Genomic DNA, 57,671 nt, shown 5'->3' with positions numbered 1-57,671 from the left:
GAAAACAATGTGATTAACGCCGCGATCCCCGCGACACCGCTTAATCCAAAACAGAAAGCCGCCGCCCAGCGATTATGATGCTCCACGGGAGGTGGAGCCTCGTCCATCGCGCGACCCAAGTGAGGCTGAATCACAAGCCCAATACAAATAATAAAAACGAGTAAAGCCGCACCGCTATTATATTCCGAAGTCGACAAGGTCCCCACGGCCACGTACTGAAACCACAACATATAACCGACGAAGGCCAAGAAGCCTCCGACCGAAACAATACGACCTAGAAATGTCCGATTCACCATTCCCCCATCATACACCCCGTCACCCCAGGTGCAACTCCCCCGCAAACAGTCCCCCGCCAACCCCAACGACGCACCAGTTCTCAAAAAGTATCGGCGCACCCCCCGGACACGATCTGAGCCCCCCCGGGCAAACCTCAACTGTTCCAAGAGCCCGTCTCTTCGATTTGGTTTTAATTTGAAATTGAATTGAGGAGTATGCGTCGGCGGTCGCGCCCATGGAGGGGCGCGAAACGATCCATGGAAGGAGGCTTCCGCCGTAAGAATGCTCTTCAATTCAACTTCAAATTAAAATCAAATCGAAGAGCCAGTGCGGACGGAATTTCTGTTTAGTAAGTCACGTGGTGATGAATCGACTCATGACGACGAGGATCTTTGATCGGCACCAAATTGTAGCTCGACAAGAACTTAGCGACGACAAGAGAGAACAATCCGAGGAAGCCTACGAATGTCCCGATCTCAAGCCAAGAGAACGCGACGAATTCAGTGCTGTAATTCGGATAGATGAGCCAGAAAAGATCTACGTATTGCATGACGAGGATCAAGATACAGACACTGACCAAGTGAGCTGGTGTTCGCTTCGCCCAGCGAGGTAGTAAAGCAATGAACGGCACTACAAACCGGAAGACAATCAACGCGATCGAAACATACAACCATGAACCATGGGAGCGGTGAAGATAAAAGATCGTTTCTTCAGGTAAGTTTGCGTACCAGATCAACATAAACTGAGAGAATGCAATGTACGCCCAGAAGACGGTAAAGCCCTTCATAAACTTGGCGAGATCATGAACATGCTCAATGGTGACTAAACCTTTCACCCATCCCTGCTTCATGCAGAAAAGCGTGATAAGAATCAGCGTCGCTAAGGTGGACTGAAATAATCCTGCGAAACAATAAATTCCGTAGATCGTACTAAACCAGTGAGGCTCTAAGCTCATTAAAAAATCCACACTAAAAAGTGAGAAGCTTAATGCGAAAACGGCTAAGAAGGCCACCGACCATGGCAACGCCTTTGTCGTCCACTCTTCTCTTCCATCGCTATCTTGGCTTAAAGAAAATCCAACGATCTTACGAGCGAAGAAGATCCATAGGCCCATAAATAGAATAAAACGAATCGCGAAAAAGGTCTGATTTAAATACGGTGCCTTCCCCATCAATAAGGGATCATTGTCCACCGCAGGCTGGTCGAGCCACAAATAAAGATCTTTGTTGGCGAAGAACACAATGGGTAAACCAAGTACAAAAACAAAGGGTAAAAACGACGAGAGAGATTCAGAGATCCGGCGAATATTCACACTCCAGCCGGCGGAGGCCACATGCTGAATCGCCGCAAAGAACACTCCACCTAAGGTCAAACAGGTAAAAAAGAAGTAGCTGACGAGGTAAGCATGCCACGCTCTTTCTTTATTGATAAAAAATCCCACGGCAAGGAGTACGAAGCCCAAGCCGGTGAGCCCCATAAAGATCGCTTTGAGTTTAGAGTCTAATTGAAATTTTTGAGGACTGATGTTTTCTAAATTTAAGCCTGACATCTACTTACTCTCCTGCTGCATTTTACGAACATAAGCAACCACAGCCCAACGATCACGACCCTTTGGCATTTGGTACATGTAATTTCCCATCACGCCTTGTCCAAAAGTCAAAACATGGAAGATGCGTCCGTCGGCATACCCACGAATTTTGTCGGTCATTAATGACGGCGGTTTTACACCGATAAATTTTTGACCCACATGCCCGTCTCCCATTCCCTTTTCGCCATGGCAAAGAAGGCAATAGTTTTTGTAGTGCCTTTCTCCCAACGCGAGAAATTCGGGAGTGACCGTTGGCATTTTTAAATTTTTTCCGGCAGCCTCAGGGTCTGTCGCGTACTTCGCGGCTTCGCGATCCACGGCTAAAGTTCCCTCAGGCGGCACCAGCATACTGCTCTTCTCGCGATTATCAGGCATAAAATCCTGAGCTTTGAGAGCCGGTTGTTCCATCATATCTTGAATAACTTCAATATTGGGTTTGGTTTTATCTGAACATCCTGTCAGGCCGAATAGAAAAACAGCCACAAACAAGGACATGCAAAACATAAACGCCCAGTGCAATGATTTCTCTGTCACCAACATATTAGAACTCCGCCACTCGACGCGTTTCTTCGGCGCCGATCTGTTTGAGAAAAGATTCCACTTTTTCTGGATTGTATCCAGGCTCAGTTTCGGGAACCCACAATGCGAACTTGCTGCAAGTCAGATCCGGATGAATGATCGGCGGATCCACTTGAGGAAGCTTATTTAAAATAAACATCGCTCCCACAGAGCTTAAAGCTGCAAACAAAATCGTTAATTCGAAAGTAATAGGGATAAATGCAGGAAGCGAAAAGTAGGGCTTACCACCCACGTTGATCGGCCAGCTCACAGCGGACATCCACCACTGCATCAATAGACCTAAGCTTCCACCCGTGATCCCGGCGACAAAAGTCACCCAAGGAATCATACTGCGCTTGATACCGACAGCTTCTTCCATTCCGTGGACCGGAAAAGGCGTAATGGCATCAAAGTGTTTGTAACCGGCTTGGCGCATCTTATGAGCCGCTTCCACGCACTCATGATCATCACTCCAAAATCCAACAACTCCAGAAATACGCTTAGCCATGTTTATCTCCCTTCTTACCTACATATAAAACCGGTTTTACTTCGGCGATGGAAATCGCCGGGAAAGCACGGAGATACAAGAGGAATAAAGTTAGGAACATTCCAAAACTTCCAAAAAGAATAAACGCATCCCAACGAGACCAAGCATACATTCCCCAGCTCGAAGGAAGGAAATCGCGGTGAAGCGAAGTCACAGTAATCACGAAACGCTCGAACCACATTCCGATGTTTACGAAAATCGAAACCACAAACATGATCGGGATACTACGGCGAGCCGCTTTGAACCAGAACACTTGAGGAATGATCACGTTACACGAAATCATGATCCAGTAAGACCACCAGTAAGGACCAAACGCACGGTTCACGAAAGCGAACTTTTCGTAAGGAACGCCTGAGTACCAAGCGATGAAGAATTCAGAACCGTAGGCATAACCGACCATCATCCCCGTGGTCATGATGATCTTGTTCATCACTTCCATGTGGTCGATGGTGATATAGTCTTTAAACTTCGGAAACCCGATACGGACTAAAGTTAACAAAGTCACAACCATCCCGAAGCCCGAGAAGATCGCACCCGCAACGAAGTACGGAGGGAAAATCGTCGTGTGCCATCCCGGAAGCGACGCCACCGCGAAGTCGAAGGATACGATGGTGTGAACCGAAAGAACCAGCGGTGTGGATAGCCCTGCAAGTAATAGATAAACCATTTCGTAATGGCTCCAGTGTCTTGCCGTTCCTCTCCAACCTAAAGAAAGGATTCCGTAGATCAACTTGCGTGTTTTGTTTTTCGCGCGATCACGAATGGTCGCAAAGTCAGGAACAAGTCCCACATACCAGAAAACAATAGACACGGTCGCATATGTCGAAACCGCGAAAACGTCCCATAATAAAGGAGAACGGAAGTTCACCCACAAAGGACCTCTTTGGTTCGGATACGGGAACAACCAGAAATCCAACCAAGGACGACCGGTGTGAATCAACGGAAAAATCCCCGCAGTCATCACCGCAAAGACCGTCATCGCTTCAGCCGAGCGAGCCACTGAGGTTCTCCACTTTTGACGGAAGAGAAACAAGATGGCCGAAATCAAAGTTCCCGCGTGACCAATACCAATCCAGAAAACGAAGGTAATAATCATCGTTCCCCAACCGATCGGATGGTTCACCCCGAGAAGCCCCATCCCCGTCGTCACGATCATTCCGACCGAGAAGAGATAGAAAAGGAGCAAGAACTTGGCACTAAAGAACATCATGTACCAGGCGCGACCCGGAAGAGTTTCCACCGGTTCGCAAATGTCGTCAGTAATATCTTTATACGTTTTATTCCCTAAAACGAGAGGCTTTCTGTCCATCATGCGTGACCTCCATCCTTAGCTTCGTGCTTTTCGTGATGCTCATTTTTTTCACCAGGCCCTTTGTGAGGAGCCGGAGATTGAGGATGCTCTTCGCCATGGCCCGCAGGGGCTCCATGATGAACCGCGATTTCACGATCTGTGTTTCTCACTTTCGCTAAGTAGCGAACGCGAGGAGCGGCGTTGAACTCTTCAAGCAATGTGTAGTTGCGCTGAGAACGGAACAACCGGCTCACGCTGCTTTCTGGATCATTAAGGTCTCCAAACGAGATCCCTTCCGTCGGACAAGCTTCTTCGCACGCCGTTTTGATTTCGCCGTCTTTTAATGGACGGTTTTCATCTCTCGCGGTGTTTTTGCCTTCTTTAATTCTCTGGACGCAGAACGTACATTTTTCCATCACCCCACGAGTGCGCACCGTCACCTTAGGGTTGAGCGCCATATTCAATGGAGTTTTTGTATGATCGCCGTAGTAGAACCAGTTAAAGCGACGAACTTTATAAGGACAGTTGTTTGAGCAATAACGAGTTCCTACGCAACGGTTATAAACCATGTCGTTAAGACCTTCGTTACTGTGAACGGTAGCGAGAACCGGGCAAACCGTTTCGCAAGGAGCGTTTTCGCAATGCTGACACATGACCGGTTGGAAAACCGCATCAGGAGCCGCTTCGTCTCCTTTGTAATAACGATCGATACGGAGCCAGTGCATTTCGCGACCTTGCATCACATACTTTTTGCCGACCACAGGAATGTTGTTTTCCGATTGGCAGGCAATCACGCACGCGGAACAGCCGGTGCAAGTGTTGAGATCAATCGCCATACCCCATTTGTTGCCTTCATATTTATGAGCGCCCCAAATGCTAAAGATTTTATGCTTATGAATTCCGTTATCGCCACCCTTGAAAGCTTTGTACGAAGTCTCGGCGACGATCTGACGGCCTTCCATTGAGTTGTGACCTTGAGTCACCGCCAATGGATAGTGTTGTCCCGTCTTTTTGATCTCCACTGGCATTCCAGAGTAGACCATAGATCCATTGTTCCCTTTTTGCACAAAGTGGAATGCGTTAACACCCACACCTTTGAGTAACTCTCCTCCCGATTCGCGCCCGTAACCGACCGCAAGACCTAGAGATTGTTTATAAGTTCCAGGAACGATAAAGACCGGGACATTCATTTCGTGAGTGGATGATTTTACACTCAGAACGTCGCCGTCTTTGACCTTCCACTCTTTGGCCAAAGCGGGAGCGATGCAGAGATAGTTATCCCAAGTGACTTTGGTCACAGGATCAGGAAGTTCTAAAAGCCAAGACAAGTTGTTTAAAGACCCATCGGCCATTTGCGGAGTCGAATAGAGAGTGAGCTCGAAGCCTTCTTTAGGAGCCGGGGCTTCAATGGAAGCTACCGCGCCACCGGCAAACGAGCGACCTGAGTCGGCAGGAAGATTTCCTTGGTAACCTTTTTGAAGGTACTCAAACCAAGCGTCTTCTCCCCCCAAAGCCTTTAACTTCTTAGACTTAAAGTAATTGTAGAAGTTGTCTTCAGAAACAATAGCAGATCCGGCCTTTTGAGCCCAAGTGATTAAGCTATCTTCGAAACTACGAGTGTCATGGAGAGGACGAATCGTCGGCTGTTGAATGGTCATCACACCGCGAACCGCTTCGAACTCATTCCAGTTTTCCATCGAATGACCACAAGGGGCCACCACATCACACAGCTTCGCCGTCTCATCCATCCAGTTACTGGTCGTAACGACCATTTCCACTTTGTGCATGAGTTCTGCAAATTTGTAAGCAGAAGACAATGAGTAAACCGGGTTTACATTGTGAAGGATTAAAGTTTTCACCTTACCCGCTTCCATGGCTGCTAATAGATTTTCAAGATCCTCAGCTCCGCCAGAAAGAGAGTGTCCGCTCGCAGAAATGGTTTTCCCGTCGTTCCCGAGGATCGAGTTCAACCAGTTCAGGGCCACGTGAAAGCTCACCGCGTTTTCAGTCTCGGTCTGCAGACCTCCACCAATCACGATCGACTCGCCCGCATTTTTGGACAGGTCTTTGGCCACCGCATCCAAAGTTCCAGCCGCCACGCCCAATTGCTCATCGGTGACGATGGCGGATTTGAGTTTTCCCGGAACAGCCGAGGGCTGAATTCTAGAAATTAAAGCGAGAACAACGCCTAACTGTTGGCTCGGCTTAATTGGGTAATTGTCATCCGAATTCAAGCTTGTGATCGATGCCACAGATTGGAAGGACACAAGCTTCGACATGTTTTTATCAGGATTGCGACCGCGAGTGAACTTCACTGTCTGCTCAACCGGCGACAGGTAAGTTCCTAAGAAATCTCCATCGATGGAGAGAATGTAGCGAGCGCGATCAAAGTGATAACGAGGAACGACTTCGCTACCGTAGGAAATTTTAGAAGCTCTGCGAACCGATTGAGTATTGAAAACATCCCAAACGTATTTTGTCCCACCAAATTTTCCTAAAAAGGCTCGAGAAAGTTCTTCGGTGTGAGGCGAAGGATAGTTCGAAGTGAGAAGGGCCACTCCGCCCTTCTTCAATTGCTCAGTGACTTTGGCATCCACTTGATCCCAAGTTCTTTTTACAGAGACCGAGTTCGATCTTTTCTTCGGATTGATGGAATTAACGATCGGGCCTTTGAGTCGGTCTGGATCATATAAACTTAAAATGTGAGCGCTGGCGCGAGTGCTGATCCCTGCTGGATTGAGGGGATGACCTGGATTCGGACCCACAAACAGAGGGCGACCCTCGCGTGTTTTTACAACGATCCCGACGGCTTGAGTTCCATCGAAGTATGTCGAGGCATAGTGAGCCGCAACATCCAAGATCACTTCGCCGGGCTGTTTGTTGTAAGGAATAATTTTTTGAACCGGGCGACGCACGCAAGCGGCGGCCGACATGGCGACACTGGCACCCATGAGTTTCATAAACTGACGACGAGCTACGCCGTCTTTTCCGTCTTCTTCTTTGAGAGGAGAAGAATGGAATTCATTTTCAAACGTCTTCAAGAACTCAGGTGTTTGATATTTTTCGTCGAGACTTTTCCAAAATTGTTTTTCTTCCATAAATTCCTCTAGTGGTGACACGTCGAACAGTTGAGTGGGCCTTTAGGATCAGATTCTCTATGGCAATTCACACACCAGCCCATAGCGAGACTGTTCACTTGCTCAATAACATCCATCTCTGCCACAGGTCCGTGACACTTTTGGCAGGCGACGTAACGATCGTCAGGAGTACTAAACGTATGGACGTGGCGCTTGTGATTGAACTTCACGTGATCGGGGAGCATGTGAACCTTCGTCCACGCAATGGTTTCCCCAGCGAAGTACTTCTGTTGAAGTTTTTTGATGGGCTCTTTGTCCGTCGCCACCAACATGTGACAATTCATACAAACGTTAAGAGGTGGCACCGGTGAATGCTCCGACACTTCCACAGTGGAGTGACAGTACAAACACTGGATCTTGTTTTCACCCGCATGAAGTTTGTGGGAAAATGGGAGCGGTTGCTCCGGTGCATAGCCGGTGTTGTAGCCAATATGACCCCATTTACAGCCGGTAAGTAATGGAACTAAAAAAATCCACGTGAGCATGATCTTGGGCCACCGGATTCGGTGATGAGATGCCATCCGTTCTCCTCTCTGATGCAACGACAAAAACTGAGTTAACTATGTGTTACTAGTGAAATAACTATTAACTAATAATGATAAGGATGAAAATCTTTTTTTGAAAACAATTTGATAAAGACGCGGGAGAAAACACAGTGCACCATCTAATTGAAATCCTTTATCACCGGAAAAATATCTGAATGGAGGCTGCCGACGTCATTCTGAACGCAGCGATCTCCACTGCGTTTTAATTTCTGAGACTGATAATGCCCGAGTAAACAACGTAAAGTAACTGAGCTCCGACAAAAACCGAGACGTACTCGATGCCGCCGGCCCCGAATCCGTAGGAATGAAGTCCCGCACCGAGAACAAAATTCACTCCGTACCAAGCCATGATGACCAAATTAAAGGCAATGACGGCCCCAGCGAACATTCCAAAGTTTTTAAGCCAGCCCGCAAGCCTTCCATGAAGTACGGCGAGGTAACCGAGAAGCGCGATGAGAGCCCAAGTTTCTTTAGGATCCCAGCCCCAAAAACGGCCCCAAGAGTAGTCGGCCCACACTCCACCTAAAATAGTCCCGGCCGCGAGGAGCACCACTCCCACTTGCAAACTTTTATAGCAAGTGTCGACAAGCTCGCGGATTGTTGCTGATTCTCGATTTTCTGTCCTTATCATATAGAAGAGACCGACATTCCCGATCCCCAAAGCCAAGAAAAAGGCCGCATAGGCCAGAGTGATCGTCATCACATGAATCACCAACCAGAGGTTACTTCGCAGTACGGGCTCCAGGGGCTGAAGCGAACCATCCAAAATTAACGGAGCGAAGTCCGCCGCCACCATGCAAATGGCCGCCACCGCGGTCCCCGCAAGCATCGCAAAAGGTCCCCGCTTAACAAAGGCCAGTACGGCTGCAAATACGATGGTGCCCCACCCGACCCACACAACAGTTTCGTACATATTCGAAACCGGAGGGCGCTCCGTTATATAAACTCGCAGAGCAAAACCGTAAGTGTGAAGAAGAAAGGCCACTGTTGACAAGATCCAGCCCACGGCGGCCGTCTTCTTTTCCTTAAACAAAATGCTGAGGAAAAAGAAAATCATCGCTATTAAATAGATGATCCAGGCCCACATAAAGGGATGGAATTGATTGTAATGAGTCTCAATCCTCATCGGCTTTTCTAAAGGATAACTCTGGGGATTGACGGCTTTCGCCGCCGTGACGAAGTTTTCAATGGCGAGCTTGAGCTCGGCCTCCGATGCCGGAGTCGGTGCTGACGTGAATGTGAGCGCATAGGTGTTTAAAACTTTTTGGAATTTTTCTCTCAAAGGCTCTTCGAGATCGCGGTAATACTGCCAAGAAGAATCCTGAGGATCCGCATTCGGTACGATTCGAAAGGCTCCGAGCTTGATCGCATGATAGACGGTCAACTGATGGTTTAATCTTTGGGCCGCTTGAAAAAATGGATTCAACTTCTCTTTGTCTTGAGTTTTAACCGCCAGCTCCCCGATCACCACGTCGAGCCTTTGACTTTCCATCAATTCACGAAAGGAAAAGAGCTTCCCCTTCTCTTCGCTTAAACCGAGGGACTTGCGTAAGCCCGAATGATCGATTCGGATAAATTCTTTATTATCCCAGGCTTCGGGCACGAGCATCCAGGTGGTCACAATTTTGGTGGCCTCCTCACCTTGGAATTTGGAGCGACCGTGTAAAAGAGTTAAAGACTCTCGCGCAAATGTGTTGAAAGGCTTTAATCGGCCTCCATCTTGGATCGGCAAAGTGTCCATCGTAAATTCGGCAAACGCCGGTGAGACCGCCAAAGACAGAACCATCAGTAACAACCAGCTACGCATGAGAACTCCTCGCTCTTTTCCATCGTCGATAGAAAAGATGAATAGACCCTAAAACAATCAGCAGAGAGCCAATGTACTTAACCCATCGGCCGGGATCGAAGTTCACAGAAAAAATAGACGCTGCTGGCCGACCATTCTCAGCATCACGATAACTCGACTGATAAAAAGTGAGTCCATTAAAGTCGAGAGGCTCGTTCATCGAAATTTCCACCTCGCGATTTTCTGTCGGCAATCGCACTTTACTCTTATAAAACGCGGCCCGCGAGGTGCCCTGGTAACGACCCACTTCAAAATCAACAAGTTCCAACGCAAAAGATTTTGGCATGCATTGATAATCAAAAAAGAAATTCATGAAGTGAGCTGTGGAATAGCTCAAAAAGCCTTGCACCGATCCCATTTGACTCTTGAGATAATTAAAATCAATACAGCGGAAGTCCACCGGAATACGTCGATTGCCATAGCTCAACACGTACATTTCGGAATCGCCGTAGAGCCTTACACTCGAGTTCGCCCCCATCCAGTTCTCTTTTCCTTTAAAGGTGTATTTAAAGGCCGATATGGTGGCTTCCGAAGCTTTTTCGACCTTGCGGAAGTAAACCTGCTCTTTGGCTCGGGGAATGTACTTGAGCAAACGCAATTGAAAGTCCATCCAACCGACGTCAAACTTTTCTCCCGCTTTGATTTGCCCCTCTTTGAGGAGCCCCTTCTTGCGATCGCTGTAGACAGAATACTTGAGAGTGTCGTCGTTAACGACTTCAAAAACTAAAACGTTACCGGTGGCATATTTGTAATCACCCCGACTTAAAATCACCCGGGCCGGACCCAAAGCCAGCTCGTTGCCTCCGACTTTGCTAAACAACCACTGCGTCTGCGTGGCTCGCTCGCTGGAAAGTTGAAAGCGGACCGCGGCCCCATCGGTGGGGTTGTCTGATGGAATCACCTTAAAGTCGTAAACAGAATGAGGGTAAAACTCGGTGATCTGAATATCGCCGGCGGGTAAAGACACCACATAGGGATTTTTTTCGCTGGGTGGATTTTTAATAAAATTCACCTCATCCCGAGAAAGTTGTGTAAAACGATCTCCGCCCACACTGGCGTAAGATAAGAGTTCCATTTCAGAAACCGTGATCGTGTTTTGCTTTTCTCCCACTCCGATCGACATACTGCCATCCACTCCGTAATAGCGTGTGAGGAGCGAACCCGCGAGCAGACACAGAATTCCAATGTGAGCACTGATAAAACCAATGTGATGAGCTTTCCAAGGATAACGGCTGATGATCACCGCAATCAGATTGACGGCGAAAACTCCAAAGATCGTGTAAGAGAACCACGTGTGGTACACCAAATCCAAAGCCATTTTCGAATCGTTATATTTGGCTTCGACAATCGTTCCCCAAGCAATAAGAGTTCCGATCGCGAGGATAACCACAACCGCGAGCTTGAGAGATGCTAAGGGGCGAATCCAACTTTGGTATGACACGTAGTTAAATTAAACGCAGACCGCCAAATTGTCAGCCAAAACAGATGGGATTCGCACTGCAACGCAAACCTTCGAGGCTGTGAGCCTTTCGGTTCGATAAATGAGGTCTTCTGTGTCTTTTTTAAAGATGAACGAAGTTAAAGTCCGGCGGAGGGGTAAACTGATTCGGCTGTAAAAACTTCGGAAGGTCCTGCTCGGGCGGAAGAACGGTGTAAAAACCATAGGGCACCTTCGTCGAAAAGAAATTCTCGGGAGCGCGAGTGAAATAGTCCCCATAAAAACTGGTGTGCACAAGGATCTCACCCCGACGAGTTTCGTTGTAGGCATTGTACATCAGTGAATAAAAGACTTCCGCATTATCCACCGCACAGTGAGTGATGTACTTAAGACTTGCAGGCTTATCGACTCCAGGCATGGCGTGCATAAATCGAAGTGGAGAAACCAGCTGAGTGGTTTGATAAAGAAGAAGTCCCTCGTCGTGGTAGTCTTTGACGATCAGCTGTTGAACATCGCGATTGTTCCACGGAGCCATACAACCCACGATCTGATTCTTCATGTTCCGCGCGACTAAAAAGTTATTGATAAAAAACTGAGGCCAAGTTTCGAATTTGCGCGCCAGTCCGTCGGGAGTCAGATGCGAAAACATTGGACTCCCCACTTTTTTCTGAGTCAGATATTCGCAGATCTCTTCGATATCGCTGCTCCATGCGTGCGTCACACGAATGGTCGTGCTGGGACGAGCCGCCCACGGCAACATGCCCAAATAGAACACTTGATACATCTTTCGAAGGAGAAAGTAGTGCGGCAAGGAGCGCTTTAGCTTTTGGGGCCTAAGAAGCGCGTTGTAGGCTTGACTCTCGTACTGCTCGATGACGGTAAACACGTATTTCGATTTTTTCTCTTCGATCTTTTTATAGAAGTGTGGGACAAAATAATTGGCCCACTGCTGAATGGCCAATCTCTGCGAGGCCACTCGAAGATCGCTGATGTAAGCGACAAGTTGCTCCTGACGATCCACGTAAGCACGAACAAATGTCATTGTGGCGGCCGCAACAATATTCCTCTCTTGATCCAGAAGCATGACCGTCGAGAAGTCATCGGAAAGCAATCGGTAGTGATCGAAAAAACTATGCGTTCTCTGAACCGCAAAGTTCACGTGACCAACCACGGTCTGCTCTTGATAGAATTTTTGCAACAGAGGGGAATGTTTCTCCTCGGCCTCTACAAAATCAAACATTTATTTTTCCCAAACCACGTCTTTGACTTTAAGTTCCGCATTAATGTAACGAGCCAACACAAAAAAGTAATCATTCAGACGATTGAGGTAAGGAATAATGAGAGCCGGAATCTCTTGCTCTTCGGCCAGTTTGCAGCACATTCTTTCGGCACGACGACAAACGGTGCGTGCGATGTGCGCATAAGCTCCGGGATGGGATCCTCCGGGAAGAATAAAATTTTTAAGCTCCGTCAGGTGATTCGACATCCGATCCATCTCATTTTCGAGAGCCTGGATGTGCGCGGATTCGATCTGCGGTAATTTCTCCGCAATTTTTTTGTCATTGCACGCCAACTGACTGCCGACGTTAAACAACTGATTTTGGACACGGGTGAGCGCGCTCTTCATCGCCGCGAAGGCGTCCGCAGGAATTTGCGAAGTTTCTAAGAATGCGATGAGAACCCCAACACAGGAGTTTAACTCGTCCACGGTGCCGTAAACCTCCAGACGGAGATCTGATTTACTGACGCGATCGCCGGTCACTAGGCTAGTCGTGCCTTTATCGCCACTTCGAGTGTAAATTTTTGAGGTGGTCACTGCTGCTCCTAAGTTCTGTGCGTCTTGCTTCAAAAGCTCCGACAGATTAACATGGGCTAAATGGGTTCTCAAGACTCCAAAAAAGCTTTTTTCGTTACTATTCCCCACTCGGGTGAATTCGTGCCACCAAGCACTCCTTGGCTGCTCAATTTACCCGAAGTGGTACTGATGCGCGATGTGGACCGCTACGTCGACCAATTGTACAAGCCTGCGATCGACGATCTTAAAATTCCTCACATTATAGCCCATTGTCATCGTTACGTGATCGATCTCAATCGCAAACCGGAGGAGTTCGATGCCGATGCGGTGATCGGAGCCCAATTTCCCGTGGGATCCCACCCCAAAGGGTTACATTGGTCGATCACAACTTTTGGAGAAAAACTCATTCCGCAGCCCATGCCGATGGAGCTGCATAATGAGCTCGTTCGCGAGCATTACACTCCTTTTCATCAAAATGTCGCTCAACTGGGGAAAAGTTTTAAAAAGGACGAAATCTTTCATATCGACCTGCACAGCATGCCTTCTCAAGGGACGGCCATGCACACCGATCCCGGGCAAAAGCGCGCCGATATTGTCGTGAGTGATTTTCATGGAAAAAGCAGTCGAAAAGATTTCGTTGATTTGATTCAAGACAGCTACCAGAAGGTGGGATTCAGTGTGGCCTACAATTGGCCTTACTTTGGAGGCGGTATTACGCAGATGTACGGTCGCCCGGAGCTCAAGCATCACACGGTTCAGGTGGAGCTCAACCGCGCCGCTTATATGAATGAAGTTTCCAAACAGAAGATCGATACGCTGTTTGCACAGACACAAAAAAAATTAGCTCTCGCCCTCGAACATATCGTCGAGGGACTTCAAGCCCTAAAAAATTCTTAAGCGGCTTTAAGGTACGGAACCAACCACCCTAAGAGGGGATCCATCACCACAGATTCCATCATGCCGAGATCGTGAATCGACAGTACGGCCTCAATCCCACCGATGGTTCCAAAGGTGATCACTTGATCAATCAAAAAGTCTTTGGCGACAAAATCAATTAGACCCAAGGTGTCTTTTCCTTCGGAGATCATTTCGTATGCGTCGCCTTTGGCCTCGAAGACTCTCGACGTTTCCAAAGCATGGCCCACTAAAAACTCGGTGCACTTTTCGTTCTCCACGCGCTCGGACATTTGTTCCGTGAACGCCACCACCAAATCTGTGATCGACGCTTGCTGAACGCAGACCTTGAGGGCTGAAACCGCTCCCGCTTCGCCGATGAGGAAGCGTGTATTTGAATAGAATTTTTTGTATCTTCTGTAGAGGCCGATTTGAATCAGTTGAGAAGCCAGCTCTCTCCACAATCCACCCGACAAGTAGGCCTTGTTTTCCGACTGTAAAAAACTCACTATGTCTTTTGACTCACCCGCACAAACATCAAGCACCTTTTGTGCTTCTCTGAGAACTTGTGTCACCTCAGGCACCCGCAAAATCTGCCATCTCAGCGATTCGTTATCGACCGCTGATCTCCCCGCAAAAACTAGAACCGAATTCATAGTTATTCCCCCGAATAAATTGTTCCCTTTTTTTGAAACCCAATGACTCTCGCACTCACGCACTCGAATCAGACCCGAGGACACAGATATCCTCGCTGGTACCAAATTGGAATCCAGATAATTTACAAACGTATAGGTAATATTTTTAAGCCCACCGCACTAACAGGGTCCTGCTTATCCCTCCCATAACCCACACCCTTTGAATGCACCGCAAGACCTACAAAAACGTTAATCCCCCTCACAAAATCCCAACAAAACCGCCCAATAAACACTCACCCAAAAAAATGAACTCCAGCTTTTTCCGTTTTAAAGAATATTTATTTTTATAACGGAAAAATCATTCAGCGTGCTTGGGCGCGAGTTTCTTTTCCTGATTCTGAAATTCATCGAAAAATAATTAAAGACCTTTGGAGAGACCTCCCGTTAGCGTGAAGCGATTTTCGGGACTCCTGCCCGAAAAAACGGGCGAGGGCAGGAGCCCGCGTCTCTCAAAAGGTCTTTAATTATTTTTCGATGAATTTCAGAATCAGGAAAAGCGAGGGCTCAACTTATTGAAGCGTGTAGTTCATGTCGACCGACGTCCCATTCCGCCTGATCTTTACTTTAAAATTATTCTCGCTCTTCATGGTTTGGTAAAGTTCCAAAGCCTGTTGAGCATTGGTGACGGCGACGCCATTCACTTCTTCGATGACATCCCCCAGCTTCATTCCCATTTTTCCAAACATACTACCGGGTTGAAGCTCGACCATTCGGTAACCCACCACTCGGGAGTCAGGACCGATTTCGGGAACCACTCGGGCGGCTTGAAGCAGCTCTTGGAGATTTTCTAACTTTTTGTCGATTTCGGCTCGTGGAAATGTAAAGTCGGTTTGATCCGCCGTGGTCTTAGGAGCTGGGCCGGGCAGACTTGCTCCTCGCTGCGTATTGATCACGATCCGCTCATCTTTGGGGACTTCAATATACTCAAGAATCTGAGTGCGGAGATTTCTAAAAATAATTTTTTCGCGTTGAATCTCTTTGATCTCCGCAAGGTCCATGATCTTCTCGGCCACCCTAAATGGCTCCACTTTATTTTGCCCTTTGAGAACGATCGTGGCCAAAGATCGCGTAGGGTCCGCGTGCACGATGGTTCCTAAAAGTTCCAGTGGAAGCTGAGACAAACGAGGTGCCCCATCGGCGGGGCCGCCACCACCTTCGACTTCACCCAAAGAAGGAGGGATTTTTTTATCGGCATTAAAAATATTTTGCGGAATGATTTCGGTGAACGTGTAATTGCGTTGCATCTGATCCGGAGGTGCTATCTTTCGCGGGGGTGGATTTTGCGGAAGTAAATACTGACGCACATAAAGGGTAGAAACATCGGCGACAAGATACGCCACAAAAAGAATCAGAATCGTAAAATAATATTTTTCGAAAGGGGGACGATCCCCACCCGTAAATCTTTTGGTAATCTTAGAAAAATCAAACGCCATGTTTCCCTACTGACTTAACAATGAGTGCTTGTAGAAATTATCGCAACCCCGATGCGTGTTGTCTCCCCCTGACCTCGCTGTTGGGCCAGACGGCTCACCCAACTGTTAGGCGCAAGCGAGCTCCGACTCGACCTTTGCCCCGCTCCACACGACCTTCCTACACTTCGTGCTTAAGCTATTAATTCTTTTAAGTTTTAATATAGGTGTGTGAACTTAAACCAGAAAGACATTGCTTTGGCTGCAAACGCACTCGGACTGCGTTACTCGTCCTCTCGATAGCGCGTTGCTAGCGCTTCGTCCTCGCGCCTTGCCGAGTCCGTTTTCGCTCAAACCAATGTCTTTCTGGTTTAGGTTCACACACCGATATCTCAAGGACGAAGTTACGACGAGGAAGGATTCCGATGAAAAATTTTCTGCTATTAGCATTAGCTGCTGTGACCATCAACTTGTCAGCACCATCGCACACGTTTGCGCAAGATGAGGACTTTGACAGCGAGCTGCTCGAGGAGAGCGAAGAGCTTCCTCCTCCCACGCAAAATTTGGACAACGAAATAACGGCGCCGCCCGAGCCCTCCTCAGGATCCTCTGAGCCCAGTCGCTTTCGTCCTGCGCCTCGTTTTGGTGGTGGTCGATTTGGAGCTCCATCTCGCAGCAGCGAACCCTCTTCCGGTTCTACTTTCGGCGGAGGAACAAGCTCCAACTTCTCGTCCTCATCTTCCTCAGGATCAGGTTCAATCACGCCGATCACAGGATCTGGCAAGATTCCTCTTTCGGATGCTCAGCCCGAGGATATTACCAATAAAAACTTTCCGGATATCGTTGAGAGCTTCGATTACAAAGATGCGCCCATCTCTGACGTCGTCAATGCGATGGCCCGCCTCACTGGGAAAAACTTTATTTTTGAACAGAACCTTTCCGGAAAAATTACGATCATTGCTCCTCGCAAAATCACCGTGGCGGAGGCGTGGGAAGCCTTCCTTTCGGCTCTCTCCATGAACGGGATGACCGTCGTTCCTTCCGGCAAGTTTTTAAAAATCCGTAAAATTGATGATGCCAAGAGTGATTCCATTGAAACCTATGCGGGTGCTTACTATCCGAATGGCGATCAGCTCATCACACGCATCATTCGTTTAAAATTCATCAGCGCCGAGGACGTTCAAAAAACCTTCCAAAACGTCATCAAATCAAAGCAAGGGCAGATGGCGGCGTACGAAAAAACAAACTCTTTGATCATCACCGACCTCGGATCGAACATTGAGCGCATCATGCGCGTTCTTGAAGAGCTCGACAAACCCGGTTTCGAAGAGCAGCTCAAAGTGATCAATATTAAAAATGCCAAGGCCAAAGATATCGCCGAACTGATCACCAAGATCATCAACAAAGGCGAAAATAAAAATCAAAACACGTTCCGCCCCGCCTCTCGTTTTGGCGAAAAGGAAAAAGACGAATCCTTGTCTTTAGTTTCTCCAGATGAACGCACCAACTCCATCATCGTCGTGGGGAACAGCCAAGGTATCGAGCGTATCGTAAAACTCGTGGCTCAATTGGATTACCCTTTAGATCCATCAGAATCTGGCGGCGTGTACGTTTACTATGTTCGCCACGGCGAAGCCAAAAAGATTGCCGACACTCTAAATGGCCTGGTTCAAGAGGCCGACAAGAAGGCAACGTCCGCGGCCCCCGCTTCGGACCCGAACAATCCCGCCGCATTTAAACCCCCTCAGCAAAAAGCGCAAATTTTTGGTGGGGATATCGTCATCAAAGCTGACGAAAATACAAACAGCATGATCATCACCGCAAATAAGCAGGATTATCAAACATTCCTAAGCCTTATGGGCAAAATCGATATCCCTAAGGATCAAGTTTTTATCGAAGCTTACATTGTCGAAATGAAATCCAATCGAAACTTTAACTGGGGCGTTGGTGGTTTGAAATTCATTGGTGGCTCACCGGATGCAGCTCAATCAGATAACGGTATTGCCCGGGCTGGATTTAACTTCGCTGATTTTGGAAAAGTTCAAGATATCACCTCTAAAGGTGCGATTCTTGGTTTTGGCGATAAAAATAAAAAAGTAAGCATCAACATTGGTGGGAAGAATATTCTAGTCCCGAACCTGCTCGCATTTATTCAGTTCATCCAGTCGAATACAGACTCGAACATCTTATCAACGCCTAAACTTTTAGCGATGGATAACGAAGAAGCGTTTATCGAGGTGGGAGATGAAATTCCTGTCGGTCTAACGACGAACCAGGGTGTGGGTGGAGCGCAGGCATTCACTCCAACGTTCAAAGATGCAACGACGTCACTTAAACTAACTCCATACATTAGCCCTGACTCCGACGTACTGCGATTGAATATTGAACAAAAAGTAAATGACATTAGTACGCGACCGATTCTCGCAAAGAACCTTGCTGATCAGTCGCAAGGGATCACAAAACGAACTCTCAAAACTAACTTAACTCTATCAAGTGGTGATGCTGCAGTTCTTGGGGGCTTAGTCACAGATAGTGACTCTTTAACTGAGGAAAAAATTCCTTTCTTAGGGGACATCCCTGTATTGGGCTGGCTGTTTAAGAGTCGCACAGTGTCTCGCCAAAAAGGAAATCTTTTAGTGTTCCTGTCGCCCAAAATTATTCGCAACTCCGCCGATCACAAGAAGATGTTAAATCTTGCTTTAAATCAGCGAGTGGACTGGGTGAAAAAGAGCGCCAACGGTCGCGACCCATTTGGTGAAGCTCTCGCCGGTTTAACAAAATATGCCGACAGCGCTGACGAGTTCAAACTCGAAGACCAAAAAATAGATTCCGACCCCACCGAGTCCGAAGCCCTAGACATCGAAACCGAATAGGTTCCAGGTTCCTTGATTACAAAAAATCTAACTCCAACTGATGATCTCGCCCTCGCGGGCGAGAAGGTTCCAGCTCCCTCCGTGCACTTATCCACATCACAAAAGGTCATTTTCTAAGACGTGCAATCTTCCATTTCGCTTGGGTAGTTTAAATCTATTCCAACGCAGACCTTTTCGTACCGCTTCCCAGTTATCAACCATTGGTGTGCAATTCAACCACCGAAGTGTCTCTTCAGTTTCTTGAAACAAAATAAAGTCTTCCTCTACCGGTATGTAAAGACTCTTACGGCCTAGAAGTCCATATAGTGTGCTAAAAGGGTAATCATTTACGTTCTCGCAGATACCCGCTTGAACTGGATTATAATAAACATATTTATATGCATTCTTCAGATAATGCTCAGATTCGATGATACTACGAAAATAACGCCCACAGTAAGTCTGATTGATTCGATTGCCAGCTCTCGTAAGGGTTCTACTGGTCTCTCTCATAAACCAACTCATTGCTAAATCGATGTTACAATTCGGTGTTCGTACTATGAGATGAAAGTGATTTGACATCAACACGAAAGAGATAATTTGCAGATCAAAAGCATGGTGAATAAAATGGAGTTGCTCCGACATAATCTCCCAGACCTCCTCCATCGGTACAGAAAACCATTCTTTATTAATGCAACGAGCTGATACGTGATACGGAAAATCGGACTGCAGCACTGTGATAGGTCTGGGCATATTCTCACAATTTAGCAAAACGTGTGACCCGATGTGATGAAAGAAAAGGCCCCCAGAAATTCATATATCCGAGGAGCGTTCGAACTATCTTTGGGAATAAGTGCACGGAGGGAGCTGGAACCTCTTGTCAGCGGGGGGGGGAATGTTTTTACACTGGGACTATATGAAGATATTTGTTGCACTTTTTAGCCTCGCTCTTTCAATCCCTTTGATGCAAGGGACAGTGTGGGCTCAAGAGACAGCTGCGGCTCCTCCTGCGAAAATATCTCGTCGCACTCAAAAAACATCGAAAGTTCAGAAAGAAATCGTGGCCGAAGCTCAAGAAGAAGTCGAGGCGGAAGAAGAAGTGGAAACCGACGACTTTACTTTGGCGGTTAAGAGACCTCCTCCCGTCATTAGAAAATGGAAAGCGGCGTTTGGCCTGGGCCTCAACGGTGTCGCTTATTCGCAAACTCTCCCCCAACGCGCTATTCTTAAGCACAACGACTTCTCCTTCCCGTCCATTCATGCCAAAGTTCAGTACCGATGGTCTCGAAAATGGAGCACGTTTTTTTCTTATAAAAGAGGATCTTCTAATTACACACAGACACCGAGCGCCCGAGTTAGTGTCGACAAGTACGATTGGTCCGCGATGAATCTCGAAACTCTTTGGACTTTATCGAAACCAAGATCGAACTGGATGTGGGGACTTCGCGGAGGATTAAGCTATACTCTACTCCCTTTTATTCATGTCGACTCCACCGGTGACCTCATTCATAAAGGAAACACCATCACCACCGCTGGCGTTGGTGCGTGGGCTTTAAAGCAACTTGGAAATTTTACGATCGATATTTCGGCTCGTTACCAAATGCCCGTCTCGGCGAAAGCCGAAGGCGGCGAACAAATCACCCTCAAGTCGCCCATGTTTTATGAGTACGGAATGACTGTTTCCTATCCGGTTCGAAATGTTCGTTTAGGTTTGCTGCTTTTAGGTCAGACCTATCAATATGATTTTAACTATAATGACAACATTATTGAAAGCGTCGGTTCGGCCGACTTCTCGATCTACAACATTCAAATCTTTACTTCGTTTCAATTTTAAATCTTAAAGAATATTCGGATCCGCCAGAGTTTCGACCTTTGGCTTTTTCTTTTTAGGCTTGGGTTTAGATTTTACCGGCATAAATGAAGTCTTAGGAGGTTCGTATTTATGAGCCACTTCCAAAAGCTCTCCACTTGTCGCTGAAGCGGGAGATCTCTCGCCGTTGAGGACGGTATAATATTCGTAACCCCCTGGTGGAAGCTGGGTTTTAAAATCTGTCGCGGCGGCAGAAACATTATGTTTAATCACTTCGCCCGTCTTTCTATTCACAAAGTGAACTTCAGCGTCTTTTTCTAAGGCTTTAGAAAACTCTACGGTGACATCCACATTTTGATCGAGATCTTTCTTTTTCTTGATCACTCGACCCGCCACTTTCACTTGAGATATTTGTGGAGGCTCTTCTTTACGAACGATAAAATCTTGCGTATCGGACCATGCTGTAGATTGACCATTTTTTAACAACCCACGCACTTTCACCGTCACATCGGCGGCCTCACTATAAGATAGTTTTAGTTGCGACCCTTTTTTAACCACCTCTTGATCAACGAAAACAGACCCATCTGCACTCTTTTTAGACCACCACACTTCGTATTCATCAATGCCCGGCTTCTTGTTCCACGAGTAAATGACCTCCGCCGGAGTCGTTGAATTAAACTCAGCTTTGGCTGTCGACAACGTCGCTGCCGGCTTTCGCTTAAGCTCTTTCAGGGTTAAAAGCTCCGCCGAAGTGGGACCCGGAGGAAGTTTTGGGGCTTCGACAACTTTCGGAGGCTCTGGCGCTGCCGGTGGTGGCTCAACCGGGACTGGATTCTCAACCACAGTCGGCACCGCCTCTTCGGGCTCGGGAGTCGGTTCTGCTTGCGAAGACTCTAAGGGAACTTCTTCGGTGGACGGAACATCGGAAGCCGTTGCGACAGCCTCTTGAGGGGGCGGCACCGGGGCTGGAGGTGCTTGCGGAATAGCCGAAGCCACCGTAGGAGCCGGCTTATCTTTCTCAAAAATTAACTCTTCCCCTTTTTTTAAGGGATGAGCTCGGCCATTCTTTTTGACTGTAACAGCGCCTGACAAAGGAACCACTCTCACCTGAGGACTATTGAGCTCCTGAACAAACTGCACTTGCCCATTGTTACCAAGATTGATCTCCATCGGCTGATTGTTCACAAGTAAAGTAATACTTTGCGGGTTTGTGCTTCGAAAAATTAAAGATCCAAAGCCCATCTCGAAAATCCCACTTTTATTGGGAGGGCGAACAATTTTCACCAAACTGTTCTCTTTGATTTGCAGGGCCACACCCAGAACATCCACGGTCGCATTGGATTTTTCGTGAGTAAAAACCGTGCTCTCATTCACGACATCGCGCTGATCCTTCACCGCAGACCAACTGCTAAAGCTGTTATCCTTGTATTCGACATTCCCTTCGGACTGAAGAAACCGCCCAATGACATCCCGCGATCCCCCATCGCCCGAACCGTACTTATCCCAGACAAATAATCCTACACCACCAATCATGACGATGATAAAAGCGAGCAAAATCAAACGATTTGTGGATTGGCGTTTCACGTTATTATTCTAACTGAATTTAGGCATATTCTAAATAGATTTCTGTGAGAGCGCCCCATGGGGACCTAGACGTCCTGCTTGGTCGCTCAACACTTGCCCTAGACCACAGAATTCCTCTAAACTTAAGCCTATGGCCAGCGTAGATACCCCCCACGAGAATGTCCTTTTAAAAGTCACAAGCCTTAGCGAATCGCAGATGCGAGCGCTTTTGGATTCCACAATCGAAGGCTCAATCACACTTGATAATTATTTGGCGATGCTGAAGGACCCCAATCACGAAGATCTCTTATCGCAGTTTTGTTCAAAGTTGGGTTTTGCGTATCAAAAAGACATTCCGGTCAATGATATTTCCATGGAGATGATTCGCAATATCTCTATCAACTACGCCAAAAATAAAGAAGTCCTCGCCTCCCGAGAAGACAAAGATACCGTTTACGTTTACACAACAAACCCGCTCAACTTTAGCGCGTTTGATGATCTTCGCACGATCTTCAAAAAAGATGTGTCACCGATCGTTGTTTCTAAAATTAAACTTCTCGATGCGATCAACCGAGTCTACGAAAAAGGAACTGCGACTCTCGACGGATTAGAAGATATCGAGAGCGAAGATTATGATCTTGATGATCCGATCGTTGATCTTTTAGAATCCGACGACGAAGCTCCGGTGATTAAACTCGTGAACACGCTACTTTCTCGTGCCGTCAAAGAAAAAGCCTCGGACATTCACATTGAACCTTACGAAAAAGAAATGGTCGTGCGTCTCCGAGTTGATGGTATTCTTTATGATATTTACAAGCCGCCTAAAAAACTTCAGAACGCGATCACCTCACGTATCAAAGTTATGGGTAATTTGAACATCGCCGAAAAACGTTTGCCTCAGGATGGTCGTATTCCACTGCGAATTGGCGGAAAAGACATCGATATTCGTCTGAATAGCGTACCGACCGCCTTTGGAGAGCGCCTGGTGATGCGTCTTCAAGATCGATCTAACGTGATTTTATCTTTAGAGCAATTGGGTTTTGCAGAAACCGATCTCAAAAATATCGTGGATTTAATTTCGAGAACCTACGGAATTTTACTTGTCACTGGCCCTACCGGTTCGGGAAAGTCGACAACACTTTATGCGTGTTTGTCGCGCATGAATTCAATCGATACGAACATCATCACTGTTGAAGATCCCGTGGAACAGCGAATTCAAGGCATCGGACAAATTCAAGTGAACGCGAAAATTGGACTGACCTTTGCGAGCGGACTGCGCGCCATCCTCCGTCAAGATCCCGATGTGATTATGATCGGGGAGATTCGTGATTTGGAAACGGCGGAGATTGCCATTAACTCCTCTCTCACAGGTCACTTAGTGTTATCGACCATTCACACCAACGATGCCGCCGGAGCTTTCCCGCGGATGATCGATATGGGATGTGAACCGTTTTTAATTGCCACGTCATTACTCGGCGTTATTTCTCAGCGACTTATTCGTGTCCTTTGCCCACATTGCAAACAACCACACACTCCGACCGATGCGGAACTCGCAAATCTCGAGATACCGCGGGATGCGGTTCGCCAAGGACGTATCCATAAGGCTGTCGGTTGTGACAAGTGCAATTACAAAGGTTATCTCGGTCGAACTTTGATTGAAGAGCTTCTTACCGTCACCGAAGAAGTGCGGTCGTTGGTCATGCAACGAAAAGACTCAAACATTATTAAACGTAAGGCTGTAGAGCAAGGCATGCGTACCTTCCGAGATCACGGAATCGAAAAAGTCCTCCACGGCATCACGACCATTGAAGAAGTTTTATCGAACACCCAAACGGATTTATAATTTATGCCCGTCTATCAGTACAAAGGCCTCAATAAAGCTGGCAAAACGATCAACGACATTATCGATGCGGATAGCCAGCGAACGGCACGCCTTAAACTAAAAAAAGACGGCATTTACGTATTAGCTCTTCACGATAAAAGTAAAGCGCAGCAAAAAAAGAAAACACCGGCCGCCTCGATGACTTCGGGGAAAGTGAAGATCGATGATATTTCGAATTTAACCCGCCAGCTTTCGTCCCTCGTGCGCGCGCAAATTCCACTTGTGGATTGCTTAGGTGCCGTTTCCGATCAGATGGAAAATCCCTATCTTAAAGAAGTTCTTGCCGACTGCCGCAACCAGGTCAACGAAGGAAGCACATTAGCGAAGGCCTTTGGGAAATACCCTCGGGCCTTTGATAATATTTTTATTTCGATGGTGAGTGCCGGAGAAATGTCTGGCTCTCTCGACACGATTCTTTTGCGTCTTGCGGAATTCACCGAGGCTCGGGCCGAACTCAAAGCCCGAGTGAAATCTGCGATGATGTATCCGGTTTTGATGCTTGTGCTGATGGTATTAATTTTGATGGGCATGTTTGTCTATGTGCTGCCGCAGATCACAGGAATTTTAATCGACACTGGAATGGAAATCCCCTGGTACACCCAGATCGTCATGGATATGAGCGGCTTCATGGTAGAAAACTGGATGTTTATTATTATTGCGGCCATCGGAGCTTGGTTTGTCTTTAATCGCTGGAAAAATTCAGCGGCAGGTCGCGCCGCATGGGACGCGATCACTCTCAAACTTCCTATTATTGGTCGAATTGCAAGAATGGTGGCCGTATCCCGCTTCACTCGAACGCTTTCGACATTACTTTCCGGTGGCGTGCCGATGCTCAATGCCATGGACATCGTCCGTAACGTTGTCGATAATGAAGTTTTGGCAAAAGCGGTGGAAGAAGCTCGCGATAACATTCGCGAAGGGGAATCCATCGCCGGCCCACTTAAAAAATCAAACCAATTCCCGCCCATCGTGATTCACATGGTGAGCATCGGAGAAAAAACCGGCGAATTGGAAAAGATGCTCAATCAAGTAGCTGATACTTACGATTTCCAGGTGAAGAACGAAGTGCAGGGAATTACGGCCATCCTTTCTCCCATCATGTTGATCGTTATGGGAGCGCTCATTGGCTTTATCGTGATTTCGGTCCTCCTCCCAATGATGGATCTCGCGACAAAATTGGAATAATCTCCACTTCCCTTCCACAGACCAGAGCCGCAATGACCGCTGCCTGGTCTACAACTGGGTACTGAACGGTAGAAAATCGCTGACATCATTAATTTTGCTCGATATTGTATTAGAGTCTTAAAGAGTTATGTTACAGGAGGACTTTGTGAAATCTTTAAATTCGTTTTTTCGATTCTCTTTTTCCCAGCGCCGCCAACAACGGGGTTTCTCACTTGTGGAAATCATGATCGTATTGGTGATCATCGGTACAATTTTAGGTCTCGTCGCAAATCGTATTTTCGGAGCTCGAGATCGTGCGCGCGACAAACAAGTTAAAATCATGATGCAACAAATTACCGAAGCTCTAGAGACCTATCAGGGAGACTGCTCGGCTTATCCCTCCACATCTCAAGGTCTAGCCGCCTTGGTGAAGGCACCATCGGGCGAACCGGCGTGCGAATCCTGGGGCCCCACTCCTTACGCTAAAGAAGAGCCAAAAGATCCATGGGGTGCTCGCTTCGTTTACGAATCCGACGGCTCCACTTACGAGCTCATCTCCTACGGCAAAGATAAAAAGCCGGGCGGTGAGAAAGATTACTCCAGCAAAAACATGTAGTCGCTCTTGCGTTTTTTGTGTTGGAGTTTTCGAAAATGCTTGCCTGCTCAAACAGGCCGCGGGAAGCGGAACTCGCATTCAAGCATCTTCGAAAACTCCAACACAAAAAAGCATTCGTCTTCCTCTATAGGAAACGCTGGGTGATTTGGATTCCGCGCCAGTGTAAAACTTGTGGTCCACCGGAGTCTTTGTTCTAAAACCCGAAGTTCAAATAGGGCCCAGTACTGAACCCATCAAGCCACTGGCTAAACACTTAAATTTCGACGCAGAAATGGACGCAGAGCGATCTAAAAATATTTGGTTTCAACCCACCATACAGTCAAACCGTAAGTCCATCCATTGGCATAATAGTTGCTGATTATTTGTATACTTTTAAGATGCAGATCAATTGGAGCTCAGGCCTTGAAACATATAATACTTTCTCTATTGTCAGTATGTTCAGCACAAATTGCGCATGCCGATCAGTGCACTAATATTTTCAGAGTCAAAGAAACCCTGCCTTTAGAACAACTGATAGAAAGGTTTTTAGAAATCGAATCGAAAGTGGAACTGCTTTATCGAGACCTTTACACTCAATTGGCCAGAAGCTCTGCCGAAAAAGGAAATTTAGAATCCGCAATGCAATCTTTAGACGCAGTTCGAAATAAACTTTCTGTACTTCAGGACCGAATACTATCTGAGGATCCTTTGGCTCGTATTGAAATCGACCAAATCGGACGCGATATAAAAACTCTCCGCCAGGAACTGCTTGAAAACCCAAATTCCTTAAAGGCAACTCCAGCGACTCACCTACAACTCACTGATTTTGCAAAAAACCCGGAGAAAATTGAACCTAATACAAATTATAGACTCGTCGTCGGTGAGTTTATATATCAGGTTAAATTCAGCGAATACATTGTGACCGAGGTCTTTCGAAACCCTCTTCATAGCGTTCAAGCAAAAAAGTCCATAAGTGCGATTCTCAATGGCTTCAACTCGTCAGCGTCTTCCCACTTGAAGCTTGTAGTTCCTCAAACATGGATACTTCAAACTTCGATCCTGAGTAAAGATGTAGGTACTTTTCGTATTTATGGCGTAAAAAAAGGTCAGGTTATTTTCTTTGAAAAATTCATTGATAAATCCAATCACTCAGACAAATGGATGCAATCAAACTTAATGCCTTTGATGAAAAATATTTACTTCGAGCGCTTCGGAGAAAATCCCTAAAAGGGGTTACGGCTCTAATGATGCGATCGACGCGTTTCCCGCGCGTCGAAAACGGCGAGGGCATGGAGCCCGTCTCCCTAAGGACCACTTCAAAGAAGATCCTATACAACAAAACTCAACTTCATTACCTGGAGTAAAGTCTGGTTTTACGTCATGAATCGATCAAGTTATTGTATGCATCCATAATCTGCTTTGAGAAGCTGCCCTTTTCTTACACAATAATCGTAAGTGCGACATTCATTCCAAATGTGTCTCCTTATTTTTTCTCTCGGGCTGATTTCCCAAAACTCTTGGGGATGGGGCTTCTTCGCTCACCGCGCGATTGCGGAAATTACCGAAAAGAATTTAACTCCCGAAGCTCGGAAATTGGTTAAAGATCTTTTAGGAACACAGACCTTCGAGGAAGCGGCCGTCTGGGCCGACAATGTCCGCGAAGTTCAAAACTGGAAGCACACCAAGTACTATCACTACAAAAACATCGGCGACACCGACTACTTTCAGGATTTGGAGCAGCTTTCAGAAAAAGATCGCAAAAAAGGCGATGTCTTACGAGCCATCATGCGAGCGGAGGACGTGCTTCGAGAATCCTCTTCGTCTCAGGAGGAAAAACGAGTGGCCCTTCGATTCTTGATTCACTTTGTTGCGGACCTTCATCAGCCCCTGCATGTGGGTTACAAAGAGGACATCGGCGGAAACGGTGCGAGCCTGACTTGGTACGGTAAGAAAACCAATCTGCACGCGCTTTGGGATACGGGACTGATTTATAAAATCATGGAGAAGGAAGAAAATTTAAAAAAGCCAACACCGAGCGATTTTGCCCAAACGATAGCTGCTCCTACGCCTCAACAATGGGCTCAATGGAAAAAATCCGGAATGCTCGACTGGTTTAATGAGTCGCTGGAAGCCCGAGCTCAAGCGTATATCAACTACAAAACCGACAACGATGCTTACTTTAAAAAATCAGCTCCGGTCATCAAACTCCGAATCGCACAATCGGCTTACCGCCTTGCACACCTCCTCCATCAGATTGCCACTCAACCGGAGATCACCACCCAGGACGCTGTTCAGCTACGGGACAATGTTCTCCCTTTCGTCAATTTTGATATCTCGTATCTGATTCGCCTGCAGACACAAGCGAACTGAACCGTTCACGTCACTATTTCGTGACCAATCTGAATTCCTTGCTTAGAATAAAAGGCATGCTCCCCAACTCTCGACTAAATTCACAAAAAGGTTTTTCCCTGATTGAGATCATGGTGGTTGTGGTGCTCATTGCTATTATCGTCGGCATGGCTAGCCAAAAGTCGGGCGCCGGAAAAAGTCGCCAAATTCGCAAAGAGGTTCGCAACTTCGCGTCTCTGGTTCGAGAGATTCGAACCAAAGCCCGCATGCGGAATCAAACATACCGACTTGTTCTCAATCTCCCGGCCAGTGAAAGCGAAAACCAAACCTATTGGGTGGAATCGACAACTCAGAAGTTCTTTGTTTCTTACGACGAAGAAATTATCAAACTTCGAAAAGAAAAGGCCGAAGAAAACGAGAAAAAGAAACTCAAAGATCCCAGCGGTTTCGAGGTCGACGCTCAACTCTCCAAAGGCGGCCCCAAATCGCTCCCTAAGGGTTTATTCTTTAGCAGTGTGGAACTGGCTTCCCAGAATAAAGAATTTACCTCGGGACGGATTTACATTCACTACTTCCCCGAAGGACGGGTGGAAGAAGCTGTTATCCACATTACAAATAAGGAGAGTTTAAATTGGTCGATTGCGATTCACCCGCTTACAGGCCGCGTGGATCTCATCGCCAAAAATCGAAAACTTAAAGATCTCCAGGATGCCCCGCAATGATGAGAGCCCGAAGACAACAAAAAGGCTTTAGTTTACTCGAAGTGCTCATCGCGCTGACGATCATGATGGGTTCACTGACGGTGATTGCTATGGCGTGGTCTGGCAGTCAATTGCGCCTGCGAAAAATGAAGATGAACTACCAGGCCGCCTACCTTCTTGATTTTAAAGTCGCGGACATTGAGCGACAATGGTCAAAAAGATTCCAACAAATCCCGGAGGAGGATCAGGGAGACTTTGCCCTTCTCGGCAAAGAGTACAAAGATTATACCTGGAAGATGACTTCTAAAAAATTCGAACTCCCCGATCTCGCCGGCATTATTAATGCGAACAGCAAATCGCCAGACACTGGATTTATTACGATGATGATGGAGCAACTGACCGAATATTTTAATCAGGCGGCAAGAGAAGTGACCGTCACCGTCATTTATACATTTCGTAAAAATAAAGTTCAATATTCAGCGTCGACCTTCATCATTGATTTTGATCGACCGCTTCCTCTTCCTGGTGGCGGCGGTGGCGGCCTTCCGGGCGGAATCGGTGGAGCCGATGGAGGCAACGGTGCCCAATAATTTTGCGACCCGCCGTCACCTCCAAAAAGGATTTTCTCTCGTAGAAATTCTGATCGTTATGGTGATCATGGCGACCATGGCCACCATTTCGGCGAACGCCATTCGCTCAGCGAAAATGAACAAAGAAAAGATCGACGCGCGCTTAAAAACCGAAAGTATGGTCTTTGATGCGTTAAAAATTATGGCCACCGACGTGGAGAAGGCGTTTCACTATCAACAGCCTCTCTACGAATTAGACCGACTTGCGATGACCACTCCCCAGCCTGGCTCCGCACCAGGACAACCAGGAGCTCCGGTTCCGCAGCAACAGCCCCAATTTAATCCGCAAAATCCCAATCAAGGACTGCCTCCTAAGCAAATTAAGTTTACGCAGTTTATTGGTAAGGAAAGCAGTGTTCACTTTACAACGATCAACAACCAGCGCATCACCGCTAATGCTCAAGAGAGCAATCTCATCGAGGTGGGCTACTTTTTAAGCTCGTGTAAAGCGCGCTCCACAGGAAAACCGAGCCAACAGTGCCTTTGGCGTCGGTCTTCCATTGTTCTCGACAACGATGTCACCCGAGGTGGAACTTCAATGCCTATGATTGAGAATGTCAGCAAGTTTCAATTGGAATACCTCAGCCAAGACTTCGAAGATAAAGAGTGGAAAAAATCTTGGGCTTCAGATCAGTCGGGAACTGGAAATACACAAAACCGGTTTCCTTATATGGTAAAAATCAGCATCGAAGTTGAAGATAAAGAAAGCAAAGCGCTCGCTAAATTTGGACAAACCATCATCGCGAATGTACGTTTTCCAAACAATACCGATCCCGCGACATTTTTTGGAGGGCAGCCGGCCCAAGGAGCCCCAGGTGCATCAGGAGTTCCCGGTGCGCAATAGATTTAGTCCTCTCAAAAACAATCGCGGCTCTGCGATTATGTTCTCGATGTTTTTAATGAGTTTACTCGTTTTTCTCGCCTTCGAAGTTTCTTACGACACGGTGGTGGAGCTCGAAAACTCTTTGAACTCTGTTCGTAAGGTTCAAGCCTACTACGCCGCAAAAGGTTGCACGGATATCAGCTTGCTTCGAATTAAAGCTTACCAACAGGCGGCCCGCTCTGGGCTTGCAAAAAGTTTACCGGACCCTTCCATGTTAGATTTAGTCTGGCAATTTCCTCTCTCATGGCCCATCGTAGCTCCCTCCGATTCTTCCGAGGGGGATAAGAGCGCGATCGCTAAGACGATGAAAGCTTCCACATTCAAACATCAGTTCAATTCAAAAATTAACAGCGAAAGCGGTAAAATTGATATCAATGATTTAGCCTCCCCGTCCGAAGGCATTCGTAAAAAAACGAAACAACAGATCTTGGATTTATTCTCCGCCAAGTTACGAGAACAAAGTGAGTGGAGTAATCGCTACTCCAATTTTCAATTTGATCGTCTCATCAATAATATCTCCGATTGGATTGATCCTGATCGCGACAGTCAAAATGGCGGAAGCGAGGATGGATACTATTCCGAGATGCGTAGCCCATATATTCCTCCCAATGAGCCGTTCAAAACGATCGAAGAACTTCACATGGTCGATTTGATGGAAGATGACATTTACAACGTCCTCGCACCACAAATTACCCTTTACGGCGGCAAAGGGATCAACGTCAATTACGCCACTGGGGATCTACTCATGGCACTGGACGTGCGAATCACCAAAGAAGTGGCTCAAGAGATCATCAAGAGACGAAATGACCCCAATTTAGGAGGTCCGTTTCGAGACGAAAAAGATTTTGTCGGCTTTCTCGGTCAATTTGGTATCGGCGCAGATTTCAACGAGGACAAAGTCCCACTCTATTTTGATAACGAAATTAATTTTAATGTGAGCTGCATCGGCGTTGTCGGAAAAATCTCCACCGAAATGACGTCGTACGTGTTTGACTTTCAAAAAGTGCAAAGTCGATTGGCTTCAGAAATCGCCAAAGACCCCAAAAACCAAAATCCCAATAACCCGGGTTCGACGGTCAATCCCGAACAATGTAAAGATAAAGTGGGCGAGCCCAAGTTTGATTGTTTATGCCAGGACAAAACCAACGCCGACGAAAAAAAGAAGTGCGTGGACGCCAGACGAGCCGCAGAAGCCAGTGGCGGCCAAGCCGGAGAAAGACCGCTCCCGCAAGGTCCTCCCTACGTGATCTTTCGAGACGTCAAATAAAGGAGGTGTCGGCTTGATTTTGAGATTATTACCCTTCCTCTTTTTAATAAATGCCTGTGCCTCGCAACAGATCCTCGTCAATTTCGAAAACGCAGAGCCTCATCGATTAGCACTCGATAGTAAGACTCACTATAACGGCAAAACATTGTTTTACATTGATCGAATCGTCGACGCCCGCTCAAATTCAAATCCTTTTTCTATAGGATCCGCACAAACCGGAATCTTCAACAAAGCGACCCCGATCCTCCTCAAAGAAAACTTAGAGTCCACTTTTAGCGAGTCACTCAAACGAAGAATGTCGGCTCGTGGCTTTGAGTTCGTCGAGCAAAAAAGTAAAGCGGGCTACACCGCTGTCGTATCTGTAAGAAAATTAGAGTTTTCCGAAAAGACAACCTGGACCACCGAACACGGCATTTGCGATTCTGAAATTCACCTTAATGTTTTCAAAAAGAAAACGAATCAGAGTATTGTTATGAATGCCTCGGCGCACGTAGAAATACCGGGGATAGATGTGACCGATCAGGCCGAAACAATTTTAATGTCGTGTATTGATGTGATGGTCGTAAAAATGATCGACGGCGGACTGCTCGACTAGTTGAACCCATCTTTTGTCTAGCGAGAGGACGGCCAATCAAACTGGCGCACAATGCTCTTTCGCACCGTAATTTTTTGTAAGTCTACTCTAGACCCGGCCTGTGTCCAGATCGTGCTCTCCAGTCCGTCTTTTCTCCTAATAAATTGAATACTTGCGGGGATTCTCTTAAAATAAAACTGACACATTAAGACGGGGCATCTATGAAATCTATTGGAATTGATATTAATAAAAAGGGAATTGTAATTGTCGAGATCTCAGCCGACAGCAGCTCCTTTGAAATCCTCCGCGGCGATTATATTCCGTTGGCTTATCAAGATGATAACAGTTGGGAAATTAATGTTCTTCAAGTTCTCAGTGAGTTTGGAAACTCTTACGACTTCGAAAACACGCCGGTGACCATTGCCCTACCTCAACATCTCGTTTCGATCCGCAACTTAAACTTCCCGTTCCATCGTCGGACCGACATCCTTAAAAGTTTACCTTTCGAACTCGATGAGGATCTTCCTTTTGATATCGAAGATGCCGTTTTCGATATCAAAACGGTGTCGACTTCGAGTGCCGAGACCAGCGTGATCGCATTCTCTGCAAGAATTGATGATCTGCAAAAGCAACTCGATTTTTTAGGGAAAGTGAACATCGACCCCGATATTATTTCTAACGAAGGCTCCGCCATGGCGAACCTCTACGAAAACTGGGGAAGTGGCTCATTCCTCATGAGTCCTCCGGACATGATTCCGACCTCACTCACGGTTCGTTTACACTTTGGCCACGAAACCACTCTTCTCACGGTATTTCATGGGCAACAAATGATTTGGGCCCGTTCTATTTTTTGGGGAGAAAAGAACATCGTCAATAACTTGATGAAAAACTACAGCCTCCCCTACGATCAGGCCACCGATCTTATCCCGAATGATGTTTTTATGCTGGTGATGATGGCCGGAGCCAATGCTGAGCAGATTAAAATGTCGAGCGTGATCGATACGGCTTTAAAAGAACTCGTCCACCAAGTGAAGCTATCGATCCTCGATATCGAGGATCGGTTTAAAAGTAAGGTGGAGAGCATTGTTCTCTCGGGCCCTGTCGCATTTATCGCGAACATCACTCCTCAAATTACGAAATACGTGGGCATCACGACGAACATCGAAAGTTTTGCCAATGATATTCTTAAGCCTCGCCAAGTGGAGCCAGTGACAGCTTTTGTAGAAAGAGCCCCGATCGCCATCGGACTTGCCATCGAAGGGGCCAAACGTCCAAAAAATCCAGCGGTGAATCTTCGGCGCGGCCTCGTCGCCAAGAAAAACGTTTTCTGGGAAAGAACTTGGACCAAATGGAAATACACTTTTGCCCTCTGCTGTGTGGCTTACGTCTGCTATTTAGTTTACGGAATTACACGGGAGCAAGTGGCCTTTGAGTTGGACGAAGTCGCCAACGAAAATTTGGTAAAGAGCGCCGACAAAATCGCGGGCCTCAAAGGTCGCGAGGCCTCACCGGATCGCATCGAGAGATATTTAAAGACCGAAGAAGAAAAAGCAAAAAATGCAAAACTTTTCGAAAAAGCCAACGAGATCGAGCCAGCCATGAAGGTGGTGAATACTTTAAGCTCGCTCCTGCCGGCCAATAAAAATCTCCAGTACGACATTCGCCGCGTGGACGTCAAAAGCTCTTCCATCGTGATCGAGGGCGAAGCGCAGCAACAACATACCGTGAATGAAATCAAAAAGAAGTTGGAAGGCTTATCATCCGACAAACGTGTGCAGGCCATTCCTGTTTCGATCAAAAAAACCAAGGGCGTCGCCTTCGCCTTTAAATTGGCTTACAAGGGTTAATTATGGATTTTAAAGATATAAGAGATCAACTTTTAGAACGCATAAAAGAATATGGTCAGAAGATTTCCGAAAACGAAGCTGCAGTTCAACTCACCGAGCGCTACAGAGCTCTCTCACCCGTCATGCAGAAAGTATTGGCGGGAGCCACCATCGTTCTTGCTCTTTACATCATCTATTCGATCCCCGCCTCCTATGTTTCGACCTCGCAGGAGTACGAAGAGAGTTTTGAATACAACCGTGGCCTTATCCGTGGTCTGTTTCGCTCGGCTCGCCAGCCGATCATCAACAGCCAGAAATTTTCCGGATTAAGCGCAAGCGAGCTTAAATCTCGGGTGGAGGGATTAATGACTTCGGCTCTTGTTGTCGAATCTCAAAAAGGCTCCTCTTACCCCTCTAAAAACACTCTTCCCGTGGCGCTTCCTGCAGCGATCAAACAAGAGGGCATGACCTTTGAAATTAAAAAACTCAACTTAAAACAGGTCGTGAGCTTGGGAGAGCAGATCTCAACCATGCACCCGAACACAAAACTTGCGGCGGTTGAAATTCAGGCCGACGAAGCCGATCCCCATTATTTCAATGTTAAATATGCGGTGACGTCGCTTTCGCTTCCGATCAAATCGGAAATAAAATCCGCACCAACGAAGAAACGCTAACCCTGAGGACTAATCATGCTGGGTACATTTAAAAACATTTTCGCAAATCACAAAAAGAAGATGGTATTTTTTGTCTTTGCCACACTTCTTTTTATTGTCATGTTCTTCCCATTTGGCGATCTGAGCGACGCCATCACCTCCGAAGTGGTTGCGGCCACAAACAATAGCGTCTATTTGCAGTTTGATGACCTCTCACTGGGCTTTGCTCCTCAGCCCTCGCTTAAGATGGAGAACGTCCTCGTTGAGGGCCCAGCGCTTCCTCTCGAAGTGACCATGAGCGAACTTTGGGTGGCTCCCTCGATTCTCAGCTTAGTCAAACAACAGATTGGAGGGACGGCGAAGGGGGAAGGACTCTATGATGGACAATTTAGCTTGAGCGTTAGCAAGAGTTCCAAACTTCAGTCTCCCGAGGCGCTTTGGACGAATTTAAATTTTCAAAATTTTAATCTCAAAGAAATCACAAAATCTCTCGCCAGCAAACAAATGTTACCTTTCACAGCCTCTGGTTCTGGTCAAATTAAAGCCGAGATGGATATCGATCCCTCTGCCAAATTGCAGCCCGATGGAAATTTCGAAATTCAATTAAAGAATCCTCAAATTCCCACGTTCACTTTGACGAACGAAACTATGGGATCGCTCTCTATTCCCTCGATCAGTATGGAAAAAATCGTACTTAAGGGACGGGTTAAAGATGGGCGCGTGATCATTACGGACTCCACGATCGGCACGCCCAAGGACGAATTGTATATCAAAATTAGCGGTGAAATCAGTTTGATGATCACCCCAGGATTTGCCCAAACCACCGTCACCTTTTATAACCTGGCCATAGACATGAATGTGAAAGACGCCTTCTCCACGCGCATGGGAGTGTATATGACCATTCTCGATGGAATTCTCGGTAAATTTAAGACCATGGGCACAGGCCAAAATCGCTATGCATTTCGCATAGAAGGCCGCGGTTTTGACGATCCCATGCCTCGCTATAGCCCCCTATAATGTAAACACCGCCACGGGGTCCTTTTTTCTGGAATCGACCCCACCAATATGCTAAAAATTATCCCTCTAACAAAGGGATGTTCATGGCTCAAAGATTTTTAATTTTAATCGCCGTCTCCAGCATTATGGGTTGTTCGGGAAATCCAGAAAAAGTCACTTTTGACGAAACTCAACAGCGCGGTCAATTCCTCCCCGCAGCCGTCGCTTCTAAAACCGTACTTCTCGAAGGAGCCGAATGCACCAAAGAGCTCCAGGATATGGACAAACGCTTACGTCCAGGACTCACCTACACTGTGGTGAACACCAACAAATCTGTAACCGATACGACCATTAGTGTTTCGACCGAAGTCGAAGCCATTAAATCTGTCGATCACGATCGAAACACTTACACTTTCTCTCGCACCCACAGCACCAAAAATATTGTCGGCTGGATCGAAGGAAAAAAACAGTACACCTTCGGCGAAGGCTACGCGGGGTCCTCCATCGAAATCACCTCCGTTTCTCCGAACTTTAAACCCATCTTGATTCACTCCCAAAAGCCAAAACCTGAGGAATGGACGAGCTGCTCGGTGGTGATTTCAAATATCCCTCAGCCCACTCTCGAAAACGGGATTTATGTTCTTGAGAGCCAGCGTCGCATCCCCGCACAAAAGCAAGAATCTGTTCAGACGGGAATCTTACAGTGCTCTCGCTACAAATCCATGGAGGGGCAATCCCCTCAGTTGCTAGAGACTAAAGTGGTCGGCCCGGGGAAAATCACTTCGATCCGGATCTACACCAACGATGAAAAGTTCCCATCTCCAGGGATTCTTTGCGGCGGAATCGGCGAACTCTATTCCAAAGACGAGACACTCTCTGACGACGGCAGCGTCCATATTCTTCGCGGTGAAGAGCTCGTCGGCGGTCGATTTTAATCTTTAAATTTGAAAAGCGATGCAAAAAGATAAAGACTCAAAATCTCAGGACATTAAAATCGAAGATGTGCAAACGTGCATCGATACTCTCAATTATTTTCTGGAAGATGGTCTTCGCCTCTCGCACATCTCTAAGCAGCAACGCATTGATTTGATGACCGCGGCCGGAAGACTTTCTCGGCCCGCAAAAACCGAAGTCTCCCATCGCAATAAACTTCTCGACCGCGCTAAAAAACGCGCTCGCGCCATGGCCGACCGGAATACCCGCGCTCAGACGGGAATCCGCGAAGCTCGCCTAAAGAAAGTCTTCGAAGCCCCTAAACGAGTGTTCCTCAATGATGGCGAAGCCCTTCCCCAGCGCCAACTCCACTCGGCCCAAAACTGCTATGTTTGCAAGGAAGAGTACACACAGCTCCACCACTTCTACGACAGCATGTGCCCGAGCTGTGGAGATCTCAATTACCGCAAACGCTTTCAAACAGCGCCCATGCATGGCCAAGTGGCCGTGATCACCGGCTCTCGGCTTAAAATAGGTTATCATTGCACTCTGATGATGCTGAGAGCAGGCGCAAAGGTGATTGCCACCACAAGATTTCCTCACGATTCGGCTCTGAGATTCTCTAAAGAAGACGACTACAACGAATGGAAAGATCGGTTGCAAATTTACGGTCTGGATTTGCGCCACACGCCCAGCGTGGAATTATTCTGCATGCATCTCGATCGAACTTTGGATCGTTTAGATGTTTTGATCAACAACGCCGCTCAAACTGTACGACGTCCTCCCGGATTTTACGCCCACATGATGGAGAACGAACTTCTCTCTCCTGGGGATTTACCAGCCGAAGCCCAGCAGCTTCTTAAAAGCTACACCACCTTTAAAAATGATCTTCATCAGTTGAGTGGTGTCGAGCCCGATTCAAAGCTTCCGGTGCAGTGGCATGGGCACGGTCCTGGAATCGGCTTAAGGGCTCCGGCACAGCTCTCGCAGATTCCTTACTCTTATGATAACTCCTTGGCGGTTGAGGAAGTTTTCCCTCGAGGCGAGCTCGACGCCGATCTTCAACAAGTGGATTTGCGAAAAGTAAACAGCTGGCGATTGAAATTGGCGGAAGTTCCCACGCCCGAAATGCTCGAAGTGCAGTTGGTGAATTCCATTGCTCCGTTTGTTCTTTGCAGTCGATTAGCGCCAATCATGCGCCGGGATTATACGGGTCAAAAGCATATGGTGAACGTGACCGCAATGGAAGGAAAGTTTTTCCGCTTCCATAAGGAAGATCGCCACCCTCATACAAATATGGCGAAAGCCGCTTTGAACATGCTCACTCACACCTCTGCCAAAGATCTTGCGAAAGATGGAATTTTTATGAATGCGGTCGACACCGGTTGGGTGACGGATGAAGATCCGGCACATCTAGCTCAGTCGAAAACCGAAATTCATGATTTTCAGCCGCCCTTAGATATCGTCGATGGTGCCGCTCGTGTCTGCGATCCTTTCTTCGACGGGATTTTGACGGGCGAACACTGGTGTGGAAAATTCTTAAAAGATTACTTCCCTATCGATTGGTAATTATGACGGTGATCTCTTTAGTTCCCTCGTGGACCGAAACTCTCATTGCTGCTGGAGTGCCCGTCATCGGGCGCACGCGCTTTTGTATACATCCCGAAGACATGATGGAGTTCATTCCCGCAGTCGGCGGCACGAAAGATGTCGATTGGGATAAAGTGGCAGGATATCAGCCCGACTTCGTTCTCCTCGATAAAGAAGAAAACACTTTAGAAATGGCAAAGGCCTGTCCGGTCCCCTACATTGCAACCCATGTGCAATCTATGCAGGATATGCCTCGAGAGCTCCGACATCTGGCCGAAAAATTTCAAGCTCCAAAACTTTTAGGGTTGGCCCAGCGGTGGGAGCGAGTGATCGCAAGCACTCCGCAAATTTCTTCGGAGAAAGATTTTCCTCCGGCACTTTTGGAATGGGTAAAGCCTTTAGATTTTGATCCTGAAAACATTGTGTACGTGATTTGGCGCAATCCTTGGATGGCGGCGGGCGCACCGACATTTGTTGGTTCGCTCTTCGAATGGTTTGGACTTAAGATTTGGGGAAGCGACAAATATCCCGAGTTTGAACTCAATGACTTTAAAAATTCTAAAAATTTATTCCTTTGCTCCTCGGAGCCTTACCCGTTTGAAAAGCGGAGAGACGCCATGGAAGAGTTGCCCGGAGCTGTCGCTTTGGTCGATGGAGAAAAAATGAGCTGGTTCGGCATCCGCTCTCTCAATTATCTGGAGAGTTTTCTCTAAAAATATGACGCTCCTGTAGAAGAGTTCCTATTTTTATGGCGCTCTTATTAATGGGCCTACGAGAAATTCAGAAGCAATTCCGTACGAATCTTTCCGGAATTGAGTTTTTGCTGCTGTTAAATTCAGCATCGATCTTTTCATTGTGCATCTCTGCCTAATTTTTAATTGACCCGATATTCTCTTTTTGCGAAAAACTCTATCTACAAATCGGGGGCTATATGTCTGTGAATAAAGTAATGATCGTTGGACGCCTTGGTGCGGATCCAGAAATGAAAACTCTCTCTTCAGGTCAAACTGTGACCAATTTTAACGTCGCTACCGGTGAAAACTGGGTGGATCGCGATGGTCAAAAGCAAGAACGCACAGAATGGCATCGCATTGTGGTTTGGGGTAAACTCGCAGAAATCTGCGCTCAGCACCTCGCCAAAGGTCGACAAGTGTTTGTAGAAGGTAAACTTCAGACTCGCTCTTGGGAAGACCAACAAGGTCAAAAGCGCTACGCCACAGAAGTGGTTGCGGCCAATGTCCAGTTCCTTGGCGGAGGAGATCGCGCCTCTCAAAACAGTGGTGGCCCATCCGCGGGCGCTGCCGACTTCTCTCCAGAACCCAGCTTCGACTCCAACGACGAAATCCCCTTCTAATTGGTACCCGGTACCTTTTGCGGATGCATTGTATAAAAAAAGCGGCCTAGGCCGCTTTTTTTATACAATGCATCCGCAAAAGGTACCGGGTACCAAAGGACCAGAGTCTAAGGGCTTTTACTTGGACTTCTTCCCTCGGGGCCGTATTCTAATGGCAGAGGGACTTCATGCGTCATCAGCCATTTTGGGTCGTGTTGTTTGCACTCTTTTTGTTTTCTTATCCGTCGTATGCAGGAAAAGTTCTCAAAACGAGTGGCAAAAAAGTTTATGTTATTTTTTCTCCCGAAGAAGAAGGCACATTTGCCAATAACGATATTTTTTATGTGACAGATATTAACGGTAAAAAAACCGGGCTTCTTCAGCTTAAAAAAGTTCAGGGGTTTAAAGCCGTCGGTGTTCTCGGTAAAGGGAAAGCCAAACGCGGCGATCTGACTGTATTTAAAGGGGCTGGAAAAAAATCCGCTTCCTCCAGAAAATCAAAGTCCAGTGTTTCCGAGAGTTCAGATTCAGAATCAGGCACGAAACGTCGACGTCGGAATCGAATGGCCACAAAGTGGGGCGTCGTTCTGGGATATGCCTCTGCTACACAAGACGTTAAACAAGATGCGACGACCTCCTCGCAATCGGGCTCTAGCCTTGGACTTCGTGGAGCGTACATTTATCCCACCTCCGAGTCTTTAGATATCCAACTCCTCGCCGGACTTGAGAACTTCGATGTCAGTGGCTCTGGGAAAACTCCCGAGAGCAATTATCAAACTATCGGGACTATCGGAACAAAAATCACCTACTTGAGTTTAGATGCTTTACTCCGCTACGAAGTGTTTGGCGGTGAAAGCTTTGGAATTAAACTTCTCGCCGGCGCTGGGATTTTCCACCCGATGAGCTCTTCCTCGACAGCGATCGCCTCGATTGACACCGTCGCCGTAGGTGAGTTTGGTGCAAGCCTTGAATACCGCACAAGCTCGATGACGATTCCCATTGATTTTATTTATTACTACTACCCCTCCGGAGGCGACGTCAGCACATCGCTCATGGGTCTGCGCATAGGATACTTGTTCTAATGCGAGGGATTCTGTGGGCGACTTGTGCTCTGCTTTTCAATTCCGCTCAAGCCTTTACTATAGCGATTGATCCCGGCCATGGCGGCATGGATCGTGGAGCCACTCGCGGATCGGCCAACGAGTCGAAAGTGGTTCTCGGAGTGTCGCAAAAACTCAACGACATTCTCAACAAGGACCCAGAATTTAAAGCGTTTCTCACTCGCACCGATGATCGCCAGCTCGAACTCCATCGGCGCGTCAAGATCGGTGCTAAAAGCCAAGCGGATTTATTTTTAAGTGTTCACGCCAACTCATCCACCGACGCCAGCGCTCAAGGAATGGAAATCTATTTTAGAAACGAACTCGATCCTGACGACGAAAGCTTGATGCTCGCCCATCAAGAAAATCAAGTGGACGAAAATTTTTCACGAAAAGAAAAGAAAGGCGATCTTCAAAGTATCCTCGCCGATCTTAAAAAATCGATGTCGACTCTTAAGAGCTACGAACTGAGCTGGCATATTATTCACGAGTGGAAAGTTCCCTTTTCGAAAGTGCGTCCGCAAGCGATTAAACAAGGGCCTTTTGCCGTTGTTCAGCAAAGCATCCCCTCCGCTCTCGTCGAAATTGGTTTTATCTCTAACGAAAAAGAATCGAAGCGTTTAGTCACTGACGCCTATCAAAAAGAAATCGCTCAGGCCATCTATAAGGGCCTTAAAGATTACAAAGAAACTCTAGACAAAGAACAGACAAAAGCTCTAAAGTAGGGCTCACTATGAGCACACGACATGATAAAAGAGCAAACGATCAACTTCGTCCCGTAACTATCGAAACGTCTGTCAATCGCTATGCCGAGGGCAGCGCTTTGATCAAGTATGGTCACACACATGTGATGTGCACCGCGAGCATTGAGCCGAGCATTCCCAAGTGGCTTCAAGGCCAAGGGAAAGGCTGGATCACTGCCGAATACGGAATGCTCCCGCGCTCCACTCACGATCGGATGAATCGCGAAAAAACTGCCGCTAGTGGACGCTCTCAAGAGATCTCTCGTCTGATCGCTCGCAGTCTTCGTAGCAGCACGAATCTGTTTTCGCTCGGTGAGCGCATGATCACCATCGATTGTGATGTGCAGCAGGCCGATGGGGGAACTCGCACAGCGGCCATCACTGGGGGCTTTGTGGCTCTCGCCCAGGCCCTCGCCTACTTACGTGATCGTGAGCCGAACTTTAAAATTCCAATGACTTCGATGATTAGTGCCGTGAGTGTGGGAATGGTGAACGGCGAACCTCTTTTGGATCTGTGCTATCTCGAGGACTCCTCCGCCGAGACCGACGTGAACTTTGTCATGAATCATGATAACGCGTTTGTGGAAATTCAAGGAACCGCCGAGGAAAAACCATTCACCGCCGAACATCTCACGAAAATGTCTTTACTCGCCCAAAAAGGCTGCGCAGAACTTTTCAAGATTCAAAAGAAATGTCTCAACTCAATGGGGATCGAAATTGGCTAAGTTATGGATTGCCACCGGCAACAATGGAAAACTCACCGAGTTTAAACTTCTATTAAAAAGCGTACCTTTAGAATTACACTCGCAAAAAGAGCTCCCTGTATTTTCTCAACCTCCAGAGAATGGAAAAACCTTTCTCGACAACGCTCGCATCAAAGCCAAGGCTCTCAAAGCCGTAGTTGCAAATGAGGACTGGGTCTTGGCCGATGATTCCGGTTTATCGGTCGATGGACTCGGCGGCCTTCCTGGAGTGCATTCCGCCCGTTACGCCGGCGAGAAGGCCAGCATGCCGGAAAACATCGCCAAGCTTTTAAAGATGATGCAGATTCGGAACATCTCCGATCGCAAGGCTCACTTTGAATGCACGTTAGTGTTGCTCTCCCCCACCGGAGAGGAAAAAGTCTACAGCGCTCAACTTCACGGAAAAATTGCACCCAAGATTACAGGAACCAACGGCTTTGGCTACGATCCCATCTTCATCCCCGATGGATTTACTAAAACTTTAGGTGAACTCAGCGACGGAGAAAAGAACACTCTCTCCCATCGCGCCCAAGCCGCGAAAAAAATCGTCGAATTTTTTAGTACACTCTAATCGCTACGGTGCTGGATCTAAGTATTCCGCAAATCCATGAAGACCGTTTTGCTCATAGAGGAAGACTAAACTTCCGCGATTATTATCCCAATGCATTGATCCCTCGACGCATTTCACAGCCGCAATCGGCCATGGCAGTGCCACTTCGACGCCACTATTCATATTTTTTCGTCGAATCTGACGTGATGAGTTCGAGCAATAATAAATATACTCGTCCCCCGCATAGCGACGATGGGCAAAAGCGATCACTGGCTCACTCACTGTCCACGAGGCCTGCATCACACCCCCCGGCACCATCCGATAAATGGTGGACCAATGGGTTCGGACCGTCATCCACTTATTATCTACAGAATCGTAAATAGGAGTCGTAATATAAACCGAGTGTGAGGTGAAGAATTCACAGGCGGCCAATGAGACTCCATCGGGACAGGTCGTATTATCATTACCACTGCCGTAACCGACCACTCCTACCAGCGGAGTCTGGATTTTGGTGGTGACGTCGTAGAGCTTCACCATCCGATTTCGCGTCGACCATCCTCCCGTACTTATGAAAAAGGAATGCTCATCTTTATGCATAAAGAGCTTGTTATTTCCAAAACCTGCCACTTGAGGAGAATACCAACAGTGAGGATCTCTTCGAGTTCCCGCATCAAAACCATAGCTTCCGCACTCAGAAGTAAAATGAATGCTCGATTGCCCATCTGCCGCGGGATTCGACCAATGATACGTTCCCTGGCCTTGGAATAAACTCCATTGCCCGGGTGAGCCGACGGCCGCCGTATCTCGAGTCAATTTCATAATATCCCAAGTTCCAGCGTGATGATAAACATCTCCTGTCACTGGATCTAAACCAAAGTCATCGCCTGTGTTATGCGGCCATTCAAAATTTGTGGCTGTCATACGCGCATCCACTCCCGTGGCCGCGGCGTCGAACCGTCCATTTCCTGCAAGGTGGTAGAGTGTTCCCTCCGGATCAAACTCGTATAACTTATTGTTTGCGCGACTGGAAAAAACAATGGCGCTATTATTTCGAGGTCTAAATTCGTGGAGACCCGTTCCCAATCTTGCAGACAGAGCCGGTCCACCCTCACCCGAAATCAGTCCTTGCCCCATAAGGGTGACAATATTTCCATTCGGTGTCAGCGTACGAATTCGACCGGAGTCGAGATAATAGAGTGTTCCGTCCTCTTGGACGAACATATCAGAGATCGTTCCGCGACAACTGAGAGCGGGAGTTCCGTCGGCGCAATCGCCGTTGGCGCCATCAGGGTGGCCAACGATTTGAGTCCAAGATCCCGGAGCACCCGGCTGATACTTCCAAATTCCAGAAGGCGGGGGTTTGTAAAACAAATAAAGATTCCCATCCAGTCCTGTATGAAAGCCACCGTGCTCGGTCCAATAGGCCACACGTGGCGGATGGACAGATAAGCTATTTCCGTTATTATCTAACGCTGAATAAGTGGATAAATCTCCTCCGGTTGTACAACCGTCGGCCGGATTCCAGTAAGGATGGATTCGGATCGAGAGAATGCGATCCATAATCGTCGACGTGGCTTTATCATAGCGAATGCCAATTCCTCGATTGCGGCATCTTTGAATATCTCCATAGGCGGGAAGATCTGTGGTTGAAGTCACCGTGTTCACTTTAAAAGACTCGATTGTGTTATTGGCCTTAAGAATTCGTATACGAGGCTGATCGATCAAACGATGACCATAAGCTCGGTCATTGGACGCCTGGAAATGAAAATCTCCATTGGGGAGGGCCATAAAGACTAACATTCTCATCCAATACATATCTTCCGTGAGTGGATCGACTCGAGCCTGTAATGGATTTGCAACGTTGTCGGAATCATCAGAGCCCGATCCTCCGACCACCGTTGTAATGATTCCTGTGGCTAAATCTACGCGGCGAATGCGGTCGTAGTCAAAAAGCAATAATCTTTGCGTCGGGAGATTATGATCTAATGCAATTTTTGTGACATATCTAACAGTAGCGTTGGCGACAGGACCATTATCCCCGGTTGAGTTTCCCGTTTTAGGAATAAACAAACGCTGAACCCCGTCAGCCGCATCAACTTTTAAAATTCCTCGATGAGCATCCTTAAAGTAAACAGTTCCGTCTCGAGCGACAACCACACTGTGAGAATCCGTCGCGTAGAGGTAAGAGTCTGATCTATACGTAAACATCGCCGCCTGAGCACTCAGGTTGGTTCCTAGATCCGTGTTTCCGGCAATAAACCGCATTGACGTGGCCACGTTCATACCCACCGATGTAAATCCGGCACTGAGACCATCGCTGTCTCGAACGACGGCTCTGATACGCATATAGCCACCCACGGGAGCGGACGCCCAATAGTAACATCCAGTCGCGGTGTCATCAGCCGATGTCGAACCATGATTGATTGTACACGTTCCGTTTTGACCATTATTCAATCCAGCCACAATTAATGTATAGGCGATATCATCCGTCGTGAAGTAGAGATCTACGGGCGTTCCCGGAAAGGGTTTGTCATCAGCGATTTCCCATTTGATATACAGCGGTTGGCCAGCCCCAACAGTCAGATCAGAATTTGAGGGAGGATCGGCTGGGAAGTCGTTGCTACCTATAATCAGCTTTTTCACCTCCGGCGGATTATAAACGACAAAGAAGATATCATCTTTATCTCTCTGAGTCGTTCCGGCTCCGCTCGCAGTCATGACTGAAACGTTATTCGCTTCATCCTTCGCCCATGCGTAGATCACATAATTGTCAGGGACAATCGGTAAATTAAAAGGGTAATTGACTAAATTCAATGTTCCCGACGGAGTTAATCCTACCGCAGGATCGTCCACGGCGACAAAGCAACTGTCCGCCGGCAAAGGAGCCGTGTTGTTCAGTTTAAAACAAAAGTGTGTCACTTTAGTTAAAGCATCAATAGCTTGGGCATCCACAAACACCCGCGCCAAATTCGACTCCACCGCATTTTCGTTGATGTCCATAAGGCCCGCAGTAAACACGGGCCCCGCGGTGTCTCGGATCCAGGTCACATTGACATTTGTAGAGAGAGGGAGTGCATTGGTTTGACGGAGCTCATAAACGCGATTGCCATCGGTCACTTCATTGGGAGAATAGATAAACGTCCCGCCAGGGCAATTCATCGTATGGATCAATGATCCACCCAAACGGACTTCCACATCAATACCGGCTTCGCAATTCCCACTAAAGCTTGCTGTGATGCCCGTATTGATCACTGTGGTCGCACTGGTGACGGTTAAGGCCGGATATTGCGTGTTTCTCTCCCAACTTCCAACGATCACCGTGCTATTTCCCGCGCGATCAAACAGCGTAAAATTATATCCGCGAGTCCCGTCGGTGACTTGTGTCGCTACTGTGTAGGACCAATTACCTGAGGAACATGGGGTCGTGTTAGAATCTGTTCCGCTCACAGCGATCGGATTCGGCAAACCACTCTCGCAGTTTCCAGCAAAGGTAACGGTGTTTGTCGGTGTCACAAAACTCGAGGAGGATGTAAAGGTTAACGTCGGAGGATTCGTATCTCGAACCCATCGCCCCGCCGTGGATCCCACGTTGAGCGCGGCATCCGTCTGCTCGAAGGTATAATCATAAGTGGCGTCCGTTGCTTGAGTCGCTACGGAGTAGGACCAAGTTCCCGCCGTACAAGGAGCTGTTCCATCCCCGACTCCCCCGCGACGAATCGTTACGGTCAATCCAGTTTCGCACGCTCCCCCGAAAGTGACCGTGTTTGTATTGCTGTAATGGGGATAAGCTAACGTGGTCTGAGTGATGGCTGGAGCGACCGTATCTCGAATAAAATTTCGAGAAATCAGCGCTACGTTTCCGACACCGTCGGTTTGCGAAACACTAATCGATTTGGTCCCATTCCCTGCTGAGAAAAATACCGATTGCGAGTACGCCCCACCCGAACACATCACAGTGAGATTGGAAAGCAAGTCCCCTGTAAACTGAATATTGAGCCCGGTTTCGCAACTTCCCGTCAAGGTGACGCCTGACTGAGCCGACGTGTTAGCGATCGGCGCATCGATCGTTAAGTTGGGAGCCAATGTATCGTTGATAAAAGATCTGGAGGCCGTCGCCGTATTACTAGCGGCATCTTGCTGCTCGATCTGAACTGATTTGGCACCTTGGGCCGCAGAAAAACTCACGGTCTGAGAAAAAGTTCCGCCGACACAGCTCGCGGTGGGCGATCCAGTGATGTCTCCTGAGAACACCACTGTAATTCCGCTCTCACACGTCCCCGTGAGGGTCGCAGATCCGGCATGAACCGAATTTGCCACAGGTGTGGATATCGCGACCGAAGGGGCCACCCGATCTAAAACAATAGAGTGCGTATCACTCAAAGAAAGCACATTGTCTAAATTGTCTTTAAGCCAGACATACACCGTCTTTGTCGCATCGGGTGTAGATAGGACAAAACTCGTTGGACGCGTGGCTAACCAACCCGTTCCCGAACAACTCACCGAGGTCGGCGCTGTCGATTGAGTTTCACTCAGACACCAGGCTGTCGCGCCGTTGTCGTTGGTAATGCTTGCGGTGACTGTCGTTGTTTTGGCGTAATTGGATTGATTAATAAAGATCGTGTTCGTCGTATCCGTTAATGTAAAGACAGGTGCGACGATGGTACGAACCCAGCTTCCCGCGATGGCGGTGGCGTTTCCGGCGGCGTCTGTCAGTGTAAACGTGTAACTTCGATTGGCATTGGTCGTTTGTGTCGCTACGGTGTAGGACCACGAGCCCGAGCTACAAGCTGTCGTGGCGCTATCGATTCCACTGACAACAATATTGCCCAAACCGCTCTCGCAAGTTCCGGTAAATGTGACGCTGTTACCAAAAGTGGTCCAAGAGCTCGCTGATGTGAATGTTAAAACAGGATTCACCGTATCCCGAATCCACTGCCCCGCAACGACACCTAAGTTATTGGCCGCATCGGTTTGCTCAAAAGTATAATTGTAAGTTCCATCGGTGGTCTGCGCGGCGACAGAGTAAGACCATGTGCCGGCAGCGCAAGTTGTTGTATTCTCAAGCACGCCTGAGCGTCGAGCCGTTATGGCCAGACCGGTCTCGCAGGTGCCTCCAAAAGTGACCGTATTTGTATTACTATAATAAGGAGTGGTTAATGTCGTCTGAGTGATCACTGGGAGAGTGGTATCTAAAATAAAGTTGCGACTATCTATCCCCGTATTTCCTGCAGCATCCGTTTGACTGATGTTGACTGTCTTTGCCCCATCAACCCCATTGAGAACAACAGATCTCGAGAAGACCCCACCACTGCACATGACGCCAGCCACAGGATTGATATCACCTGTGAAGTTGACAAGGTATCCGTCTTCGCAAGTCCCACTGACCATCAACGATCCCGAAACATTCGCTAACGCGGCAGGCGCCGTGATCGCGATCACCGGTGCGGTCGTATCGTTAATAAATGTTCGTGAGATTTGAGTCACATTACTCGCATTGTCCAATTGACTAATTTGAACGACTTTACTTCCATCTCCCGCAGTAAAATTAGCAATAAAAGAGTAAGTGCCACTTCCGCAAGTGGCACTGCCGGGATTTGCAACACCGGCTCCAGCGACATTCACCGCAAGACCCGTTTCGCAGGCACCACTAATCACCACCGAAGAGTCGTGCTCGGTGTTGGCTAAGGGCGAACTCGAAAAATCCACATCTGGCGCGTCCGTATCTAACACGAGAGTGTCTGTGCCGTGGAGACTGACCACATTGTTCACGACGTCTTTAATCCAGAGATAAACTGTTTTATTTCCATCTCCGCCACTCAATACAAAAGACGTAGGGCGAGCTCCTAACCAACCCGTTCCCGAACAGCTCATGGCTGTCGGTGCGGAACTCTGCGTTTCGCTCAAACACCATTCATCAGCCGCCGCATCATTAGAGATGCTCGCAGAAATACTGAGAGTCTTTGCAAAACTCGATTGGTTTGGAACGATCGTATTCGTCGAATCGCTCAACGCTAGCACCGGAGCGGAGGCGGCGACCGTGATCGCGGGGGAGCAAAATGCGTTCGAAATATTTCCAGCTTCGTCTCTCACTGTCACCGATGCGGAATAGGTTTGGCCATCTGCGAGACCAGTGACCGTTTGTGACGCCGTCATTGGATTTGACGTGGATACAATTCCACCGCTGCAGTTGTTAGAATTATAAAGTCGCAATTCGAAGGGTTGAGTCAATGAGAGACCCGCAAGCCCCGCATCGGACGTCAACCAAGTGAATTCAAACTGCGATGCTCCTACGACAATCGCGCTCGCTGGCGAAATAAAATTCAAAGCCATTGGTGGAGAGCGATCATAAATCACTAAGCCTAAAGTTTCAGAGGTCGACGCGTTTTGCGCATGATCCACCGCATAGGCGCTGACATTGAACAGGCCTTCTGCGGGTGCAAAAGTGTAAGAATAATTTCCCGACATGCAATCCACGGTGACGGAATAATCAGCGGGAGTACAAACGGCATTTTGTTTAATACAAATTCGAATGGTGCTTTCTTCTTTAATTTTTCGATTGTCGGTACAAACACCGGAGAGAGTCACAGAAGCATCGCGCGACGGGGACGCCGAGGAACTGACTAAGGTTAATGTCGGTGGCACTGTATCGCGCTCCACCGTTTTTGAACACTGGAGCGGGCCCAAAGACAAATCAGGGAAGCGAATTTGCACACCCATCGTCATCGGAATTCCGACTGTCGAGAGACCCGTCATATCAAATTGCGGTTGAGCGGTATCGGCGCGAAAAAAGGCCGGACCACTACAGTCGTCGCTCTCGTAAACGGTCACGTGATAAAGATTTTCTGGAAATGGGAGTTGGGCTTGAACCCCGGTTCTCTCAAAGGGTTGCCACTCGAACATGTAATTATTCACGGAGAAGTAGTCTTCTTCCTGTGGCTTTTTAAATCCTTCGACCTTCATGTTTTTGCTACTAAAGCGATCAGAGATGATTTTCATCTCCTTCGAACAGGCCGAAGTGACTAATAAAAGAGCTGCTATTAACAGAATGGAATGGAGCGCTTTTACCATGTCTCCTTGTCGGACAAAGAATTAAAATTCTTTAACAAATACAATATTTTAGTACCATTTTGAGCCATTTTTCCACAATTGTGAAGCGAAGAGCCTCGACCTCGATGGAGTCGTTCTCGAAATGAGACAGCTCCTCGGAGAATTTAGTACCTTTCCCTAGACAATATTTCTCTCTGCGTGTTACTCCATCCCTCATGAACGATCTACGAATTTTCACTGGAAACTCGAATCGAGCTTTTGCCGAAAACGTGGCGAAACACGCCGGCACTCGCCTCGGAAAATCGACCATCTCGCGCTTTGCCGACGGCGAAATCCAGGTGGAAATTCAAGAAAGCGTTCGCGGAGCCAGCGTGTTTTTAATTCAAAGCGCTTGCCCACCGGTGAACGAAAGTTACATGGAACTTTTTATCATGCTCGATGCTCTCAAAAGGGCATCGGCGAAAAACATCGTCGCCGTTCTTCCCTACTACGGATATGCCCGCCAGGACCGCAAAGTGGCTCCCAGAGCCCCTATCTCGGCGAAATGCATGGCCGATCTCATCACCACGGCTGGCGCCACCCGCGTTTTGTGTGTGGACCTCCATGCCGCCCAGATCCAAGGCTTTTTTAATTGCCCCGTGGACCATTTGTTCGCGATCCCCGCCCTCGCTCAATACTGGAAAGACAACTTTGGCGAAGGTAAAGATTACGTCGTCGTGAGCCCCGATGCCGGTGGCGTGGAGCGAGCTCGGGCCTTTGCCAAACGGATCGACGCCCCTATCGCCATCATTGATAAACGCCGTACAGGCCCTAACGAGGCGAAAGCACTCCATTTAATTGGAGATGTTCGGGATAAAACGGCGATCATCGTGGATGATATGATTGATACGGCGGGCACTCTTACACAAGGTGTTGACAGCCTGCTAACCAATGGTGCAAAAAAGGTGTTTGCCGTTGCAACCCACGCGCTTTTTTCAGGTCCCGCGATCAACAGAATCACGGAATCCGGCCTCGAAAAAGTGATTGTTACCGATACCATTCCGCTTTCGGAGAGGTCTCAAACGTGTGAAAAGATCACCGTCACATCGATGGCTCCGGTGGTTGCAGAAGCGATACAAAGAATTTACGGAAACGCATCTGTCAGTTCTTTATTTGATTAATTGAGATTTAATAAAAGAAGAGGTCCCATATGAGTTCAGAATTTGTTTTAAGCATCGAAGAGCGTTCAGCTGGTAAAGCGCACTCCCGCAGTTCTCGCGTAGAGAAAAAAGTCCCTACCGTGATCTACGGACCAAAATTCAAAAACGAAAATGGTCTCATCGAAGAAAAAATCGTAACGAAGTATTTATCCGCTCGTTTCGAATCTACAATTTTTGATCTTAAGAGCGATAGCCCTAAGTTCAAGAATACAAAAGTTTTGATCAAAAACATTCAACGTCATCCAGTGACAGATCGCCCCGTTCACTTGGATCTTTACGCTTTAGATATGTCGAGCAAAGTTCGCTTGAAAATGGTTCTCGAGTTCACAGGAACTCCAGCCGGCGTTAAAGAAGAAGGCGGGATCTTCCAAATCGTTATGCACGAAGTGGAAATCGAATGTTTACCTAACGACATTCCTAAAAATCTCGTCGCCGATGTGACAGAGCTTCGCATGAACAACTCTCTCCACGTGTCTGATCTTAAACTTCCGAACGGCGTTCGTGCGGTCACTCCTGGTGAACGTACTCTTGCCACTGTGACAGCTTACGTCGAAGAAGCCGTTGCGACTCCAGATGCTGCTGCTCCTGCTGCGGGCGCCGCTCCAGCTGCTGGTGCAGCTCCTGCCGCTGCTGCAGCCCCTGCTGCTGACAAGAAGAAGTAATCGATTTATCTCCTGCCTCGCGAATTCTTTCGCGAGGTTTAGAGCGGAGCAAACTCACCCTATGCGGCTCATCCTATGTGGCTAATCGTCGGTCTCGGAAATCCTGGCAATAAATACGCTCTCACCCGTCACAATATTGGCTTTATGCTTATCGATGCCCTGGTGCGCTCGAACGGCAATCCCCACGAGCGATCCGAGCAAAAAGCTCTCACCTACCACTTCACTCTCACAGATCAGGACACTCGCAAATCCGAAAAAGTGATTCTGTGCAAACCGCAAACGTTTATGAACCTCTCTGGAGATTCGGTCCGTGGACTTGTGGACTTTTACAAAATCGATCTGGATAAAATCCTTGTGGCTCACGACGAAGTCGATCAACCCTTTGGTCAGCTCAAGATGCAAAAAGAGCGCGGCCATGGTGGACACAACGGAATCCGCGACACTCATCTTAAACTGGGCACCAATAAATACCATCGCCTGCGATTAGGGGTCGGTCGTCCCAGTGGCCCTATGGATGTGGCCGATTATGTCCTTGCGCCATTTAGTAAAGACGAGATGAACAAGCTCCCTGACTTTTTAAGTTATGGGATCGACGCCCTTGAATCTCTGGTGTTTAAAGGGTACGAAAAAACAGCAACGCAATTTAATAAAGTCATTCAGGAGTCATAATGGGAATTCAGTGTGGAATCGTCGGCCTTCCGAACGTGGGTAAAAGTACTCTCTTTAATGCTCTGACGTCGGCCAAAGCCGAAGCCGCCAACTACCCGTTTTGCACCATCGACCCTAACGTCGGCGTGGTGAAAGTCCCTGATGATCGACTGGATCAAATCGTGGGTTTTGTAAAACCGCAAAGTATTGTTCCGACGGTGATTGAGTTTGTGGATATCGCGGGTCTTGTGCAAGGCGCGAGCAAAGGCGAAGGTTTAGGAAATCAGTTTTTAGGAAACATTCGACAAACCGATGCCATCATTCACGTGGTTCGCTGCTTTGATGATCCCGATGTGATTCACGTTTCGGGCTCGGTAGATCCTATTCGTGATATCGAAGTGATTAATACAGAATTGATGCTTGCCGATCTCGATTCTATTGATAAACGCCGTCAGCGCATCGAGAAGACCGCGAAGAGCAGCAAAGATCCCAACATGCTGATGGAATTAGATCTTGTTCTTAAAACTCACGCCGCACTATCTGCGGGAAAGCCGGCTCGTACCATCGAACTCGACGAAAAAACAGAACCGATCATGAAGAGCCTTCAGCTCCTCACGTCTAAACCCACTCTCTACGCTTGTAACCTCAACGAAGCTGATTTTACCTCTGGTGGCAACGACTGGTCTAAAAAAGTGGCCGACTATGCTTCGAAAGAAGGAAATCTCGCGATCAATATTTGTAGTGCGATGGAAGCCGAGATCGCTCAGCTTCCGATTGAAGAGCGCAAGGACTTTTTAGATAGCTTGGGAGTTAAGGAATCTGGCCTCACCCGTTTGATCCGCGAGGCTTATAAACTCCTCGGTCTTTACACGTACTTTACGGCGGGCGAAAAAGAAGTCCGCGCGTGGACGATTCGCAAAGGCACCAAGGCTCCACAAGCCGCAGGAGTGATTCACACCGACTTCGAAAAAGGCTTTATCCGCGCCGAAACTTACAACTGTGCCGACCTCTTCAACTTAAAGAGCGAACAGGCCGTGAAAGACGCTGGAAAGTATCGCTCTGAAGGCAAAGAGTACGTCGTGAAAGACGGCGATATTATCTTCTTCCGGTTTAACGTTTAAAAAAGTTTGGTGGCTTTTCTTTCGGACACTCTCACCGCTCGGACAGCAAGGGGCGAAACATCTATTAGGCTTCGCACCATCGCCCCCGCGGGAAGCGGAACTCGGGTTCGAGCGTCCGAAAGAAAAGCCACCAAACTTTTTTAAACATTAAAGCGTTCACTCAGTAAAAAGAAAAGAAGAAAAGGTGCGGCGATCCTTTTCGTTGTTTTTTGGGATCTTACTTATGGATTATAGGTTTATTTTGATTGAGGCGATTGGGTGGATTTCTACGGTGATCTTTTTGATCTCGATTGTTATGCCACGGCGGGAGCATTTGCATTGGATGGGGGTGTTCGCCTCCATCACCACTGGAATTTACGCTTTCTCTTACGGGGCTACGGCCATCTGGGTGAAGTGGCTCGTCGCCTTCTTTTTTCACAGCTACATGATCCTTAAGGAACGCCGCTCACGGTAAGGGTATCTATAATTCGCAGTATGGGCTTGCTCCCCCGTCCGTTGGCTTTTTGAGTTTTGGGTGGGCGAGATAGATTTTTCGAAGGCGCTCTGAGTTTGTGGGATAGGACGTGCCCGCGGCCAGCGTTTTGTCCTCGCAGAGATCCTGGCGGAGCTTGTGAGCATCTATATTTTTCATTCGAGACATGACTTCTGCAGAGAACCAGTCGGCAAAAGATTCGGGGAGTTGATCCGCCTGGATCCCCACGGGCGGGTACCCTACTTTGTTGCAGGTGGGATTCTGCTTGAGCTCCTGGATCAACTCGCTGGAAATATTATGTTCCGGAGTGATTTGAGCGAGAATTGAATCGTCTCGCTTTTTCGCGCCCACACTTTTTTCAGACCGTAAGCAGTCTCCCACCTTGCGAAACGGCCATTCTTTTTTGAGAAACATTCCCCACCGGCACGAATCGATGGCGTGACCCATTTCGTGAGCAAAAACGGCCATAAATGTTTCGTCATTGGGGTAATTCAAAGCTTGCACCCCGATGTTGATTTCGTTGGGCTTGGGGTCGTAAGCGACGCTCCAATCAATAATGTCCAATGGCACGCTGTTGTTTCTTGACGATTTTAAGGACCGCGGCCAGTACAGCTTGATGGCTTTGATCCGAGCTATGGCCTGCGGCTTTTCTTTTATAGAAAGCTCATCGATGGTGTTCAACGCCGTCGCCTGCGCTCTCTCGAAGAGTTTTTCCGCGCGCGCTCGGAAGGATGGAGTCAAATTTTTCTCTAAAATTTGATCAACTAAAGCTTCAACTTCTTTGTCTATGCCCGCATCACCTTGAGGGTATTTACTTAAAATAAAGTTTTTTGCAAAATACGCTCTCCACTCTTTGGCAATTTGATCCTCGCTTTGATCTTGAAGATTTCTTTTAAGAATCCAGGAGGAAATCATCGGACTCTTGGCCTTGATCAGGCCTGAAAGCGTTTGATCGGCCCGCTCGACGATTGGTTTTTTGCCGGCAAACTTCTCGATCTCCAAATCGATGTCTCGCTTCGCGCTCTTAGACATCGAAGAGGGTTGAGCACTTTGGCAAAACTCAGCGGCCAAAGCAGATGACTGTTTAATGAGCAACAATAAGAGGAGTAAGTATTTCATCTTCAAATGATGATGAATTATAAAAATGGGGTCAAGGAAATGCCCAAATCCAATTTAGAAAGAGAACACACTATTTGTGCGGGGCAATGTCTTGCCTTACCTATAATTCTAGTTAATCGGTGTCGATTGAAATGAATAATTTTAAATTATACGGAGTTTGATTTACTTTCCTGTCAGAACTTCAGGGGAGAATATATGAAACTCATTATATCTATCATCATCGGTCTTCAAATGGTTAGCTCTGCAGCTCTCGCAGACGTCAACACCGAGATCCAAGCCTGTAACTCCGTGAGAGCCATTGCCATTCTCGCTAAAGATAACTACCCTCACTGGGCCGCCAACGACGCTCAAGAGTCCGACGTCAAATTGTGCTACGCCCTTCTTAAAGATGCGGCTCAAAATGCAAGCCCGTCCCAACTTCAAAATCTTAAAGCAGAACTTCATGAGAACGCGGAAATCTTCTTTAACGACAAAGACTTTTCTAAGTTCATCAAAAAGAACCGTCCCGCTCACGAGCAAATGGTTCTCAACATTCCAGAGAACAAATCCCTTCTCCCCGTCATTAAGCCTGCGTTTGCAGGAAAAACCACTCTCCAGTAATTCTAGAAAAGTGTGTACAACCTAAGCCCTTAGCCTTACTCTCAAATTTGGTACACACTTTATGACCACAGCTACAAAGACGATTCAGGTATGCCTCGTTATTCTCACAACAATCGCTGTGGCCTCGGTGCTTACTTACACAAAGCCTGTCCTGGTGCCTTTTGTTTTTGCAGTTTTCTTTTACGCCATCTTTGCTCCCATCATTTATTGGATTCAGGTCCACCTTAAACTTCCCCGAATTTTAGCATTGAGCGTGGCGATGATCGGGGTCTTTGCCATTTGTGCGGGTGTTGTGGTCATCATGCTTCCCGCTTTTAAAGAGCTCGTGTTTGGAATTAATAATTTTGACACCTATCTTTTAAACGCTCTGACCGCCGTCGAGAAGCAACTGCCTAAGGGCATCCAGGTCGATAAAGCGTTTCTCGTCGACCAAGCCCGCCAGTTTAGTCCTCTGGTGTATATGCGCGATCTCACCAGTCAGGTTTTTATCGTTATTGCCAATCTCACCCTGATCATTATTTACACCTCTTTTATGATCATGGGAGATCAAAACGCGCAGATTAAATCTCCCACGATTCGCACGATTTTGATTAAGACCTTCGAATACACTCTTAAAAAAATGCTTTTAGCTTTTGCCGCTGGGTTTGTATTTTTAGTGATTCTCGGATCGTTTCAAGTGGATCTCACGCTCATCTTTACTTTGGCAGCGATTCTTCTCAATTTTATCCCGACCATTGGACCCATCTTAGCGATCGTTGCTCCGGCACCGGTGGTTTTTTATATGTATGGATTAGAGTGGCAGTTCTTTTTTATCTTTGGAACACTTTCGGTGCTTCAGTTTATTATCGGAAATATTATCGAGCCGAGAGTGCTTGCCGACGTCATGGACCTGCACCCGATCACCGTTTTAATTTGCCTTGTTTTTTGGGGCTTGATTTGGGGAGTTTCGGGAATGTTTCTCGCCGTGCCGATCACTGCAGTCTTAAAAATTATTTTTAGCCGAATCGAAGCCACTCAGCCTTTTGCAGAGATTCTCGCCGGTCGCCTGCCCGGCGATTACTAACCTCACCGTCATCTTAACGATGCCCCTAGCACGACGGAGCTTTGTAGCTCGCCGCTTTGTTGATCTTGGTGTAGTGATACCAAAGAACTCCGCCCTTAAGGACGGGAAGCCATTTCTTGGCGTTGGCTTGAGTCCATGCAGGACAGCCCGCACTGGTTCCGGCGCGATCCTCAGTGACATAGGGCGCGCCATGAGAAACTTTCGATGTCGCTTCCGCTGTGTTGTTGGTGGATTGCAAACCGTAGAGTCTTAATCCCGTAGAATTGTAAGCGCCGGAAGACGCCGTCGTTCCGTAATAAGGATACGTCACTACGGCGCTAACAAAAAATCCGCTGACGGTGGTGCCCTTGTTGGCCACGTTGGTAAAGACTTGAGGAATTCCTCCCACAGCCTCGGAGCCGTAGCCGTGAGCTACTGTCGATTTAAACACCGTCAGATCTACCATATCTAAAATATAACCGCGAGGTGAGGTGTTCGTATCTGTGAAATCGACGATCACAATATAGCGCTCGTTGCGAATTCCTTTTTTGAGAAGAGCTTTTGTTGTGGGATCAAAGCGGTTGGAGTTGGTCGGAATTTCCCCCGTTTCGCTCATCGGTGTTTTTAAGCAGGAAGCATCTTTGAGGCCGCCGGTGGATTCGCGGTTGTCCTTGTAAAAATCAAGCGCCTGACGCAGCGGAATCGCCGGAACACCTTTTGCCACGAAAGCCGTATAAGCCTTTTCAAGTTCCATCTTATCCATTTCGAGCAAGGGCTCTTCGCCGATTCCGACGGAAGACGTATCTGAAATTGTCGGTTGGTCATTTAAAATCTCCTGCTCCACCGCTGTCTCCTGATCGTCCGAGTTCGAACCACAGGCTGTGATTAAGGTCATCATGGGAACAAGTAGCAACCAACGAAAATTCATTTTATCGTACGTTGGGCGTTAACAGTGTTGTTGACGAAATCTAAAATTCCCCGATAAGTCTCTGTGGCAAAACCAAAAGAT

Annotated in this window: 49 protein-coding genes (1 of these 49 running past the window's edge); 31 read left to right on the top strand and 18 right to left on the bottom strand. The window is 47.5% G+C overall.

What is annotated here, in order from left to right; all coding sequences use genetic code 11:
• From K2Q26_14100 to K2Q26_14050, 11 genes are all read right to left on the bottom strand, one after another.
• Window positions 1–395, bottom strand: the 5' portion of a protein-coding gene (locus K2Q26_14100; GenBank protein ID MBY0316652.1) for a hypothetical protein. The gene continues 112 nt to the left of window position 1, outside the view; the window shows 395 of its 507 coding nt (coding positions 1–395); the start codon lies at window positions 393–395; its stop codon lies off the left edge, out of view.
• Between the two features lie 227 nt (window positions 396–622).
• A complete protein-coding gene (locus K2Q26_14095; protein MBY0316651.1) occupies window positions 623–1,825 on the bottom strand; it encodes a molybdopterin oxidoreductase in 1,203 nt (400 codons plus the stop codon).
• Window positions 1,826–2,404 carry a cytochrome c gene (locus K2Q26_14090; GenBank protein MBY0316650.1) on the bottom strand — a complete coding sequence of 193 codons (579 nt, stop codon included), beginning with the start codon at window positions 2,402–2,404 and terminating at the stop codon, window positions 1,826–1,828. It abuts the gene before it with no gap.
• Window position 2,405: 1 nt separating this feature from the next.
• Window positions 2,406–2,930, bottom strand: a complete 525-nt coding sequence (locus K2Q26_14085) for a DUF3341 domain-containing protein (GenBank protein MBY0316649.1) — start codon at window positions 2,928–2,930, stop codon at window positions 2,406–2,408.
• Complete coding sequence (gene nrfD, locus K2Q26_14080) at window positions 2,923–4,281, bottom strand: polysulfide reductase NrfD (protein MBY0316648.1); 1,359 nt, start codon at window positions 4,279–4,281, stop codon at window positions 2,923–2,925. Before nrfD ends, K2Q26_14085 begins: the two co-directional genes overlap by 8 nt.
• Window positions 4,278–7,358 (bottom strand): TAT-variant-translocated molybdopterin oxidoreductase, encoded by a 3,081-nt coding sequence (locus K2Q26_14075; protein ID MBY0316647.1) that lies wholly within the window; start codon window positions 7,356–7,358, stop codon window positions 4,278–4,280. The genes nrfD and K2Q26_14075 overlap by 4 nt, the downstream gene beginning before the upstream one ends.
• Window positions 7,359–7,366: 8 nt before the next feature.
• Window positions 7,367–7,918 (bottom strand): cytochrome c family protein, encoded by a 552-nt coding sequence (locus tag K2Q26_14070; GenBank protein ID MBY0316646.1) that lies wholly within the window; start codon window positions 7,916–7,918, stop codon window positions 7,367–7,369.
• A gap of 226 nt (window positions 7,919–8,144) precedes the next feature.
• Window positions 8,145–9,749, bottom strand: coding sequence for a cytochrome c biogenesis protein CcsA (gene ccsA / locus K2Q26_14065; GenBank protein MBY0316645.1), 1,605 nt, complete (start codon window positions 9,747–9,749; stop codon window positions 8,145–8,147).
• Window positions 9,742–11,229, bottom strand: a complete 1,488-nt coding sequence (locus K2Q26_14060) for a cytochrome c biogenesis protein ResB (protein ID MBY0316644.1) — start codon at window positions 11,227–11,229, stop codon at window positions 9,742–9,744. The genes ccsA and K2Q26_14060 overlap by 8 nt, the downstream gene beginning before the upstream one ends.
• 121 nt (window positions 11,230–11,350) lie before the next feature.
• Complete coding sequence (locus tag K2Q26_14055) at window positions 11,351–12,466, bottom strand: hypothetical protein (GenBank protein MBY0316643.1); 1,116 nt, start codon at window positions 12,464–12,466, stop codon at window positions 11,351–11,353.
• Window positions 12,467–13,042: a cob(I)yrinic acid a,c-diamide adenosyltransferase gene (locus K2Q26_14050; GenBank protein MBY0316642.1), complete on the bottom strand. Its 576-nt coding sequence runs from the start codon at window positions 13,040–13,042 to the stop codon at window positions 12,467–12,469. It abuts the gene before it with no gap.
• Between the two features lie 60 nt (window positions 13,043–13,102).
• Between K2Q26_14050 and K2Q26_14045 the strand changes: the two genes are divergently transcribed.
• Window positions 13,103–13,918, top strand: a complete 816-nt coding sequence (locus K2Q26_14045; GenBank protein MBY0316641.1) for an N-formylglutamate amidohydrolase — start codon at window positions 13,103–13,105, stop codon at window positions 13,916–13,918.
• Here the strand turns inward: K2Q26_14045 and K2Q26_14040 are convergent.
• Both K2Q26_14040 and K2Q26_14035 read right to left on the bottom strand, forming a co-directional pair.
• The gene (locus tag K2Q26_14040; GenBank protein ID MBY0316640.1) at window positions 13,915–14,571 is read right to left on the bottom strand and encodes a hypothetical protein; all 657 of its coding nucleotides are present in this window, start codon (window positions 14,569–14,571) and stop codon (window positions 13,915–13,917) included. The genes K2Q26_14045 and K2Q26_14040 overlap by 4 nt on opposite strands.
• Before the next feature lie 548 nt (window positions 14,572–15,119).
• Window positions 15,120–16,043, bottom strand: coding sequence for a hypothetical protein (locus K2Q26_14035; protein ID MBY0316639.1), 924 nt, complete (start codon window positions 16,041–16,043; stop codon window positions 15,120–15,122).
• Between the two features lie 401 nt (window positions 16,044–16,444).
• Here K2Q26_14035 and gspD point away from each other — a divergent pair, with 401 nt between their 5' ends.
• Window positions 16,445–18,892: a type II secretion system secretin GspD gene (gene gspD, locus K2Q26_14030; protein ID MBY0316638.1), complete on the top strand. Its 2,448-nt coding sequence runs from the start codon at window positions 16,445–16,447 to the stop codon at window positions 18,890–18,892.
• A 96-nt stretch (window positions 18,893–18,988) separates the two neighbouring features.
• Here the strand turns inward: gspD and K2Q26_14025 are convergent, their stop codons facing one another.
• Entirely contained in the window at window positions 18,989–19,621 is a 633-nt protein-coding gene (locus tag K2Q26_14025) for a transposase (protein ID MBY0316637.1), read from the bottom strand.
• Between the two features lie 142 nt (window positions 19,622–19,763).
• Here K2Q26_14025 and K2Q26_14020 point away from each other — a divergent pair, with 142 nt between their 5' ends.
• Window positions 19,764–20,702 carry a hypothetical protein gene (locus K2Q26_14020; GenBank protein MBY0316636.1) on the top strand — a complete coding sequence of 313 codons (939 nt, stop codon included), beginning with the start codon at window positions 19,764–19,766 and terminating at the stop codon, window positions 20,700–20,702.
• A 3-nt stretch (window positions 20,703–20,705) separates the two neighbouring features.
• Here the strand turns inward: K2Q26_14020 and K2Q26_14015 are convergent, their stop codons facing one another.
• Window positions 20,706–22,262: a hypothetical protein gene (locus K2Q26_14015; GenBank protein ID MBY0316635.1), complete on the bottom strand. Its 1,557-nt coding sequence runs from the start codon at window positions 22,260–22,262 to the stop codon at window positions 20,706–20,708.
• A gap of 130 nt (window positions 22,263–22,392) precedes the next feature.
• Between K2Q26_14015 and gspE the strand changes: the two genes are divergently transcribed.
• The 21 genes from gspE (at window position 22,393) to rdgB (ending at window position 42,773) form a co-directional block, all read left to right on the top strand.
• The gene (gene gspE / locus K2Q26_14010) at window positions 22,393–24,084 is read left to right on the top strand and encodes a type II secretion system ATPase GspE (protein ID MBY0316634.1); all 1,692 of its coding nucleotides are present in this window, start codon (window positions 22,393–22,395) and stop codon (window positions 24,082–24,084) included.
• Window positions 24,085–24,087: 3 nt separating this feature from the next.
• A complete protein-coding gene (gspF, locus tag K2Q26_14005) occupies window positions 24,088–25,308 on the top strand; it encodes a type II secretion system inner membrane protein GspF (GenBank protein ID MBY0316633.1) in 1,221 nt (406 codons plus the stop codon).
• A gap of 145 nt (window positions 25,309–25,453) precedes the next feature.
• Window positions 25,454–25,903, top strand: coding sequence for a type II secretion system major pseudopilin GspG (gspG, locus tag K2Q26_14000; GenBank protein MBY0316632.1), 450 nt, complete (start codon window positions 25,454–25,456; stop codon window positions 25,901–25,903).
• A gap of 351 nt (window positions 25,904–26,254) precedes the next feature.
• Window positions 26,255–27,109 carry a hypothetical protein gene (locus K2Q26_13995; GenBank protein ID MBY0316631.1) on the top strand — a complete coding sequence of 285 codons (855 nt, stop codon included), beginning with the start codon at window positions 26,255–26,257 and terminating at the stop codon, window positions 27,107–27,109.
• A gap of 246 nt (window positions 27,110–27,355) precedes the next feature.
• Window positions 27,356–28,252, top strand: coding sequence for a S1/P1 nuclease (locus tag K2Q26_13990; GenBank protein MBY0316630.1), 897 nt, complete (start codon window positions 27,356–27,358; stop codon window positions 28,250–28,252).
• 56 nt (window positions 28,253–28,308) lie between these two features.
• Window positions 28,309–28,953 (top strand): prepilin-type N-terminal cleavage/methylation domain-containing protein, encoded by a 645-nt coding sequence (locus tag K2Q26_13985; protein ID MBY0316629.1) that lies wholly within the window; start codon window positions 28,309–28,311, stop codon window positions 28,951–28,953.
• Window positions 28,950–29,522: a prepilin-type N-terminal cleavage/methylation domain-containing protein gene (locus tag K2Q26_13980; GenBank protein MBY0316628.1), complete on the top strand. Its 573-nt coding sequence runs from the start codon at window positions 28,950–28,952 to the stop codon at window positions 29,520–29,522. The genes K2Q26_13985 and K2Q26_13980 overlap by 4 nt, the downstream gene beginning before the upstream one ends.
• Complete coding sequence (locus K2Q26_13975) at window positions 29,512–30,405, top strand: GspJ family type II secretion system protein (GenBank protein ID MBY0316627.1); 894 nt, start codon at window positions 29,512–29,514, stop codon at window positions 30,403–30,405. The genes K2Q26_13980 and K2Q26_13975 overlap by 11 nt, the downstream gene beginning before the upstream one ends.
• A complete protein-coding gene (locus K2Q26_13970; protein ID MBY0316626.1) occupies window positions 30,395–31,711 on the top strand; it encodes a general secretion pathway protein GspK in 1,317 nt (438 codons plus the stop codon). The genes K2Q26_13975 and K2Q26_13970 overlap by 11 nt, the downstream gene beginning before the upstream one ends.
• Window positions 31,712–31,724: 13 nt before the next feature.
• The gene (locus tag K2Q26_13965; GenBank protein ID MBY0316625.1) at window positions 31,725–32,306 is read left to right on the top strand and encodes a hypothetical protein; all 582 of its coding nucleotides are present in this window, start codon (window positions 31,725–31,727) and stop codon (window positions 32,304–32,306) included.
• A 200-nt stretch (window positions 32,307–32,506) separates the two neighbouring features.
• On the top strand, window positions 32,507–34,132 hold the full coding sequence (locus K2Q26_13960; GenBank protein ID MBY0316624.1) for a pilus assembly protein PilM: 1,626 nt from the start codon (window positions 32,507–32,509) through the stop codon (window positions 34,130–34,132).
• A gap of 2 nt (window positions 34,133–34,134) precedes the next feature.
• The gene (locus K2Q26_13955; protein MBY0316623.1) at window positions 34,135–34,785 is read left to right on the top strand and encodes a hypothetical protein; all 651 of its coding nucleotides are present in this window, start codon (window positions 34,135–34,137) and stop codon (window positions 34,783–34,785) included.
• A gap of 15 nt (window positions 34,786–34,800) precedes the next feature.
• Window positions 34,801–35,781, top strand: a complete 981-nt coding sequence (gspN, locus tag K2Q26_13950) for a type II secretion system protein GspN (GenBank protein ID MBY0316622.1) — start codon at window positions 34,801–34,803, stop codon at window positions 35,779–35,781.
• A gap of 83 nt (window positions 35,782–35,864) precedes the next feature.
• Window positions 35,865–36,695 carry a hypothetical protein gene (locus K2Q26_13945; protein ID MBY0316621.1) on the top strand — a complete coding sequence of 277 codons (831 nt, stop codon included), beginning with the start codon at window positions 35,865–35,867 and terminating at the stop codon, window positions 36,693–36,695.
• 19 nt (window positions 36,696–36,714) lie between these two features.
• Window positions 36,715–38,262: an SDR family oxidoreductase gene (locus K2Q26_13940; GenBank protein MBY0316620.1), complete on the top strand. Its 1,548-nt coding sequence runs from the start codon at window positions 36,715–36,717 to the stop codon at window positions 38,260–38,262.
• Window positions 38,220–38,996, top strand: a complete 777-nt coding sequence (locus tag K2Q26_13935; GenBank protein ID MBY0316619.1) for a helical backbone metal receptor — start codon at window positions 38,220–38,222, stop codon at window positions 38,994–38,996. The genes K2Q26_13940 and K2Q26_13935 overlap by 43 nt, the downstream gene beginning before the upstream one ends.
• Window positions 38,997–39,214: 218 nt before the next feature.
• On the top strand, window positions 39,215–39,637 hold the full coding sequence (locus tag K2Q26_13930) for a single-stranded DNA-binding protein (GenBank protein ID MBY0316618.1): 423 nt from the start codon (window positions 39,215–39,217) through the stop codon (window positions 39,635–39,637).
• Window positions 39,638–39,804: 167 nt separating this feature from the next.
• Window positions 39,805–40,698, top strand: a complete 894-nt coding sequence (locus K2Q26_13925) for a hypothetical protein (GenBank protein MBY0316617.1) — start codon at window positions 39,805–39,807, stop codon at window positions 40,696–40,698.
• Entirely contained in the window at window positions 40,698–41,441 is a 744-nt protein-coding gene (locus K2Q26_13920) for an N-acetylmuramoyl-L-alanine amidase (GenBank protein MBY0316616.1), read from the top strand. The genes K2Q26_13925 and K2Q26_13920 overlap by 1 nt, the downstream gene beginning before the upstream one ends.
• Window positions 41,442–41,449: 8 nt before the next feature.
• Window positions 41,450–42,184: a ribonuclease PH gene (rph, locus tag K2Q26_13915; GenBank protein MBY0316615.1), complete on the top strand. Its 735-nt coding sequence runs from the start codon at window positions 41,450–41,452 to the stop codon at window positions 42,182–42,184.
• Window positions 42,177–42,773: an RdgB/HAM1 family non-canonical purine NTP pyrophosphatase gene (rdgB, locus tag K2Q26_13910; protein ID MBY0316614.1), complete on the top strand. Its 597-nt coding sequence runs from the start codon at window positions 42,177–42,179 to the stop codon at window positions 42,771–42,773. The genes rph and rdgB overlap by 8 nt, the downstream gene beginning before the upstream one ends.
• A gap of 3 nt (window positions 42,774–42,776) precedes the next feature.
• Here the strand turns inward: rdgB and K2Q26_13905 are convergent, their stop codons facing one another.
• Window positions 42,777–49,820, bottom strand: coding sequence for a hypothetical protein (locus K2Q26_13905; protein ID MBY0316613.1), 7,044 nt, complete (start codon window positions 49,818–49,820; stop codon window positions 42,777–42,779).
• Between the two features lie 194 nt (window positions 49,821–50,014).
• Between K2Q26_13905 and K2Q26_13900 the strand changes: the two genes are divergently transcribed.
• The 5 genes from K2Q26_13900 (at window position 50,015) to K2Q26_13880 (ending at window position 53,883) form a co-directional block, all read left to right on the top strand.
• Window positions 50,015–50,959, top strand: coding sequence for a ribose-phosphate pyrophosphokinase (locus K2Q26_13900; GenBank protein ID MBY0316612.1), 945 nt, complete (start codon window positions 50,015–50,017; stop codon window positions 50,957–50,959).
• Between the two features lie 29 nt (window positions 50,960–50,988).
• Window positions 50,989–51,660: a 50S ribosomal protein L25 gene (locus tag K2Q26_13895; GenBank protein MBY0316611.1), complete on the top strand. Its 672-nt coding sequence runs from the start codon at window positions 50,989–50,991 to the stop codon at window positions 51,658–51,660.
• 75 nt (window positions 51,661–51,735) lie between these two features.
• Window positions 51,736–52,329, top strand: coding sequence for an aminoacyl-tRNA hydrolase (gene pth / locus K2Q26_13890; GenBank protein ID MBY0316610.1), 594 nt, complete (start codon window positions 51,736–51,738; stop codon window positions 52,327–52,329).
• Complete coding sequence (ychF, locus tag K2Q26_13885; GenBank protein ID MBY0316609.1) at window positions 52,329–53,429, top strand: redox-regulated ATPase YchF; 1,101 nt, start codon at window positions 52,329–52,331, stop codon at window positions 53,427–53,429. The genes pth and ychF overlap by 1 nt, the downstream gene beginning before the upstream one ends.
• A gap of 223 nt (window positions 53,430–53,652) precedes the next feature.
• Complete coding sequence (locus tag K2Q26_13880) at window positions 53,653–53,883, top strand: hypothetical protein (protein ID MBY0316608.1); 231 nt, start codon at window positions 53,653–53,655, stop codon at window positions 53,881–53,883.
• A 6-nt stretch (window positions 53,884–53,889) separates the two neighbouring features.
• Here the strand turns inward: K2Q26_13880 and K2Q26_13875 are convergent, their stop codons facing one another.
• Entirely contained in the window at window positions 53,890–55,020 is a 1,131-nt protein-coding gene (locus K2Q26_13875; GenBank protein ID MBY0316607.1) for a hypothetical protein, read from the bottom strand.
• Between the two features lie 195 nt (window positions 55,021–55,215).
• Between K2Q26_13875 and K2Q26_13870 the strand changes: the two genes are divergently transcribed.
• Window positions 55,216–55,620: a hypothetical protein gene (locus K2Q26_13870; protein MBY0316606.1), complete on the top strand. Its 405-nt coding sequence runs from the start codon at window positions 55,216–55,218 to the stop codon at window positions 55,618–55,620.
• 61 nt (window positions 55,621–55,681) lie between these two features.
• On the top strand, window positions 55,682–56,683 hold the full coding sequence (locus K2Q26_13865; GenBank protein MBY0316605.1) for an AI-2E family transporter: 1,002 nt from the start codon (window positions 55,682–55,684) through the stop codon (window positions 56,681–56,683).
• 25 nt (window positions 56,684–56,708) lie between these two features.
• Here the strand turns inward: K2Q26_13865 and K2Q26_13860 are convergent, their stop codons facing one another.
• Window positions 56,709–57,590 carry a murein L,D-transpeptidase catalytic domain family protein gene (locus K2Q26_13860; protein ID MBY0316604.1) on the bottom strand — a complete coding sequence of 294 codons (882 nt, stop codon included), beginning with the start codon at window positions 57,588–57,590 and terminating at the stop codon, window positions 56,709–56,711.
• Window positions 57,591–57,671 lie beyond the last annotated feature (81 nt).

It is taken from the genome of Bdellovibrionales bacterium, from assembly GCA_019750295.1.
Lineage (GTDB): Bacteria > Bdellovibrionota > Bdellovibrionia > Bdellovibrionales > JAGQZY01 > JAIEOS01.
This window is presented reverse-complemented; position numbering and strand designations above follow the sequence as displayed.

Coding starts and splice junctions, on each gene's coding strand:
- K2Q26_14095 (MBY0316651.1), bottom strand. CDS start 1,825: ATGTCAGGCTTAAATTTAGAAAACATCAGTCCTCAAAAATTTCAATTA.
- K2Q26_14090 (MBY0316650.1), bottom strand. CDS start 2,404: ATGTTGGTGACAGAGAAATCATTGCACTGGGCGTTTATGTTTTGCATG.
- K2Q26_14085 (MBY0316649.1), bottom strand. CDS start 2,930: ATGGCTAAGCGTATTTCTGGAGTTGTTGGATTTTGGAGTGATGATCAT.
- nrfD (MBY0316648.1), bottom strand. CDS start 4,281: ATGATGGACAGAAAGCCTCTCGTTTTAGGGAATAAAACGTATAAAGAT.
- K2Q26_14075 (MBY0316647.1), bottom strand. CDS start 7,358: ATGGAAGAAAAACAATTTTGGAAAAGTCTCGACGAAAAATATCAAACA.
- K2Q26_14070 (MBY0316646.1), bottom strand. CDS start 7,918: ATGGCATCTCATCACCGAATCCGGTGGCCCAAGATCATGCTCACGTGG.
- ccsA (MBY0316645.1), bottom strand. CDS start 9,749: ATGCGTAGCTGGTTGTTACTGATGGTTCTGTCTTTGGCGGTCTCACCG.
- K2Q26_14055 (MBY0316643.1), bottom strand. CDS start 12,466: ATGTTTGATTTTGTAGAGGCCGAGGAGAAACATTCCCCTCTGTTGCAA.
- K2Q26_14045 (MBY0316641.1), top strand. CDS start 13,103: ATGGGTTCTCAAGACTCCAAAAAAGCTTTTTTCGTTACTATTCCCCAC.
- K2Q26_14040 (MBY0316640.1), bottom strand. CDS start 14,571: ATGAATTCGGTTCTAGTTTTTGCGGGGAGATCAGCGGTCGATAACGAA.
- K2Q26_14035 (MBY0316639.1), bottom strand. CDS start 16,043: ATGGCGTTTGATTTTTCTAAGATTACCAAAAGATTTACGGGTGGGGAT.
- gspD (MBY0316638.1), top strand. CDS start 16,445: ATGAAAAATTTTCTGCTATTAGCATTAGCTGCTGTGACCATCAACTTG.
- K2Q26_14025 (MBY0316637.1), bottom strand. CDS start 19,621: ATGCCCAGACCTATCACAGTGCTGCAGTCCGATTTTCCGTATCACGTA.
- K2Q26_14020 (MBY0316636.1), top strand. CDS start 19,764: ATGTTTTTACACTGGGACTATATGAAGATATTTGTTGCACTTTTTAGC.
- gspE (MBY0316634.1), top strand. CDS start 22,393: ATGGCCAGCGTAGATACCCCCCACGAGAATGTCCTTTTAAAAGTCACA.
- gspF (MBY0316633.1), top strand. CDS start 24,088: ATGCCCGTCTATCAGTACAAAGGCCTCAATAAAGCTGGCAAAACGATC.
- K2Q26_13990 (MBY0316630.1), top strand. CDS start 27,356: ATGTGTCTCCTTATTTTTTCTCTCGGGCTGATTTCCCAAAACTCTTGG.
- K2Q26_13985 (MBY0316629.1), top strand. CDS start 28,309: ATGCTCCCCAACTCTCGACTAAATTCACAAAAAGGTTTTTCCCTGATT.
- K2Q26_13980 (MBY0316628.1), top strand. CDS start 28,950: ATGATGAGAGCCCGAAGACAACAAAAAGGCTTTAGTTTACTCGAAGTG.
- K2Q26_13960 (MBY0316624.1), top strand. CDS start 32,507: ATGAAATCTATTGGAATTGATATTAATAAAAAGGGAATTGTAATTGTC.
- K2Q26_13955 (MBY0316623.1), top strand. CDS start 34,135: ATGGATTTTAAAGATATAAGAGATCAACTTTTAGAACGCATAAAAGAA.
- gspN (MBY0316622.1), top strand. CDS start 34,801: ATGCTGGGTACATTTAAAAACATTTTCGCAAATCACAAAAAGAAGATG.
- K2Q26_13945 (MBY0316621.1), top strand. CDS start 35,865: ATGGCTCAAAGATTTTTAATTTTAATCGCCGTCTCCAGCATTATGGGT.
- K2Q26_13940 (MBY0316620.1), top strand. CDS start 36,715: ATGCAAAAAGATAAAGACTCAAAATCTCAGGACATTAAAATCGAAGAT.
- K2Q26_13930 (MBY0316618.1), top strand. CDS start 39,215: ATGTCTGTGAATAAAGTAATGATCGTTGGACGCCTTGGTGCGGATCCA.
- K2Q26_13925 (MBY0316617.1), top strand. CDS start 39,805: ATGCGTCATCAGCCATTTTGGGTCGTGTTGTTTGCACTCTTTTTGTTT.
- K2Q26_13920 (MBY0316616.1), top strand. CDS start 40,698: ATGCGAGGGATTCTGTGGGCGACTTGTGCTCTGCTTTTCAATTCCGCT.
- rph (MBY0316615.1), top strand. CDS start 41,450: ATGAGCACACGACATGATAAAAGAGCAAACGATCAACTTCGTCCCGTA.
- K2Q26_13905 (MBY0316613.1), bottom strand. CDS start 49,820: ATGGTAAAAGCGCTCCATTCCATTCTGTTAATAGCAGCTCTTTTATTA.
- K2Q26_13900 (MBY0316612.1), top strand. CDS start 50,015: ATGAACGATCTACGAATTTTCACTGGAAACTCGAATCGAGCTTTTGCC.
- K2Q26_13895 (MBY0316611.1), top strand. CDS start 50,989: ATGAGTTCAGAATTTGTTTTAAGCATCGAAGAGCGTTCAGCTGGTAAA.
- pth (MBY0316610.1), top strand. CDS start 51,736: ATGTGGCTAATCGTCGGTCTCGGAAATCCTGGCAATAAATACGCTCTC.
- ychF (MBY0316609.1), top strand. CDS start 52,329: ATGGGAATTCAGTGTGGAATCGTCGGCCTTCCGAACGTGGGTAAAAGT.
- K2Q26_13880 (MBY0316608.1), top strand. CDS start 53,653: ATGGATTATAGGTTTATTTTGATTGAGGCGATTGGGTGGATTTCTACG.
- K2Q26_13875 (MBY0316607.1), bottom strand. CDS start 55,020: ATGAAATACTTACTCCTCTTATTGTTGCTCATTAAACAGTCATCTGCT.
- K2Q26_13870 (MBY0316606.1), top strand. CDS start 55,216: ATGAAACTCATTATATCTATCATCATCGGTCTTCAAATGGTTAGCTCT.
- K2Q26_13865 (MBY0316605.1), top strand. CDS start 55,682: ATGACCACAGCTACAAAGACGATTCAGGTATGCCTCGTTATTCTCACA.
- K2Q26_13860 (MBY0316604.1), bottom strand. CDS start 57,590: ATGAATTTTCGTTGGTTGCTACTTGTTCCCATGATGACCTTAATCACA.